Source organism: Rodentibacter ratti (genome assembly GCF_002000485.1).
Classification (GTDB): Bacteria; Pseudomonadota; Gammaproteobacteria; order Enterobacterales; family Pasteurellaceae; genus Rodentibacter; species Rodentibacter ratti.
Genome location: NZ_MLAJ01000011.1, coordinates 1 through 45,662 on the forward strand (window position 1 = coordinate 1; position 45,662 = coordinate 45,662).

Genomic DNA, 45,662 nt, shown 5'->3' on the forward strand with positions numbered 1-45,662 from the left:
CAACAGCGGCTGCTAAAACTGTTGTTGAAGGTGATAAAGGCGTAAGCGTTACACCAACTCCTAAAGCAGATGGTAGTATGACTTATACTGTTGCGGCTAAGACCGATGGCACAACAATTAAGATTGATGCCTCAGGTAATATTGCTGCGAATACAGGTACGATTACACCTGCTCCTGTAAATGTAACTGATGCAGCAGGTAATCTTCTTCCAAATGCGGGTAAAGTAACTGTTACAGGTACTCCAGTTGGTAATGAGACTCAGGAGCAAGCAAATGCTCGTGAAGGTAATAAACTAGCAACTGTGGGAGACGTAGCTAATGCCATTAACAGCGCTGGTTGGGTAGTCAATACTGGTAAAGCAGCAGATCAAACAGCCTTTACAACTGAAGCTGGTACAGCCAAAAAAGTTAGTGCCGGTGATAAAGTTAACTTCCAAGCAGGTAAAAATATGGAAGTGAAACGTGATGGCGACAACATCGTTTACGCAACATCGGATAATGTATCCTTTAACAGTGTTAATGTTGGTAATACTAATATCACTACTAATGGAATCACTATTAATAATGGTCCAAGTATGACAACAGATGGTATTGATGCAGGTAACAAAGTTATCAGTAGAGTAGCCCCTGGTGTGAAAGATGACGATGCGGTAAATGTAAGCCAACTTAAAGGTGCAGTGAATAATATTAATTCACAACTTAATAAGATGGATAAACGCCGTAAAGCGGGTCACGCTTCCGGATTGGCAGTTGCTGGCTTAATGCAAGCATACCGCGAAGGTCAATCAGCCGTGACTGCAGGTGTTGGTCAATACCAAAACCAAAGTGCAGTGGCAGTAGGTTATTCTCGCATTGCCGATAGTGGTAAATACGGTGTGAAAGCAGCCTTTACTGCGAATACACAAGGTGAAGTAGGGGGAACATTAAGTGCAGGTTACTTCTGGTAATCTAACCTCCTCTTAGCTTCCTAAAAACTAAAGACCGGTTTTAATAATAAAATCGGTCTTTTTTATTCTTAATTTATTCGATTAATTTGATATAATCATTTTACTGCTGAACAAGTAGCTTAGAAAAATGTAGTTTTAATTTAGATAGACTGCCGAATAGGCAGAAAAAGCGAGGCTCAAAGTCTCGCTTTTTTATCTGGAAATCGTGGTTTATTATCAAGTTATTTAGAATCATAAGTACCGACTAAGTAGGCTTTATCAAGAATATGTTCTTGCATAGCAAAATGCAAATCGTTGTAACGGAATCCCGGTTTCAGATTGAGTTTTGTGTCAAGCGCATAAACATAAAGTTCATAGCGGTGTGGTTTGTTTGGTGGAGCCATTCCGCCGTAACCGGACGCTTCTTCAATAGAAAGTTTGTTTATTTTGTTTGCCCAACTGTTTGCTCCTTGAACGAAGTCCTTTGCTGAAATACTCTCATTTTCCACTACTGAAGTACGCTCCAAATCTGCAATTAGCCAGTGTGTCCAAACAAATCCCGCAACTTCGGCAGCATCTTTATCTTCAAAAACTATTGCAAAGGATTTTGTTTTTTCAGAGGCATTTTTTATTTCAAAAGGAATAGAATAAGAGGGCATTCCATTCTGGGTAAATTGTGTACCGCGTTTGCCGAATCTATCGGCAAATTTCCCATCTACAATGGCAGAACTGGTTACCCGCATCCCTCCTTCAGTTTTCATTTTTTGTGCTGTTGAGCAAGCTGAAAGAGCTGAAGACAAGAGCATAATGAACCCGCTTGTACGAATAATTTTATTGATATGACTTGTTTTTTTCATAGAGACCTACCTTTTTCAGACTGATACATAAGTTGCATAACTTTAGATTAGACGAATAAGGTGGAGTAAATCTTACATAAATTTTTTAAATTGACAGTTTTTCTGATATAAGTGCAAAGCTTGGTAGGAGTGCTTTTGTAGAGAAAAGTGCGGTGGGATTGATGCTCACATTCGGATCATTTTTAGTTGTATTTGAGTGGCATTAAAAAACCGCAAAACAATCTAAACCTTTGATTTTATGGTTGTAGTTGTATTGCGGTTATATTAAATCTGGTGGAGCTGGCGGGAGTTGAACCCGCGTCCGAAATTACTCTACCTTCAGTACTACACGTTTAGTCAGTCTTTAGTTTCACTTAAGCATGCGGACAGACACGCTAAACTTAAATTAGTTTGGTTTAATTTAATGCTTCGATCCTCAAACGGCGGCTTCCACACGATCTCGTTTTGGTTTGACTCCGCGTTATCCCCGTCTTACGAGCGGAAGCTGGGGCGTGAAGGCTAAATGCAGGTTATTAAGCTGCTAAAGCGTATTGTTCGTCGTTTGCGACTATTTTTTTGCGGTTTATTTACGAGGCCTACCGCACCTCGACGTGCACCTTGGGCTTCGCTAATCCCGTCGAATCCAGAATCAGCCCCAAAATTTCGGCAAGTGTAGCAAAAAAGAGAAGCGAATAAAAGAATCTATTTATTAATCCTCTGTATTAGGTTAGAATTCGACCATTTTTTATTAAAGGAAAAACATAATGAAAAATTTAAAACTTTTCATCACAGTTTCAATGGCATCGCTGTTTTTGGCAATGAATACATTTGCGGCGCCGACAAAAGCATCTTCAAAAACAACGAGTAAAAAAGAGGCTGCCGCTGAGGTAAATTCTATTTCACAGGCTGTTTCGATTGATGTTGAAGATCGTCAATTAATGATTGATAACAATGGTCAAGCGTTGGTGGTGTTTAAATATGTAGTGACAAATACCAGCAATAAACCTATTTCAAATATTCAATGGATAAGTGCTTATGTGAGTAAACGTGAGGTAATTCACAGTCAAAATATGCAGCTTGAGTTGGAATCAAATTTAATGCCGGGTAAATCAATTACAATTAATTTACAAATTCCGTTTGTTCAAATTGATGAAAAATTTAGATCTGCTTTTACAGATTTACAAGCTAGAATTGACATCTATCCAATCGATCGTGTTGTTCGATTTAATGACAAAAAAGAACTTCGCGAACAGAAATAACCTTTCCTGATATAAGCTTGCAGATATGCAGGCTTATTGTATATGTATGGTTGAACAGTGGTTTTGTTATCGCTATACTAAACACCTGTATTTTTAACCGCACTTTGATTTATGTTTTTCACCCACAAAATTATTCATATTGATATGGATTGTTTTTATGCTTCGGTAGAGATTCGTGATAATCCTTCCTTGCAGGGGAAACCTGTTGCTGTGGGGGGAAGTTCCCGCGAGCGTGGGGTTTTAACAACATGCAATTATGAAGCGAGAAAATTTGGTTTGCATAGTGCAATGCCAACGGCACAGGCGGTGAAAAAATGCCCAAATCTCATTCTTGTGCCGGTGAATATACCTCTGTATAAACAGGTTTCGGCGCAAATTCATCAGATTTTTCGCCGTTATACCGATATTATTGAGCCTCTTTCCTTAGATGAAGCTTATTTGGATGTAACAGATTGCAAAAAATGTTTAGGATCAGCGACTTTGATTGCAAAAGAAATACGCCAGGCGATTTTTGATGAATTGAAATTAACCGCTTCAGCCGGAATTGCACCGCTTAAATTTCTTGCAAAAGTCGCCTCTGATATGAATAAACCCAATGGACAGTTTGTGATAAAGCCTGATGACGTGGATGAATTTGTGAAATCCTTACCTTTGAAAAAAATTCCGGGAGTGGGAAAGGTAACATCACAACGTTTATTAGAGATGGGATTGGAACGATGTGGGGATGTGCAGAAATTAGATCAAACAATATTACTCAATCAATTTGGCAAAATAGGCAAACGAATTTGGGATTTTAGCCATGGCATTGATGAACGAGAAGTGCAACCTCATCGGGAGCGTAAATCTGTGGGCGTAGAACGTACGTTGGTCGAAAATATCCATCATCTGGAGCAGGGCATTGCATTATTGGATAAACTCTACCTAGAACTCATTCAGCGTCTTGAACGTAGCGTGCCAAATACGCCATTGTCTGCTTTTCGTAAAATAGGGGTAAAACTTAAATTTGAGGATTTTCAAGTGACCACTTTAGAAAAAACGGGCTTGCCATTGTCATTATCAGGGTTTCAACAGCTATTAACGCAGATTTGGCAACGGAGTAAGGGAAAATCAGTACGATTAATCGGATTACAGGTTAATTTACCCGAAGAAAATAAACATGAGCAAATGAGCCTTTGGTGATATAATTCGCCCCTTTCTATGGGATAACTGCCGGAGAAGTCATGGAACATCAACTCGATGATATTATCGCAATTTTTAATCAATGTTTTGAACAAGAATACAATACCCGCCTTGTAAAAGGGGGGGAAGAACCCATCTACATTCCGGCAAATGGGGACGTGCCCTACAATGCAATCTATTTTGCACGGGGTTTTTATAGCAGCGCATTGCACGAAATCGCCCATTGGCTGGTGGCCGGCAAAGAACGTCGTAAATTAGAAGATTTTGGCTATTGGTATGAGCCGGATGGACGTTCTGAGGCGCGCCAGCGTGATTTTGAAAAAGTGGAAGTTAAACCTCAAGCCTTAGAGTGGATTCTTGCCACCACAGCCGGTTTTCGTTATTTTGCCAGTGCCGACAATCTCAACGGCAATCCCGGAGATACCCAACCTTTCAAACAAGCTGTCTACGAACAAGTAAAAATCTATGCACAAAAAGGCTTGCCTAAACGAGCAGAAACCTTACGAAAAGCCTTGGCGGATTTTTATGGCACGGAAGATCACATTGATTTGAGCAAATTTGATGTGAATCGGATCTAAAAGTGCGGTTAGTTTTATGCATAATTACTGATGTGATTATTTATGGCTCCGCGACGGTTGCAAAGCCTGCGTTCAAAAAACGTTGTTTTGGGTGACCGCACTTTCCAGGCTGTCAATTTTGCCTAAAATCGGCTAGAATGCGCTGATTTTGTTAGAGATTTGAAATATAAAAGAAAAAGAAGATGAAAGAATCCATTATTGTAAAACTTGAAAGTTTAAAAGAACGTTACGAAGAATTAGAAGCGCTGCTGGGCGATGCTTCGGTGATTAGTGATCAGGATAAATTCCGTGCTTATTCTAAAGAGTATGCGCAACTTGAAGATGTGGTGAAATGTTTTCATCGCTGGACACAACTTAATAGCAACATTGAAGAAGCGGAAATGTTGTTAGATGATCCGGAAATGAAAGAGATGGCACAAATGGAAATTGAAGAATCCAAAGCAGAAATTGAAGAAGTGGAACAACAGCTTCAAATTCTCTTATTGCCAAAAGATCCGAATGATGAATATAACTGCTATTTGGAAATTCGTGCCGGAACAGGGGGAGACGAAGCGGGAATTTTTGCCGGTGATTTATTCCGTATGTATAGCCGTTATGCTGAAAGTAAACGTTGGCGTGTGGAAATGCTCAGTGCCAATGAAAGCGAGCAGGGCGGCTATAAAGAAGTGATTGTCAAAGTCAGTGGTGAAGGGGTGTACGGTCAGTTAAAATTTGAATCGGGCGGTCATCGTGTACAACGTGTGCCGAAAACCGAATCTCAAGGGCGTATTCATACTTCTGCTTGTACCGTTGCGGTCATGCCGGAATTGCCGGAATCGGAAATGCCGGAAATTAATCCTGCGGATTTGCGTATTGATACTTATCGCTCATCAGGCGCAGGCGGCCAGCACGTCAATACCACCGATTCGGCTGTGCGAATTACCCACATTCCAACGGGCATTGTAGTGGAATGTCAGGATGAACGCTCACAGCATAAAAACAAAGCCAAAGCAATGTCTGTGCTTGCCTCACGCATTGTCCAAGCGGAGCAAGAACGCCAAGCGGCGGAACAAACGGATATGCGCCGTAATTTATTAGGATCCGGCGACCGTTCGGATAAAATTCGTACCTATAATTATCCGCAAGGACGGGTGACTGATCATCGCATTAATTTAACCCTTTATCGTTTAGACGAAGTGATGAACGGTAAAATTGATGAGCTGATCCAGCCGATCATCACCGAATATCAAGCGGATCAATTGGCGGCATTATCTGAAACGAATTAACGAGTAGGGCATCTGATCTCAGATGCTCTTTTTTACTTTTAGGGAGCAATAAAATGCTAGTTGAAAATCCACAGGATAAAAAAATGCAAGATGCGGAATTTTCCTCATTTTCCCAAACTTCACAGCCGGTGTTGGCGAGTCGTTTTAAACGCTGGCTTGCCAGTTTGATTAACGCTGTGCTTTTATGGATTGTGCCCATCATTGGTTTTGTATTTGGGGATTTTACCGGCTTGTTATCTATTCTGCTTTATTTGGGATTACAAATCTATTTTATGAAAACCTATGGACAAACTATTGCAAAACGTTGGTTAGGATTACGAGTGTTGGATTACCAAAGCCAACAACCGTTAACCTTTGGTAAATATATTGGGCGGGAAGCCATTGATTTTTTATTTGCGTGGACGAGTTTTTTGCTCATTATCAGCGGTATTGTGGCACTCGTGCGTGATGATCGCCGTTCTTTAACGGATTTAATCATTGGCACGCAGGTTATTCAAGACACAAAATAATGAATTATCAACAATGGCTGGGGCAAGCATCAAACGCCTTAAATAAAGCTAATCCCCAAGAAAACGGCAAAACCGATGCTTTAGTGTTATTACAATTTGCCACAGGAAAATCCCGTACACAAATTTTAGCTTTTGATGAAACTGAAATTGAGGAAAAAGTGCGGTCAAATTTAACCGCACTTTTAACACGCCGTTTGAAAGGTGAACCTATTGCCTATATTTTGGGGGAAAAAGAATTTTGGTCACTATCATTAAATGTGACTGAAAGCACCTTAATTCCCCGTCCTGATACGGAAATTTTAGTGGAACAGGCATTGGTGATTACAAGGGAAAAACTCCAAAAAAAACCACCGCACTTTCGCATACTGGATCTTGGCACGGGGACAGGGGCAATCGCTTTAGCCTTGGCTGCAGAATTAACGCCAATTTGTGAAAAACAATCTACCGAATTAATGATTACCGGGGGCGATTTGATCCCCAATGCGGTGGAATTAGCGAAATCCAATGCAGAAAAAAATCAACTCAATGTCCGCTTTTTCCAAAGCCAATGGTTTGACAATGTGGAAGGAAAATTTGATTTGATTGTCAGCAATCCGCCTTATATTGATGAAAGCGATGAACATTTAAAGCAAGGCGATGTGCGTTTTGAGCCCCTTTCTGCTTTAGTCGCAGCTGAACAAGGTTATGGGGATTTACGCCATATTATCGAACAAGCCCCCGCTTATTTAAATGAGGGCGGTGCATTGTTGTTGGAACATGGCTGGCAACAAGGTGAAAAAGTGCGGTCAATTTTTGCGGAAAATCATTGGGAAAAGATTGCAACTGTACGTGATTATGGCGACAATGAGCGCATTACATACGGTTTTTGGAAAAGTCATGAAATATAATAAACGAGCGTTATACGATCAATTTGTCAGTTTTTATCATATTATTTCTGATGATTATGAGGAATCAAAGGTTAGCATTCGAGGAAAAATGGGCGCTTTCGTACGTAGAGCACGCCGTGAAATTTCACCGGATTGGTCGGCCGAAGATCGTATTAATGGTTTATTACAGCTGGTTTATCGGGAATGGGGCTTTCACTGCGATCCGAATAATTATTTTCGCTCAAGAAATCTATATTTGCCCTATGTCTTAGAATATCGGGAAGGGATGCCGGTAAGTCTTGGAGCAATTATTTTATACCTTGCGGAAGCCTTAGATTTACCGATTTACCCTGTTAATTTCCCAACCCAACTGATTTTACGTGCTGAATTTGATGATCGGATAGCGTTTATTGATCCTTGGAACGGTAGCTATATTTCTCAAGAAAAATTACAACAGTTTTATGAGGGGACATTTGGCTTTGGTGCGCAAATTCAGCCTGAGGAACTTGACCGAGCAGACCTCCAACTTCTTTTTTCTCGCTTTGAACAGCTCGCCAAAAATGCTTTAATTCGGGAAGAACATAATGATATGGCATTTCGTTATATTGAATCACTGGTTCACCGATCTGATGATCCCTACAATATCCGTGATCGTGGTTTGGTATTAGCACAAATGGGCGCATATCCTATGGCTTTGAAAGATTTAGAGTATTTTGTTGATAAATGTCCGCAAGATCCAACCTCAACATTAATTCGCACACAACTTTCAGAACTTAAAAATGAGCTTGAGCAAGCTCCTCACGCTATTCATTAATTAAGGAAAACTTATGCAAAATAAACTTGTAAAAATTGGTCACATTGAGGTGGCAAATGATAAACCTTTTGTACTTTTTGGCGGAATGAACGTCCTTGAAAGTCGTGATATGGCGATGCAAGTGTGCGAAGCCTATGTGAAGGTGACCGAAAAACTCAACGTACCCTATGTATTTAAAGCTTCTTTTGACAAGGCGAATCGCTCATCTATTCACTCGTACCGTGGGCCGGGTATGGAGGAAGGCTTAAAGATTTTCCAAGAATTAAAAGCTACCTTTGGGGTGAAAATTATCACCGATGTTCATGAAATTTACCAATGTCAGCCGGTGGCAGATGTGGTGGATGTGATCCAGCTTCCCGCATTTTTAGCCCGTCAAACGGATCTGGTGGAAGCTATGGCGCGTACCGGTGCGGTGATTAATGTGAAAAAACCGCAGTTTTTAAGCCCGGGTCAAATGGGGAATATTGTGGAAAAAATCGAAGAATGTGGCAATGATAAAGTCATTCTTTGCGATCGTGGAACGAATTTTGGCTATGATAATTTAATCGTTGATATGCTTGGTTTCGGCGTGATGAAAAAAGTCTCAAAAGGTAGCCCCGTGATTTTTGATGTGACCCATTCACTGCAATGTCGTGATCCTTTTGGCGCGGCATCAGGGGGGCGCCGTGAGCAAGTAACAGAGCTTGCCCGTGCCGGTTTAGCGGTGGGCATTGCCGGTTTATTTTTAGAGGCTCATCCAAATCCGAATCAAGCAAAATGTGACGGCCCGTCAGCCTTACCGTTGTCTGCTTTGGAAGGTTTTGTGTCACAAATGAAAGCCATTGATGATTTAACCAAATCTTTCCCTGAATTGGATACCTCAATTTAATGGCGAAGTGCGGTTAAAGTAGGAAGATTTTTTGAGATGATGTGTTGTTTATTTGTAGGGACACACTGCGTGTGTCCGCTATAAAATAGTGATAATCGGACACACGCAGTGTGTCCCTGCATTTCATTGAAATTACTGTTTTTGTGCATTTGCAGACATCATACCGAAATTTTGACCGCACTTTTTAACTAAAAAAGGAGAACATCATGCAAATTGTATTTTTAGATAGTACCGCTATTCCAAAACACATTCCTATTCCTCGCCCAAGTTTTGAGCATGAATGGGTTGAATATCCCCATACTTCCGCCGCCCAAACTATTGAACGGGTGAAAGATGCAGACATTGTCATTACCAGTAAAGTAATTTTTGATCGCAAAACACTCGAACAACTGCCGAAACTTAAACTCATTGCGATTACTGCCACAGGAACCAATAATGTGGATTTAATTGCAGCAAAAGAATTAGGGGTTGAAGTCAAAAATGTGACAGGGTATTCAAGTGTCACTGTGCCGGAACACGTGATGGGGTTGATTTTCTCCTTAAAACATAGTCTTGCCGGTTGGTTGCGTGATCAAACTTCTGCCAAATGGGGAGAAAGCCAACAGTTTTGTTACTTCGATTATCCGATTACCGATGTGCGGGGTTCTACCATTGGGATCGTAGGAAAAGGTTGCTTAGGCTCGGAAGTGGGGCGTTTGGCTAAGGCTTTGGGAATGAATGTGCTTTACGCAGAGCATAAAGATGCGACAACTTGCCGTGAGGGCTATACGCCTTTTAATGAGGTCTTAAAGCAAGCGGATATTTTGACTTTACATTGCCCATTAACGCCAAGCACTGAAAATTTAATCAATGCAGAAACCCTGTCACAAATGAAAAAAGGGGCATTTTTAATCAATACAGGACGTGGACCTTTAGTAGATGAAAGCGCTTTATTAAACGCATTAACCAGTGGACATCTGGGTGGGGCGGCGTTAGATGTGATGATTAAAGAGCCACCGGAAAAAGATAACCCGTTGATTCTTGCGGCGAAAACTATGCCACATTTAATTATTACTCCGCATATTGCTTGGGCTAGTGATAGTGCGGTCACGACATTAGTGAAAAAAGTGACGCAAAATATGGAAGATTTTGTCGCACAATTGAACCAAAAGTAGTATGAATTTACCCATTTCTCTTTATATTGCCTTACGTTATTGGCGAGCGAAAAGTGCCGATCGTTTTGGACGATTAGTGACGAGCCTCGCCAGTTTTGGCATTGTGTTAGGTGTGATGGCATTGATTATTGTACTTTCGGTGATGAATGGATTGGAGGGGTATCAAAAGCAACAAGTGCTTTCCTCCATTCCCCATGCCATTGTCAGCCAAGCACAACCGATTTCGACAAAAAAACCGTTGGAAAATTTACCGCACTTTGTGCAAAAAGCTGTGCCGATTAACACCACAAAAGTGATTTATCAAACCGCCAAAGGCGTGAGTGCCGGGCAGGTGATTGGTGTACAAGCTTTTTCTGATGATCCTTTATTGGAAAACCAAGATCGTGTCCCTTTTGAAACCTTATTGCCGGCTGGTGAGTTTAAATTAGTGATTGGCAATCAGTTGGCACAAAAACTCGGTGTAAATGTCGGCGATAAAATTCGTTTGATGATTACGGAAAATAGCCAATATACCCCCTTTGGACGGGTGCCGATGCAGCGTTTATTTAGCGTGAGCGAAATTTATTTTGATTATAGCGAAGCGTCCGGTTATCAAGCCTTTGCCAATTTATCGGATATTGGGCGATTAATGCGTATTCAGCCGGAACAGGCACAGGGCTATCGCTTGTTTTTGACCGATCCTTTTTTAATTACTGAATTACCCGCCTATTTTCCTCAGCAACAAATCACCGATTGGCGGGTACAAAAAGGCGAATTTTTCCAAGCCGTGCGTATGGAAAAAAATATGATGGGGTTATTGATTAGCCTGATTATCGTCGTGGCGATTTCCAATATTGTCACCTCTCTCAGCCTTATGGTCGTGGATAAACAAGGGGAAATTGCGATTTTGCAAACGCAAGGTCTGACGAAATCGAAAGTGCGTTCGGTATTTATTTTCCAAGGTCTGCTTGTAGGATTAGTTGGGACGTTGATTGGAACAACATTGGGTATCTTGATCACACTAAACCTGACTGACATTATAAGTGCGGTCAATCCGAACGCTGTTTTTTTACCCACCGCACTAGAGCCTTGGCAAATTTGCTTGGTCATTGTTTTTTCTCTTTTATTATCCTTATTATCCACTATTTATCCTGCTTACCGTGCGGCAAAAACAGAGCCGGCAGAAGCATTGAGATATGAATAGCAAAATGATAGATAAAGGATGAAATGATGAACGAACAACAACTTTTGGCTTTTGATCATCGGCATATCTGGCACCCTTATTCTTCAATTTATTCTGATATGCCCCTGTATGCCGTTGAACGTGCTGATGGTGTGAAGATTACACTCAAAAATGGGCAAACCTTAATTGATGGGATGTCCTCTTGGTGGGCGGCATTACATGGTTATAATCACCCACGTTTAAATGCTGCGGCACAAAATCAATTGGCTCGCATGAGTCATATTATGTTTGGTGGTTTTACCCATGCACCGGCAGTAGAATTAGCACAACTATTGGTAAAGATATTACCGTCTGGACTGGATAAAATCTTTTTTGCTGACAGTGGTTCAGTCGCCGTTGAAATTGCAATGAAAATGGCTATTCAATACCAATATGCGAAAGGTGAGCCACAGCGACAAAAATTTGCCACAGTTCGTTCCGGTTATCATGGCGATACTTGGAATGCGATGTCGGTTTGTGATCCTACAACCGGTATGCATCATCTCTTTCACCACAGTTTACCTGTTCAATATTTTTTGCCTCAACCTTCCGTCACATTTAATGAGCCTTGGGATGAGCGTGCCATTGCCCCTCTTGCTAATTTATTGCAAACGCATCATCAAGAAATTGCCGCTTTAATTTTAGAGCCGATCGTACAAGGGGCAGGGGGAATGTATTTTTATTCACCTGAATATCTTGTTAAAGCGCAGGAATTATGCCAAAAATACGGTGTTTTGTTGATTTTCGATGAAATTGCCACGGGTTTCGGGCGTACCGGTAAATTATTTGCCGCAGAGCATGCAGGGATCAGCCCTGATATTATGTGCATTGGCAAAGCATTGACAGGCGGTTATTTAACCTTAGCCGCAACCATCACAACAGAAACCATTGCGGAAGTAATATGTAGCGGTGAAGCGAAATGTTTTATGCATGGCCCGACTTTTATGGCAAATCCTTTGGCTTGTGCGATTGCGGCAGAGTCTGTTCGTTTATTATTGGAAAGTCCGTGGCAAGCGAGAGTTCGGCATATTGAAAAGGTATTACATCAACAGCTTTCGCCATTGGCAGAAAAACATTATGTTAAAGAGGTAAGGGTGCTAGGGGCAATTGGTGTGGTCGAAATGCGTAATGAGGTGAATATGAAAACCCTGGTTCCTCGTTTTGTGGAAAATGGCGTGTGGATTCGTCCTTTTGGAAAATTGGTTTATGTCATGCCGCCTTTTATTATTCAAGATGAAGAATTAACTCAGCTGACGGAAGGTATGATGAATGCCTTAATACAAGAATATGAGCAATAAGTAATGAAATGGACGATTTTCAAAAGCAATTAGCCTCGCTAAAAACTATCAATCAATATCGTTCAATTCCTTATTTAACGCACCATGGGCGTTATATTGAACGGGATAATCGGCGTATGTTGAATATGTCGTCGAATGATTATCTCGGATTGGCATCGAATGAAACCTTACACCATGCTTTTTTTCAGCAATATGGCACGGATTTACCGGCTTTGACCAGTTCATCATCCCGTTTATTAACAGGTAATTTCCCCATTTATAATGATCTTGAAGCACTGATTGCGCGCCAATTTCAGCGCGAGAGCTGTTTATTATTTAACAGTGGCTACCATGCTAATCTGGGGATTTTACCGGCATTAACCACCTCTAAAAGTTTAATCTTGGCGGATAAATTGGTGCATGCCAGTATTATTGACGGTATTCGATTAAGTCAGTGTCAATTTTTTCGTTATCGCCATAATGATTATGAACATCTACAACAACTGTTAGAAAAAAATGCCGATAAATTTGACCGCACTTTTATTGTCACAGAATCTGTGTTTAGTATGGATGGCGACGTGGCGGATTTAGCAGAATTAGTCAAATTGAAAAAGCAGTTTCCTCATGTTTATCTTTATGTGGATGAGGCTCACGCCATTGGGGTTTATGGCGAGAAAGGATTAGGTATCGCAGAGCAGGCTAAGGTGATTGCCGATATTGATTTATTGGTGGGGACTTTTGGCAAAGCATTGGCATCAATGGGGGCTTATGTTGTTTGCGATCAAGTGATAAAAGCGCTCTTGATTAACCAAATGCGCCCATTGATTTTTTCGACAGCTTTACCTCCACTTAATGTGGCATGGACTTATTTTCTCTTTGAACGGTTATCGCAATTTCATCAAACAAGACAACACTTAAATGAATTAAGTGCTTTTTTGCGTAATGAAGTGGCACAGCGAGTGGGGAATATGCCTAGTTCAACCTGCATCGTGCCTTATATTTTAGGTGATAATGAAGTCACACTGACAACAGCACATAGGCTTCAGCAACAAGGTTATTATTGTTTGCCAATCCGCCCGCCAACGGTACCAAAAGGCACATCAAGAATACGTTTATCTGTTACGGCAGATATGACAAAAGAAGAAATCACAGAATTTATCACCTATTTATAGGCAAAAAATGAAAATAAAATTTGAAGATCATCAGGCTCAAAATTTGCTGGTTTATTTTGCCGGTTGGGGAACCCCCATCTCTGCGGTTTCTCACTTAGTGATGCCTGAAAATTATGATTTATTAATTTGTTATGACTACCAAGATCTTTCCTTAGATTTTGACTTTTCAGGCTACCAGAAAATTCGTGTTGTCGCTTGGTCGATGGGCGTATGGGTGGCTGAAAGAGTATTACAAGACATTCCCCTTGAATCGGCAACTGCCGTCAATGGAACCGGTTTACCCTGTGATGATCAGGTGGGTATCCCTTTTACTATTTTTAAAGGCACACTAGATAATTTAAATGAAACCACAAGGGCAAAGTTTGATCGTAGAATTTGTGGTAACAAGGCTAATTTGGCATTTTATCATTCTGCACCTGCACGGGATTTTCAAGAAATTCAACAAGAATTGACCGCACTTTTTCACGCGATTGAGCAAGATCAACGCACGGATTTAATTCTATGGACAAAGGCGATTATCGGCTGTCAGGACAAAATTTTTTCACCTGAAAACCAACGACGTTATTGGTGTACCCGCTGTGAGATTAACGAGATAGAAGGGGAACATTATTTATTTTCCCATCTAACACATTGGGCACAGCTATGGAATTAGCGTTGAAACACATTGAAAAACAACGTATTCGGCAGCATTTTGATAAAGCCCTTGATGGCTATGATGAGCATGCTTGGATACAACAGAAAATCAATCGGAGACTGCTTTCCCACATAACAGCCTGTTTGCCGACTTCTTCACTTGAAAGTGTGTTAGAACTTGGCTGTGGCACGGGACAATTAAGCGAAGGGTTACAACAACATATTCATGCCAATTATTGGATGTTTAATGATCTTTGTGATGTTAAAGATCGATTAAAGAAAAGATTATCTCAACCCTTTGCATTTTATTGTGGTGATGCGGAGCAATTTCCGTTTAACCGATCATATGATTTGATCGTGAGTGCTTCTGCCGTACAGTGGTTTCATCATCAATCATCCTTTATTGAACATTGTAAAAAAGGATTAAAACGAAATGGCCTGCTGGCGATAGCAACTTTTGGGCAGGAGAATTTACATGAAATTCGATCCTTAACCAACATTGGATTGGTTTACCCGACGCTATCTGATTGGAAACAGTGGTTACAAGATGATTTTGAATTGCTGTATGCCGAAACCGCCATAGAGGAATTATATTTTCCAACCCCACTTGATGTACTCAAACACCTTAAGAAAACCGGGGTGACAGCAACAGGACAAGGCACTTGGACAAAACAAAAATTACAGATATTTATCGACCGCTACCAACGCTGTTTTTCCTTATCCGACCAACAAGTGCGATTGACTTATCAACCGCTATGGATGATTGCACGATACAAATGATAAAGAGAAAATGATGGGAAAAGTGATATTTATTTCCGGTATTGATACCGATGTGGGCAAAACCATTGCAACGGGGCTTTATGCCAGATCGCTGATGGAGCAAGGCTTTTCGGTGATTACCCAAAAAATGATTCAGACCGGTTGTCGGGCGTTTTCCGATGATGTGTTAGTGCATCGCAAAATTCAAAAAATCGATCTGACCGAAGAGGATCTCAATGGGGCAACTTGCCCTTATCTCTTTGAATACCCTTGCTCCCCCCATTTAGCGGCAAAACAAGAGGGAAAGCGCATTGAGGCAAAAAAGATTGAAAAATCGACCGCACTTTTGGCAAAAAAATATGACTATGTATTGCTTGAAGGGGCAGGTGGATTGATGGTGCCTTACCATCATTGGGAAACCACATTGGATTATATTCAAAATCAAGGCTATCCATTGGTACTGGTGACATCGGGAAAGCTTGGGAGTATTAATCATACCTTGTTAAGCTTAGAAGCCTGCAAAACACGAAATATTAATGTGCTGCGTGTGCTATATAATCTTTATCCAGAATATGATCCGATGATTTCGGAAGAAACACAGCGATATTTAAAACATTACCTTGCGCAATTTTTTCCTCACACAGAATTTGAATCTTTTGGAAAAATAGCAATTTAATTAGGGATAACCAGAATTGAAGAGAGAAACGGGCTCACATTGCCATGGTTTATCTCAATGAATTTATTCTCAAATATAGAAAATATGAGTAAAAAATGAATCAGTATTTATTAGAATGTCAAAACATCAACAAATTCTATCAAGAAGGCGATAACCAAACCCAAGTGCTAAAAGGGGTGTCTTTTGCCATGCAACCGAATGAATTGGTGGCGATTGTGGGCAGCTCGGGTTCCGGAAAAAGTACGCTATTGCATACCTTAGGCGGTTTAGATCAGCCAAGTAGTGGGGAAGTCTTTATTAAAGGACAGTCACTCCAAAAGGCCTCTGAGTCGGAATTGGCAAAACTGCGAAATCAAAATTTGGGCTTTGTGTATCAATTTCATCATTTAATGGCAGATTTTTCAGCCCTTGAGAATGTGATGATGCCGCTGTTGATTGGTCGCCAAAATAAAACAGAAGCGAAAGACCGTGCAGAAAAAATGCTTAATGCCGTGGGATTAAGTCATCGTATTTCTCACCGTCCCTCTGCACTTTCAGGAGGCGAACGCCAGCGTGTTGCCATTGCTCGTGCGTTGGTCAATCATCCCGCTTTAGTGCTGGCAGACGAACCAACAGGAAATTTGGATCATAAAACCACGGAAAGCATTTTTGAGTTAATTCAAACATTAAATCAGGAACAAAATATCGCTTTCTTGCTCGTTACCCATGATATGGGGCTGGCTGAAAAATTATCCCGCCGTCTGACGATGCAAGATGGGGTATTAAGGGAAGGCATATAATGAACACTCCGTTTTTTATTAGCTGGCGTTATCAGCGTGGTAAGCAGAAAAATCCTTTGGTGGCATTGATTGCCAAATTTTCGGCAATCGGTATCGCTTTGGGGGTGGCAGTGTTGATTGTCGGTTTGAGTGCGATGAACGGTTTTGAGCGGGAATTAAACCAACGTATTTTAGCGGTGGTTCCTCATGCTGAGATTACCGTGAATGAAAATGCCGATGAGAAAACAATTAATCATTGGCAAAATCTCGCAGCACGGTTAAAAACAAATGAAAAAATTACCGCACTTTCCCCTTTTGTGAGTTTTACGGCATTGGTTGAGAACGGCAGCAAACTGAAGGTGGTGCAAGTAAAAGGCGTGGATAAAACCGCACAAGATCAAGTGAGCTCACTTGGAAAGTTTGTCGAGGGAAATGGCTGGCAACAGTTTGCAAAAGAGGGCGGATTAGTGCTGGGTTTCGGTATCGCAAAAGAGCTTGAAGTTAAAGAAGGAGATTGGGTTTCCTTGCTGATTTCACAACCCAATGGAGAAGAACAGTTATCCCAACCTCATCGTGAGCGGGTTCAGGTGAGCGGAATTTTACGTTTAGATGGACAACTGGATCACAGTTATGCCCTGCTTTCACTTCCACAAGCCCAAGAATTATTGGGGTATCGGGCAGATCAGATTACCGGAGTAGAGCTTAAGGTTGCTGATCCCTTTAATGTTCAAGGGATCAGTTATTCCGAGTTGAGCGATTATCCGCAGCTACTTTATGTACAAAATTGGATTGCTAAATTTGGCTATATGTATCGCGATATTCAGCTTATTCGCACAGTGATGTATATTGCCATGGTGCTTGTGATCGGCGTCGCCTGTTTCAATATTGTTTCCACCTTGATTATGGCAGTGAAAGATAAGCAAGGTGATATTGCTATTATGCGCACACTGGGTGCAAATAATGGATTTATTAAACGAATTTTTATCTGGTACGGCTTGCAAGCGGGGATGAAAGGGTGTTTAATAGGCCTCGTTCTTGGCGTAATTTTAGCGTTGAATTTAACATCGCTTATTCAGGGCTTAGAATATTTACTCGGAAAGAAATTGCTATCGGACGGCATTTATTTTGTCGATTTTCTTCCTAGCGAGCTTCATTGGCAAGATGTTTTGTTAGTTTTAGTGGCGGCGTTAGTCTTAAGTCTCTTGGCAAGCCTTTATCCGGCAAGCCGAGCAGCCAAACTTCAACCGGCTCGGGTGTTGAGTAGTCATTAAACAGAATATTGAATCTTTTACAATGAACTAGTTTACTAGTACAAGGAATAAGTGTAGAGTATTTGCAATTTTCAAACACAATATTAAAAAAATATAAGAGAGTGATGTATGACAAAAGAAAAAATTAAAATCGTTGTCGCAAATGATGATACTCGTATCGAAAAGATTGATCAGGTTTTACCGCCTATTGCCTTATTAGAAAAATTTCCGGCAAGCGAAGAGGCGGCTGCATTAGTGAAACAAACCCGCCAAGAAACACATAATATTATTCATGGCAAAGATGATCGATTATTAGTGATTATCGGCCCATGCTCCATTCATGATCCTAAAGCGGCGCTTGAATATGCCAATCGTTTGAAACCTTTACGCGAAAAATACAAAGACAGCCTAGAAATTATTATGCGTGTTTATTTTGAAAAACCACGCACCACAGTAGGTTGGAAAGGGTTAATCAATGATCCTTACTTAAACGATACTTATCGTTTGAATGACGGTTTACGCATTGCTCGTAAATTGCTCTCTGATATTAATAATCTTGGCGTGCCTTCTGCCGGCGAGTTTTTAGATATGATTACCCCACAATATGTGGCGGATTTTATGAGCTGGGGTGCAATCGGTGCGCGTACCACTGAATCACAGGTTCACCGTGAATTGGCTTCCGGTTTATCTTGTGCCGTCGGCTTTAAAAATGCCACGAATGGTGGGGTAAAAGTCGCATTAGATGCGGTGGGTTCGGCAGAAGCCCCTCATAATTTCTTATCGGTCACTAAATTTGGTCATTCTGCGATTGTTTCCACCAAAGGCAACGAAGATTGCCACATCATTTTACGTGGTGGGGATAAAGGACCTAATTACAGTGCTGAAGATGTGGCAAAAGTTTGTGCCGAAATTGAAAAAACCGGTCGTATTCCTCATGTTATGGTGGATTTCAGCCACGCCAACAGCAGCAAACAATTCAAAAAACAAATGGAAGTTTGTGAAGATGTCAGCAAACAAATCGCCGGCGGTTCAAAACAAATCTTTGGCGTGATGGTTGAAAGCCACTTAGTTGAAGGCCGCCAAGATTTAGTCAATGGCAAAGCCGCCACTTACGGACAAAGCATCACCGATGCCTGTATCGGCTGGGAAGACACGGAAATCTTACTCAAACAGTTATCTGATGCCGTGATTGCACGTCGCAAAGTCAATCCATAATTTTAGTTTCATTTCAGTGTATAGGGGCGAATCTTTCGCCCTTTTTTCTTATTCTGTGGTTAACTCATCGGCAATTTCTTCGGCTTGTTGTAGGACGAATGTGATTGCTTCTTCTGCTTTATCCGGTGGATATTTATATTTTTGCAACGCTCGGCGAACGAGTAGCCGAATTCTTGCTCGCACGGCTTCTTTATGTTGCCAATCAATACTGACGGATTTTCGTAGAATATCGGTGATCTCTTTTGCCAACGCTGAAAGGGTTTCATCTTGCATTAATTCCTTTGCACTCCCGTTTTGAGAAAGGGCATCATAAAATGCCAATTCTGCAACGCTTAAACCGAGTTTTTCTCCACGCCCCAAACGCTCGGAGAAATCCCGTCCCATTTGCACCAGTGCATCCAGAATTTCAACTACCGTGAGATTGTGGTTGTGATATTGATTTAATGCTTCTTGTAAACGTTGCTCAAAGTCTTTCTGTGCCGCAAGATTTCGCCCTGCTTTTGCTTTGATTTCTTGCTTCAAGTAGCGTTCCATTGCCAATACCCAAAGGCTTTTAGTTTCGCTATTTTTTATCGCCTGCAAAAACTCATCAGAAAGCAAATTAATTTGTGTTTGTTCTTTACCAAGCAATTCAAATAAATCAATCGTGCCTTCTGAAACAATACTTTGGTTGATTAAAGCTTTAAGTTGAATAAGCCGTTCTTGCGTGCCGGTGCCTTTTTGTTCACGTTTGGATAGCACCGCACGCACCGCATCATAAAATGCAATTTCTTGATTATAGGGTTCTGCCTCTTTTAATGCACCACAGAGGGCATAGCCTTTTTTCAGGCTACTGACGGTTTTTAAAAAGAGTTTTTTGCGAGGCTCTGGATCGTCTGAATTTTTCCATTGCTGATGATGTGCTTTGTCATCAGGCTGTTGATCAAGGGAGTTGATATGGTTTGCTGCAAGAGCAATGGCTTTAAGTAAACGTGAAGGATCGGTTTCACCGATAGCCGATGGCACATCAAAAGCTTTACCATTAATCTTAGTGTCGAACAAAGTGCGGATAAATTCGAGTTGTTCTTTCATTTTAAAGAATACGGCGTCTGTGTCCTTTACAAAGTCATCACTACCGCCTGCATTCGTATAATCTTCCAATGCTTTTTTTAATTCTTCGGTGAGTCCGACATAATCGACCAACAATCCGCCATTTTCACGGCTTTTATTAGAAAAAACACGATTTACACGGGCAATCGCTTGCATTAAATTATGCCCTTTCATCGGCTTGTCAAGATACATTGTGTTACAACAAGGTACATCAAAACCTGTCAGCCACATATCTCGAACAATCACGATTTTTAGCGGATCACTCGGATCTTTAAATCGGCGTTCCAGCGTTTGTTTTTCTTGTTTACCGTAAACGTGTTTCTGCATTTCGGGGGCATCCGATGCCGAACCTGTCATTACAATTTTTATCGTACCTTGATTAATATCATCAGAATGCCATTCAGGGCGAAGAGCCACAAGCTCATTATACAAATTCACACAAATCTGACGGCTGGAAACCACCACCATCGCTTTGCCGTCTTGTTGCTCATTACGTTTTTCAAAATGTTCAACAATGTTTTTCGACAATTCTTTTAAGCGGGAAGGTGCGCCTAATAAACGTTCACGTAAATTCAGGCGGACATTCTCTTCTTTGTCTAAAATCTCATCAATTTCATCAAATAATGCTTGATGATCGGATTTATTCAAATCAATTTGACGTGGCAAATAATTTAATGGAACAGTTGTGCCGTCATCAATGGCGTTCACAAAATCGTAAATAGACACATACTGCCCGAACACTTCTTGTGTATCTTTATCTTCAAGGCTAATGGGCGTTCCCGTAAAACCAATAAAAGCGGCATTGGGTAGAGCATCCCGCAAATGGCGGGCATAGCCTGCTTGATATTTGCCGTTGTGTAATTTTTGGGTTAAGCCGTATTGGCTGCGGTGTGCCTCATCGCTTATCACGATAATGTTAGAACGTGTATTTAAAACGGGGAATTGATTTTCCGTTTCCTCTAAACCAAATTTTTGAATGGTGGTGAAAAACACCCCACCGGATTCACGTTCGCTTAATAATTGGCGAAGGGCTTCCCGATCTTCCACCTGTTGTGGCGTTTGTTTAATTAAATCTTTACCGCTGCTAAAGGTTTGGAAAAGTTGCCCGTCTAAATCGTTACGATCCGTTACCACCAAAATTGTTGGGTTCTTTAATTCAGGTTGGGAGAGCAGTTTGCCCGCATAAAACAACATAGAAATGGATTTGCCCGAACCTTGCGTGTGCCACATCACCCCAATGCGTTTATCCCCTTGTTCACTGGTGGCGAAAAGGGTAGAGTCCACCGCCTCATTAACACCATAATATTGATGATAAGCGGCAATTTTCTTGATTAACGCCCCATTAGAAGCCCGTTCAAACAACACAAAATAACGCACATAATCCAACAATTTTTGTGGCGTGAGTAAGCCATTGAGCAAATTTTGCAATTCATCGCCAAAATCTAATCGCTGACTTTGGTTTTTTTCATCCACCACTTTCCAAGGGGTAAAGCGTTGAAAATCCGCTGAAAGCGATCCTAATCGTGCATTCAAGCCATCACTGATAATCAAGGCTTGGTTATAAACAAAGAGATCGGCAATTTCATCTTTATAGGTTTGCAACTGATTAAAGGCTTGCAGTAAATCTGCCGATTCCCGCAAAGGATTTTTCAACTCAAACACCACCAACGGTACGCCATTAACAAAACCGATAATATCGGGAATTCGTTTGCCCCCTTTACGGCTGCGAATTTCCAGTTGATTCACCATCACAAAACGGTTGTTTGCCCAATGCTCAAAATCCACCAAACGAGCCACATTAAATTTCTGCTCACCGTTTTGTTGATATTCCACCTTCACGCCATCTCGTAGCATTTTATAAAATGCCTGATTTCGTCCGACCAATTCGCTAATATCGCCTTTGGTGACAAATTTCACCACAAAATCAACCGCACTTTCAGGCAATTGAGGGTTTAGTTTTTTCACCGCTTCTCTGAGTATTTCCACAAATACCACCCCGCCTAAATCTCCACGGGCAAATTCCCCTTCGGAAACCGGTAAATCTTTGCCAAAGCGATATTCCCAACCGAGCTTTTGTAGGCGGGAGAGGGTGAGTTGTTCGATGTCGTTTTCGTTGAGCATAAATTGTTCCTCAAATTTTGCGATCTTGATCGTAAACCTTATATTCAGCGATTTAAAAAATCTTTATTTTTAATTAAGTTATGGCTTCTTTATATTATGTTGAGCCTAGAAATAAAATATGAATAAGCCCAATAGAAAAACTGTTCGTGTTAAATGGGATAGTTATCAAAATGGTTGTTACTTTGTCACTGTTTGTACCCAAGATAAAATTCATTATTTTGGTGAAATAAAAAATCAAAAAATGCACTTATCATCACTGGGAATGGAATTACAAAAAATTATTAAAAACACAATAAATTTAAGAGCAGATCAATTTATTGAAATACCAATTTATACTATCATGCCCAATCATTTTCATTTAATCATTATTATAAATAGCCATACAAACCAACATCAGCATTGTTTCGGTTATGGACAACGTAAAAATTTAGCTTCAATTATTCGTGGTATTAAAGCCTCTTTAACCTCTTTTGCAATTAAAAACCAAATACCATTTCAATGGCAACCTCGTTATCACGAACATATTATCAAAACAGAAAAAGCATTTACGCATATTTATCATTACATTGAAAACAATGTTATAAATTGGAAAATAGATTGTTTTTATTAAAAACCTTATATCAAATACGGACACACGCAGTGTGTCCCTACCAATCACGTTATTTGATGTTTTCTTATGTTTTATAACATCAATATTTAATTAACCAAAATCTATTTCATATCCCACGATATCCAGTAGGGACACACTGCGTGTGTCCGTATCAATAACATCAATTGATGTTTTTTTTTTGATAATGCCAATATTCAATTCATTCGTGTTTATTTTATTTCGGTTAAAATTTGATTTCGGATACATATCGGACACACGCAGTGTGTCCCTACCAATCACGTTATTTGATGTTTTTTTATGTTTCATCATATCAATATTTAATTAACCAAAATCTGTTTCATATCCCACGAATCCAGTAGGGACACACTGCGTGTGTCCGTATAAATTAAAACAATCCATGCACACCAATATAACCTATCAGCTATTTGTCATTAAATATATTGTTTGTTCGTGCGTGAACCTTACGTTTCACACACTCTACCTAGCTACTCTTGAGATTCCAAATTAATTTTTGCAATTGCATTATCAATACCTCTCTCACAGTTTTTAACTTTTCCAAATAAATCAGGATAGATTGTAGAAGAATCAATATTTATTGATGCTAGATAATTTAAAATCTCTTTTCTTAAATCACTAGATATTAGTATTTTCTTAATTGATATAATTCCTGTCTTGGACAAATTCTCTAATTCAAAAGAAGATTTATTAATAAATACTCCTTTCTGATTTATGATTCTATTTCCAATCTTTCTTGTTGGTTCAAATACAATTTTTTTATCACTAAATAAAGAATCAGTGAGTATATAAATTACCCTATATTTTTTATCCTCATCTTGAGCATCATCTTCTTCCTCTTTATTTTCAAATGCAAAATAAAGTGCAATATGAAAGGACTTTGACCAATCTAATAAAGGTGATTTTAACTGATAATGTTGACCAAAAGACCATAGTTCTATTTCAGATAAATCAGATGGTAATATTATGTAACCATCAAGACTTATATTCAATAATTTATCTTTACAGTAAGCAAGATAGTGATCTTTAAGTTTTATATAATCTTTTTCTAAATTGATCCTTTTTGAAAAAGAAGATTTTACATATCTTTCTAAAGTAGATTCTAAGCGATAATTAACTTTGCTATGACCTCGAAAATAAATAGAGTAATTTTCTACTTCATTGGCTGTTCTGATAGTGTTAAATTCTTCTGGTGTAAAATTATCAAATTGATAGATATATTGATTTAGAAGTTCTTTTAATTCATCAGGATCTCTTATTACTTTATCTACTTCAAATATATCGTTTCCTGCAAGTTTTTCCATTTAAATTTCCCCATTCAACAATCTAGGTAATAATAAATCTCTTGTTTCTTTTAAAATAATAGAGCTATATGTGTTCTCTCTAATCAATTTCATCATTTTCTTAGATAAAATATTGAAATAACCCATTACATTATCACTAGGTACGATACATTTTTGTGATTTAACTATATCTGTTTTAAGATTTGTGAATACACTTCCATTTCCTTGAGAAACTAGATTTTCTCTAATGTGTATAAAGAAGAAATAAAGATATTCTTGGCTTAACTCTTTAATTTCTGAAAAATATAACCAACCGTCATGAATACAAGCATCAATCTCTAAAAATCTTGGTAATCCAGGGGTTGCACTGTTAGATAGAATTAAACTACCTTGTTTTAATAAAACTGTTTTAGATAAACCTTCTGGTTTTATGTATTCTTTTGTGGAAAATAAAAATGGATTATCTTCTGCTGTTGCATCAGATATTTTTATCCAATTTAGTCCAGTCTCTGATATGAAATCTTTGATCGGTCTTGGAGAGCTGCCCCTTTTTATAGTCATTAGAGAACCAAGCTCCTGCACCTCCCACCCCCTCGGCACTTCCCCAAATCCCTCAACTTCCTCAAACTCACTCGGAAACGCTCTAGCAATTTCCGCTAATTCTGCGTATTGGTCGGGGTGGGTTTGGGAAAGGGCGGTTAATTCTTCCGGTGTTTTTCCGCTGATGATTTGCATAGCGGCAAGTTCGGCTTCTGCTTGGGTTTTGCCTTTTGCGAGGGCTTCGGCTTTGGCACGCACGGGGTCAAAATCCACAAACCAGCTTTTAAAGATCGCTTGAGCGATTTGTTCGAGGGTTTGGTTGATTTGGGTGTTGAGTTGGATTTTTTTGTCTAAGCAAAACAGAATATTGGCTATTTTCCTTTGTTCTTCTAAATTAGGGATTCTTAATATAGATTGTTTAATTGTTTCTGTGCCTAGATTTACTTGCACTCCACTATTTGAATTTGCTCTAAGATATTCAATTTGTTTTGGTGAGTTTAGATAATAATAAAGAAAAATAGGATCTAATAAATCCTCTTTTAAAACTCTAATTCTTCCAACTCTTTGATTTAATACAAATCTATTAGCTTGAGATATTCTTGCGCAGTAACCGAGTAACGCCATTGAATTTTTCATATCAGTCATTGCAATAGTTATATCATTAGGTATTAAAAGAAATTTTTCTAAATTTCTATAATAATCTTTAGATACAAAAACAGGTGTTGAGTCTTCCTTAAAGCCACCACCTCTATTTATATAACCCATTCTAAAAACTTCATGTGTATTTTCTGAGAAATTAACATAGTCAGAATTTTTAAAAGCGAACCCATTTTGAAAATCACATAATTCTTCTAATGTATATTCTTTCCAATCACTCATACCCCAACCCTCCTAAATTTTTCTTAATCTCCGCTTCCAATTCCGCACTTTGTTTAAACTGTTCTTTTAAAAGTGCGGTCAGTTTTTGCATTTTTTCGGCAAAGGGGATGCCGTCGTCTTCTTGTTCGGCGGTGCCGACATAGCGACCGGGAGTGAGAACATAATCGTTCTTTGCAATGTCCTCTAAGGTGGCAGATTTGCAGAAGGCAGGTTGATCTTCATAGTCTTGTGATTTTTGCCAAGCGTGGAAGGTGTTGGCGATTTTGGCGATGTCTTCAAGGGTGAAATCACGCAATACCCGATCTTTCATATAGCCAATTTGGCAGGCATCAATAAATAGTACTTCACCTTTGCGGGCTTTGTTGCGGTTTAAAAACCAAATACAGGCAGGGATTTGGGTGTTGGTGAACAGTTGTCCGGGTAGGGCGACCATGGCTTCCACAAGATCCGCTTGTACAATGGCTTTGCGAATTTCCCCTTCGTTGTTGGTTTGGCTGCTCATTGAACCGTTGGCGAGTAAAAGAGCCATTTTGCCCTTAGGCGAGAGGTGGTAAATCATATGTTGTAACCAAGCAAAGTTGGCGTTTCCTTTTGGCGGTATGCCGTATGCCCAGCGTGGATCGTCGGCGAGGCTTTCGCTCCACCAATCGCTGATGTTAAACGGTGGGTTCGCCATAATGAAATCCATTTTTTGATCGAGATGTTGTGGCTGGGCGAAACTGTCGGCATTGTGTTTACCAAAGTTGTAATCAATGCCTCGAATCGCCATATTCATCGCCGCAAGTTTCCATGTGGTGGGGTTAAATTCTTGCCCGTAGATGGATACTTGGTTGATATTGCCTTGGTGAGCAGTGATAAAGCGTTCCGTTTGCACAAAAAAGCCGCCACTGCCCATTGCGGGGTCGTAAACCCGCCCTGAATAAGGTTCGAGCATTTCAACAATGAGAGAAACGATAGATTTCGGGGTGAAATATTGTCCGCCCCGTTTGCCTTCCGCTTGGGCGAATCGTCCGAGGAAATATTCATAAACGTGCCCGAGAATGTCTTTTGCCCCTAAATGAATCGGTGTGCCGTTGTAAGTGGGCTGAGTAAAATTCGTATCGGAAAAAAGATTAATTAAGCCCCGTAGGGTATCTTCATTCACCCCATAGCCACTAATGCGTTGCAATACGCCTTTGAGTTTTTTTTCGTTATCTTTTTCTATGGTATCAAAGGCATCATCAATCAGGCGTGCGACACCGGCGAATTTGCCACCCCAAGGTAATTCCGTACCGGTATTAAAAAGGGCGACAGCTTGTAAGGCTTGCCAACGGGCGGAAGGCGGTACCCAGAAGATATTATCGGCGATATAGTAATCACGATTTTCTAATTCGGCACTGAGGGCAGCTTCATAGTCTTCTTCCGAATCGTAAAAAGTGCGGTCAAGATAAAGGGGATTTTCGGCATCGGTGAGTTCCGCACGGATTTTTTCTTGCTGGGCGGTGAAGCTGTCGGAAATGTATTTTAAGAAAATTAAGCCTAAAACAATGTGTTTATAATTGGCGGCATCAAGTTGTTGGCGGAGACGGTCTGCGGCAGACCAAAGTTTTTCATCTAAATCATTAAGAAAGGCTTGCTGTGTTAGCGTTTCATTGACACAATCTTGGTGGCTTCTGGCTTCTGCATAAAATTTATCCTTTGTAAAGTGAAAATGTTGATATTTCTGAAAAAAGTGCGGTTATTTTATAGAAAAGTTGAAGTCTGAACAATTTGATTTTAAGCCTTTCAATGCGCTTTTTTGATTTTGTATTTCATTGCACATTTCCCCCTTTCCTCGTAGAATACACAAACGCTTTTAATATTATGTTGCCAATGTACAGAGCAGGAATTTCAATAAGTAGGGACACACTGCGTGTGTCCGAATTTTAACCTATTGAAATGATTTTATAACGGACACACGCAGTGTGTCCCTACAATGAAAATAAATGCAATACGACATAATACAGCCCCATCTTCAAAGTGCGGTTGATTTTGACCGCACTTTTTTTACAGTCAACTATCCTGAGAGATAAACGAGTATGTATAAATTATTCCGTCAATGTATTTTTCAAATGGATGCGGAAACCGCCCATAATTTCACCCTTCAATGTTTAAAACTTGCCGGTCATCCGTTGTTGCAGCCGCTGCTGAAATCCGTTATTGGCACGCCAAAGGGTTCGGAGAAAACCGTGATGGGGGTGCGTTTTCCAAACCCGATTGGCTTGGCAGCGGGGGCGGATAAAAATGGCGATGCCATTGATGGTTTTGGGGCGTTGGGATTTGGTTTTGTGGAGGTGGGCACGGTGACCCCTCTTGCCCAAGACGGCAATGCGAAGCCCCGCCAGTTTCGTTTGATTGAAGCGGAAGGCATTATTAATCGCAATGGGTTTAACAATAATGGCATTGATTATTTGATCGAAAATGTGAAAAAAGCACGTTATCGTGGGGTGATCGGCGTCAATATCGGTAAAAATAAGCAAACTCCATTAGAACACGGCAAAGACGACTATATTTTCTGTTTGAACAAAGCCTATAACTATGCCGGTTATATTACCGTGAATATTTCATCGCCGAATACGCCGGATTTGCGCCAGTTGCAATACGGTGATTATTTTGATGATTTGTTGCAAAGTATTAAGGCTCGTCAGGCAATTTTATCGGATCAATATAATAAATATGTGCCGATTGCGGTGAAAATTGCACCGGATTTATCGGAAGCGGAATTAGTACAAATTGCCGATACATTGGTTCGTCATAAAATGGACGGGGTGATTGCCACCAATACCACCATTTCCCGTGAAAACGTCGCAGGTTTGAAAAATGCCGACGAGCAGGGCGGATTAAGCGGTAAACCGTTGCAGCAGAAAAGCACAGCGATTATTAAACGATTAAATGAAGAATTGAAAGGGCAAATCCCGATTATTGGCAGCGGTGGGATTGACGGTGTGCAAAATGCCCAAGAGAAAATGGCAGCCGGCGCCGAATTGTTGCAAGTGTATTCCGGATTGATTTATCACGGGCCGAAATTAGTGAAAGAATTAGTAAAAACCATTAAATAATGACAAAAATATACGATTTACATTGTCATAGCACCGCATCGGATGGCGTATTAAGTCCCACTGAAGTGGTGCAACGGGCTGCAGAGCAAGGCGTAAATGTGTTGGCATTATGCGATCATGATACGGTTTGTGGAATTGATGAGGCTCGCTTGGCGGCAAAAGAAGTGGAAATCGAATTGATAACCGGTGTGGAGATTTCCACCACTTGGGAAGGGCGGGGAATTCATATTGTGGGGCTGAATTTTGATCAAACTCACCCGAAAATGACCGCACTTTTGGCAACGCAAAAAGCCCTACGTGAGAAAAGAGCGGTAGAAATTGGGGCTAAATTAGAAAAAGCGGGAATCCCTAATGCCTATGAAGGGGCAAAAGCCTTAGCGAATGGGGAAGTGACACGCGCTCATTATGCCCGATATTTGGTACAAATCGGCAAAGTGTCGAATGACGGACAGGCTTTCAAACGCTATTTAGGGCAGGGTAAATCCGCTTTTGTTAAAGCAGAATGGGTGGATATTCCCACTGCCATAGAAACCATTCAGGCGGCAGGCGGAATGGCGGTCATTGCGCACCCTTTGCGTTACAATCTAACGGGAAAATGGATTCGCAAATTAATCACCGATTTCAAAACTTGGGGCGGTGATGCTATGGAAATTTCCGGCTACGGACAAACCAAAGACCAACGCCAAATGCTCGCCCGTTGGGCAAATGAGTTTGGTTTATTAGGTTCGGTAGGATCCGATTTCCATTTTCCTTGTGGTTGGGTAGAGTTAGGACGGAATTTAGATTTGCCTGAAGGCGTAGAGCCAATTTGGACACGGTTTTAGTGTAGGGACACACTGCGTGTGTCCGTTACAAAATCAAATTATTTCAAGATGTTATAAGCGGACTCACGCAGTGTGTCCCTACAAATCCCAAGCGTAATGCTGAAAAATAAGATAAAAAATGACCGCTCTTTTACCCTAAATGCCCCGCATCATTCACTTTTTCAACACTAAAGCCTTTTTCGCTGTCATAATGCACAATGCTAATGGCAGTGTTGAGCAGGGAAATGGATTTGCCTTCCTCTCGGTGATTTTGCCAAGTCGCACCGCCGAATAGGGCGAGGAGTAAGCGTAATGTATGACCGTGAGAAACCACCAAAATATTGCCTTCATGGTGGATTTGAATAATGTCTTCTATCGCTTTCATGGCTCGCTTGGCGAGTTGTTCGTAGGTTTCTCCACCATTTGTTTTGGCTTTGTAATTTGCCGGATCCGCGATCATTTGTTTAAATTCAGCTTGTTCACGCAAAGATTCAACCCATTGACCTTCCCACTTTCCAAAAAATTGTTCGTTTAACCCTTTGTGTTGAAAAAGCGGAATATTGCGTTCAGCAATAATCTGTTCAGCCGTATCAATCGTGCGTTTTAATATGCTGGAATAAGCCGCCACAAAGGGAATGTGTTTTAATGCCATTCCTGCTTTTTGAGCCCCTAAAATGCCTTGTTCGGTGAGGGGAGAGTCGCCATGTCCTTGCATTAAACCCTGTTCATTCCAAACCGTTCTGCCGTGGCGGATAAAATAAAAAGTCAGTTGTTTTTTCATCTTTATAAACCGAGTAAAAAATAAGGAAGCCGAAACTTCCTTATTGTGAGGGATTAACGGGAATAATAACCCGCCATTGAGCTATATACGGCGTTTTCTGCCTGAATTAAGCTATATTTTGCTTGCAAAATAGCAAGCTGTGAGGTTTTTTCGGTGTTGGCCGCATTTAGCCATTCGCGCAATTCGGACACCCCGGCGTTATAGCGATTACGATAATATTGTGTGATACGTTTATTGTAGTTAAAGGTTTTTTGCTGATTCGCAAAGGCACTTTGGGCTTGAGTGAAAGCAAAATAGTTGGTATCCACATCATTTAATGCGGTAGTGATACTTTGCTCGTAATTTAAACGTGCGGTTTCATAATCGGCTTCAGAGATTTTCACATTCCATTTCACCGTATTCCAATTTAAGAACGGCAAACTAATTCCCACTGTCCCACCTGCAACAGGGCTATGAAGAGCGTTGCCGACTTTGTTCCCCGTTGAGCTTAAACTACCGCCCAAGGTGATTTCCGGGAACCAACCTTTTTCTGTGGCTTTAGCATTTTTAAATGCACTGCTTAAGCGGTATTGATTACCTTTCACATCAGGACGATTGGCGATCACCGAAACCGGCACATTCAAATTCACGCCCACGTTTTTCACTTTAAGAATATGTGGGAAAGTGATATTGAGCGCTTCTTCCGGTTTTAAATTCAGTAAATTACGCAGGGTTTGTTCCGCCGTTTTACGTTGGGTTTGATAGTTGATTAAACTATTACGTGCGCTTAAAACCGACTGTTGGGCTTGATCCACACTTGCTGCATCGGCAACACCTTGGCTTAAGCGGCGTTGCATAATATTGCTGATGTCATTGTAATATTTGATGCTTTCTTGTGTGGTACTGATGGCATCATTTAAATAGGCGATTTGATAATAGGTCGTCACCACAGAGTTGATTAAAGACAATTTTGTCGCTTCTAAATCTTGTGTGGTGGCTTTGTGTGTCCATTCTGCCGCATCGGCAGAATCCGCTAAACGACGCCATAAATCAAGGGTATAAGCCACATTGAGTGAACCGCCGTGTGAAATTGTTGAACTTGCGGAAGTATCAATACGGCGTTGTGCACCTGATGAGGTTGAACCGCTAAAAGTTGGCACTAAATTTGCCCCTACTAGGTTTGCATTATAAAGGGCACGATTAACGGCAACGGCGGCTTTGGCAAGATCTTTATTGTTCAATAACGCTTGTTCGACCACTCGGTTAAGTTGTGCATCATTATAAAGTGCCCACCAATTTTCTTTCACATTGAATTGCTTGGTGATTTCTTCATATTTTTGATAGTCCGCTTGGCTGGCTTGGTAAGAATCGCCAATATTGGCACAGCCGGCAAGGGTGGTCGCCATGACAATAGCAAGGGACAATTTTTTCATTTTTAACATTGTTTTTTCCTTTATAAATCGTGAAAAAAGTGCGGCTGATTTTAACCGCATTTTAGGGTTTTACAAAATCTATTTCTACTCTCGGGCGAGGGCGGTAATCGGGTTCAATTTTGCCGCCCGTTTTGCCGGCATGTAACCAAATACTACACCGATGAGCGTTGAAAATAACACGGCAGTGATAATAGAAGCAGTGGAAAATGCCATCGTGAAATCCTTCATAAATAGGTTAAATAGTAATCCGATTAAACCGGAAAGCAAAATACCCGTAATGCCGCCTATTAAACAAATCAATACCGCTTCAATTAAAAATTGCTGCAAAATATTGGTTTGACGGGCGCCAATCGCCATTCGTACGCCAATTTCTTTGGTGCGTTCCGTGACGGAAACCAGCATAATATTCATCACACCAATGCCGCCGACAATCAGCGAAATAAAGGCAATGGAGGAAATCAGTAGTTTCATTGTGCCGGTGGTGCTTTCAATAGTTTGTTTAATGGTGTCACTATTCATCACAAAAAAATCTTTTTTGCCGTGGCGTAAGCTGAGTAATTCAGTGATGCCTTTTTCCGCCACAGTGGAATTTACATCATCGGCAATTTTCACGGTGATGGAGCTGATTTTTTTGCTGCCGGAAATACGGTTCATCACCGTGGTGTAAGGCGCATAAACATTCAAAGAACTGCTTGCACCACCCATTTGTCGGTCCGATACCACACCAATAATCCGCAAGGGGCGTTTATTAAACATCACTACTTTGCCTAAAGCGGATTCATTTGGGAAAATAGCTTTTTTAGCACTTTCATCAATTAACGCCACTTGATTATTTTCCAATACATCCTGTGCAGAGAAGAAATTGCCTTGTTTGAGGCTAAGCCCTTCTACATCAAAATATTGCTCGCCGACCCCTTTTAGGCTGGTAGAGGAGAAGGTTTGATTGCCATACACCAATGTACCACTGGAGGAACTATTTGGCGTGACACTTTGCACATAGCTCTGTTGATTTAACGCATTGGCATCATTGACGGTGAGATTTTGCATTTGCTCGGCACGGCGATCGCCAAAACCCGTACCATTGAAAATGGTCATGGTGCTGGTGCCGATACCTTTGATATTTTCAAGAATTTTCTGTTGTGAACCGTTGCCTAGTGCCACCACAGAAACCACGGAAGTAATCCCAATGATAATGCCAAGCATGGTAAGCAACGAACGCATTTTATGAGCCACGATGGCACTGACGGACATTCGAAAGGCTTCAGTGAGCTGATCTTTGCTAAAGCCAAAGTGCGGTTTAATTTTAACTTGATTTTCAACCGCACTTTTTACCGCTTCTTTTTGAGAATCCGCAATGATTTCGCCGTCTTTAATTTCAATCACTCGGTTTGCACTGGCGGCAATGTCACGGTCGTGGGTCACCATAATAATGGTATGCCCCTCATGGTGAAGTTGACGCAGGATTTCCATCACATTTTGTCCGCTGTGGGAATCCAATGCGCCGGTAGGTTCGTCTGCTAAAATAATTTCACCGCCATTCATTAAGGCACGGGCAATACTCACACGCTGTTGCTGACCGCCGGAAAGTTGGTTGGGTTTATTTTGCCATTTATCGCTTAAACCCAATTTTTCGAGTAATTGTTTTGCCCGATCAAGGCGTTGGGTTTGAGGTATTCCGGCATAAATAGCAGGCAATGCCACATTTTCCGCCGCAGTGAGGCTGGAAAGTAAATTATAACGTTGGAAAATAAAACCGAATTTTTGGCTTCGTAGATCGGAAAGTTGATCCGGCGAAAGTTGATGGGTTTCTTTACCGTCAATTTTGTAAGAACCACTGGTTGCCGTATCCAAACAACCAATGATATTCATCAGTGTGGATTTTCCCGAGCCGGACTGCCCGATAATCGCCACAAAATCGCCTTTCTCAATAGTAAGGGAAATATTTTTGAGAATGTGGACCAGATTTTCGCCTTCGCCAAAGTAGCGGTTGAGTTGATTAATTTCAATAATATTCATCAAATTTTTACCGCACTTTAGAACATTCTCGGTCCACGACCACTATTACCAACTTGTTCGCCAACAGCGACTTGTGACACGATCACTTTCTCACCTTCCGCTAAACCGGATTTAATTTCCGTTTGAAAATCATTTTGTACGCCGATTTCCACTTCACGCATTTCAGGTTGATTGTTTTCACTCAAAATATTGACGAAGGTTTTTCCCTCTCTTTTTTGAATCGCCATATTTGATACCAACAAGACATTTTGCGCATCAGCGATTTTGATATTGTTTTCCGTTGTCATCCCAATACGCAAAGTGCGGTCAGGATTATCCACAATTAAATTGGCGTAATAATAGACCGCACTTGTACTACTTGATGTGCTTGAACTACTGGATGATGTAGAGCTGTTATCACTTTTTGTGGTGGTGGCCGGATCAACGGAGGAAATCACCGATTTATAATGGGTGTTGGGATCGGATAAAATAGTAAAACTTACCGCTTGTCCGGCTTTGACTTTGGTGATGTCGCCTTCTGAAATTTCCGGTTTCACCAACATTTTATCTAAATCTGCCACTGTCACGATAGTTGGGGTAGTTTGTGCGGAGTTGACGGTTTGCCCTTCAGAAATCGGTGTAGAAATGATCGTGCCATCAATAGGGGAGGTAATTTGCGTGTAGCCCACGTTGGTTTCTGCTGTGTTCACTTCAATTTCTGCTTGTTTAATGGATTCTTTTAAAGCATCGACTTCAGATTTTGCCGCATCAAAGGTGTTTTTCGCATTATTTAGCTCATCAAGCGAGGTGGCTTTTTGCCCATATAATTTTGAATAACGGGAATAGGCGGATTGTGCCACTGTCAGTGAGGTTTCTTTTGCTTTTAATTGTGCTTGATAGCTCGCAAGGGCGGCTTTTTTCGTGTTCAGGGCGTTAATTTGCGTAGTGGAATCAATATCCGCAATTAAATCGCCTTTTTTCACTTCTTGCCCAAGAGTAACGTAAAGTTTGGTGATTTTACCGGAAACCTGTGCCCCGACATCCACTTCATTGATACTGCTGATAGAACCGGAGGCGACAACGGTCTTTTCAATATTCCCACGGGTGACTTTTTCAGTCAGATAGGTGGATTGTTGATTGTTATTGTTTGCAAAAAAATAGTAGGCAATTCCGCCTACACTTAAGAGTCCGAGTGTAATAAAAATTTTCTTCATTGAGATTAAATTCCAATTAATTCAATTTTAATTAATGAACGTTTGTTCATTTTGTGTATTTTAATGATAAATCCCTTGTTTTGCACGAAAAATTTGGGAATGAGACAAGCTATTTCTCAATAGGTTTGCCTTAATTGTGAATTTTCACATAGCAAAATTAGCTGAAAATTAGGAAGGCAATCGACCCAATTTCTCATATCTCGCTTTTTAGCTGTAAAACGTATAGAATAACGAGATTATTTTTCTATTGATTTGAGAAAGTTATGAGCAATACAGAACATGGTTTAGAAAATGCGGAAAATACACGTCCGCACAATTTTATTACCCAAATTATTGATGAAGACTTGGCAAGCGGTAAACACAAAGAGGTTTACACCCGTTTCCCACCTGAGCCTAACGGCTATTTGCATATCGGCCATGCGAAATCCATTTGCTTGAATTTTGGCATTGCGAAAGATTATAACGGTTTATGCAATTTACGTTTTGACGATACCAACCCTTTGAAAGAAGATGTGGAATATGTGGATTCCATTAAAGAGGATGTTGAATGGTTGGGCTTCAAATGGGCGGGTGAAGTGCATTATGCCTCGGATTATTTTGATGCGCTCTATGATTATGCCATTGAGTTAATCAAAAAAGGCTTGGCTTATGTGGACGAGCTTTCTCCAGAAGAAATGCGTGAATATCGTGGCACGCTAACAGAGCCGGGTAAAAATAGCCCTTACCGTGATCGCAGTGTTGAGGAAAACTTAGCCTTATTTGAAAAAATGAAAAACGGTGAGTTTGCGGAAGGAAAAGCCAGTTTACGGGCGAAAATTGATATGGCTTCGCCATTTATGGTGATGCGTGATCCTGTACTTTATCGGATTAAATTTGCCAACCACCACCAAACCGGCGATAAATGGTGTATCTATCCGATGTATGATTTCACCCACTGTATTTCCGATGCCATTGAACGCATTACACACTCATTATGCACATTAGAATTCCAAGATAATCGCCGTTTGTATGATTGGGTATTGGATAATATTTCTATTGAACGTCCATTGCCGCATCAATATGAGTTTTCCCGGTTAAATTTAGAAGGGACGCTAACCTCAAAACGTAAATTATTGAAATTAGTGGAAGACGGCATTGTGGACGGTTGGAACGATCCCCGTATGCCGACTATTTCAGGTTTACGCCGCCGTGGTTACACACCGGCATCTATCCGTGAATTTTGTCGCCGTATTGGGGTCACCAAACAAGATAACGTGGTGGAATATAGTGCATTAGAAGCCTGTATTCGTGATGATCTCAACCAAAATGCGTGCCGTGCCATGGCAGTGATTGATCCGGTGAAAGTGGTCATTGAAAACTTTGAAGGCGAAGAAATGTTGACTGCACCAAACCATCCGAATCGTCCGGAACTAGGCGAGCGTCAATTACCTTTCAGCAAAGAAATCTATATTGATCGTGCCGATTTCCGTGAAGAAGCCAATAAGCAATATAAACGTCTTGTTTTGGGTAAAGAAGTGCGTTTACGCAATGCTTATGTGATTAAAGCAGAGCGTGTGGAAAAAGATGCCAATGGCGAAATCAGCACGATCTTTTGTACCTATGATCCGGATACATTAGGAAAAAATCCGGCAGATGGTCGTAAAGTGAAAGGAGTGATCCATTGGGTTTCTGCGGTGCATAACCATCCGGCTGAATTCCGTCTTTATGACAAACTCTTTACGGTTTCAAACCCGGGCGCAGAAGAAGACATTTGTTCAGTGGTCAATCCACATTCCCTTGTGGTAAAACATGGATTTGTAGAACAAAGCCTTGGCAATGCAGAAGCGGAAAAAGGTTATCAATTTGAACGTGAGGGCTACTTCTGTGCAGACAGCAAAGACAGCCACCCTGAACATTTAGTGTTTAACCTCACCGTTAGCCTAAAAGAAAGTTTTTAGTTTTCATTAAAACAAGTGCGGTCAAAAACAAGGGTGATTTTGACCGCACTTTTTGTTTTGTCTGTCATTATGGACAGCATACAGATTGACTTTAAATACAGTCGTAAATAAAAAACTCATGATGAATTTATCTCCTAATTTCTGGCAAACTAAATCCCTCCTTGAAATGACTGATTCCGAATGGGAAGCGCTGTGTGATGGTTGCGGGAAATGTTGTTATCGCAAATATATCCAAGGGCGTGGGAAACGGCAGAAACTTTATTACACCCGTATCGCTTGTAATTTGCTGGATCTGGAAACCGGAAAGTGCGGTCATTATGCAGAACGTTTTAGCCTTGAAAAGGATTGTACAAAACTCACGAAAAAGAATTTGCCCGATTTCCACTGGTTGCCTGATACCTGTGCTTATCGGCTTCTTTATGAAGGAAAATCCTTGCCTGAATGGCATCCGTTAATTTCAGGTGATGAACAATCGGTAAAAAATGCCGGTATTTTTATTGCCAATGGAGTGCATGAAAATGAAGTGATCGATTGGTTTGAATTCGTTATTGATGAAGAGTAAAAATACAGCGAAAAATCGATATTATGTAGCAGTTGCACAAAGCCGTTTTAAAACAAGGCGACCTTTCCGTCGCCTTTATTTTTGTGGCTAATTCTGTCATTTTATTAGTGGCGATTATTCCATTTTTGGTAATAAATCTCAACGCTATCTAAGCAGTAAACTAATATTCTGCCAGCAATCACCTCGTTTTCCCACTGCATTAAACCTTCGATTTCATTTAGCCTTTTCTGTGCTTGGTATTGGGCGTAGGCTTTTGAGTAGCGAGGTTCGACCGGCTCTATTTTTGCAGGGACTTTGGTTTCCAATAAATCAAAAAATTTGTTGATATTACGCCGTTCACGCCATCTTACCGTATGGCGTTTTATATCATCCCAAATGGAATGGTCGCCCCATCTCCAAATGTCAAAATCCTCACTGGATTCAAAATAGATCCGCATATCATAATGTAGCTTCATTTTTGCTCCTTATTAGGTCGTTTGTAATGAATGGATGCCAAATCGGGCTTCGGGCATTTTATTGCTTTGCCAATAGCCGGTAAAATGGCGTGAGGGTAAAGTGTTGAACGTGCAGCGTAGCAAATGTTCAAATTTCTCTTTGACGCTTTTTCGACGATTAATGGCGTTAAATCTTTCCTCTTTTCTAGGCTTTCACGGAATTTGTGTAGTAGTACCCATGCGGTTTTATATTGCACGTTGAGCTTGTGAGAAAGGGAAATGGCGGATAAGCCTTTGCTTTCGGTGGCAAAGAGAAGGATTGCAATAAGGATTTGCCGCAGGGTGAGTTTGTGAAATTGAAATATTGTGCCTGTGGTAATCGAAAAGCGATATTGGCAGTGTTTGCATTGAAATTGTTGGCGTGTGTGGATGAAATAGGCTTGATGACAAACGCCGCAACGCGGGCAGATTTGCTCCGTTTCACTGTGCCAACGGGCGTTTTTGAGTAAGGCAAGAATTTCGGCATCAGAAAGCCCCGCCACTTGCGCAATCGGCAAGCGGCGTGCTTTGGCTGATAACAGAAAATGCTGTGCCATAAAAACAATAATCCCTTTATTACAACGCTTAAATTTCCAAGCCTTTTTAGGCTTTAAAAAATTAAAAGTCGTAATAAAGGGACTATTATTTTTCTGTGCGGAAAAATGTATTGTTATATAGGGTTCTTGTCAAGGAAAATTTTCAAGCGATTTCAGCTCATCTTTTGAGAAAGCTGTCAAGTCTTTTTTGAATTAATTTTGAAAATTAAAGAATATCAAAGAGTTAAAAAAATTCCATAAAAGGATCTTTTAGATCCTTTAGAAACTAATTGCTGATTTTTTAATCGGTGTTTTTAGATGATTAATCCGCTATAATTACGTCAATGGAAGAAAAATGAGATGATAAAAATGCTTTATATTCCACCCACTAATCCTAATCACTATGTCAGTAGTATTGTTGCCTTAAACATTATCAGTCCTGAAAATACGGGGGACTGGCATAGTGCGGCTGCGTTAAGTGAAAATGCGTATCCCCTTGAGTTCTATCTCTATGGCGAAAATCAGTCTAAAAATACCCATCATTTATTAGGGCAACAAGGTATTATTGACGGTACGCAACGATTGAATGAGATGGGATATTATCCTCAGAATACACCGGTTTGGATAGCCGACCACCCGCGTGCCTGTGTGGATTATCTCTATTATGCCGTGCTGAAAACCGGTTCACTTGGACGGGTAATGCTTGATGATTGGTTTCCTAGCGAGGAAGATAAACTTTCTGTCTATGCTTTAATTGATGCGTTAGAACCCCACTTAACGGATGTTGAAAAGGAGAATTTACAATTATGGAAGAAAAAGAATCCAATAATGTAATCTTAACCGAACGAGATAAACAGCATGAACGCTTAATGAGTGCCATTCTACATAATCTTGTCGAAACGCCCCTTGTCTTAAAAGGCGGCACAGCCCTTTATTTAGGTTATGGATTAAATCGTTTCTCCGAAGATTTAGATTTCGACTCTGATAAGAAACTTAATCTTGTTAATAAAATCAAAAGCTCTGCACCGCACGGCATTGTAATTGATGAGGTGAATGTAAAAAAGGATACCGATACCGTCAGTCGTTATATGGTGAATTACCACGTTCGGGACACAGGACATAAAGATTCGCTAAAAATAGAGATTTCTTATCGTAACCCACCGCCAACGGAACAAATTTCAGTCCAAAATGGTATTCGTGTTGCTTCCATTGAGCGTATTACTGACAATAAATTAAATGCCGCCTTTGATGGTGAAAATACCCGAACAAAAGGGCGTGATTTATTTGATTTACATTTCATCGCAAAGAACTATGGCGATATGTTATCACTTCCGATATTAGAGCGTTTAAGGGCTTTTTCGCAAGATCCTGATAAATTAGTCAGTGCGTATAGCGAAGATATAAAAGCCGATCCACTTTTAAATAAAATTATGGATGTAGATACTATTTCACTTGAGTTTAATGAAATTGCAGAAAAATTACATACAGCGAGATCTTCTATTAAAATGGAAGAAGAAACACCCGCTCAAGCATTAAAGCGTGTATTACATTCAAGAAGAACATCAATACCGTCTGAAGATGAGCAGGATTTAGACTTAAATTTTGATCCTAATTTTGAGTTAGATTCAGAATCTTGTATTGCAGTCGAAAATGCTATTTACCAACAAATGAATGCAGAAGAAATACTGAACCGTTATGCTGAAAAATCTACAAATATGAATAAATCTGAAATACAGAGTTCAACTGTTAATTCTATTATTTCTAAGGGATTAAAAAGGAGATAGCAGATAGGGTAAGGTATTCGAGACGCTCTAAACTCCTACTAGAGATGTTCCAACTTGAAAATTCAAGTCAAAGCGTTTGTGCCTCAAATACCGTACTGCCGCAAGGAACTTGTGGACTTAACGCCTAGATAAGCACATTGACATTCGCCCCATTATGTTGCGATATGCTCAATTTTAGTGGTTTACCTATCTTCCTAGTTTAGGAAATGTAATGGCAAAATTTATTCTTTGGCTTAATTTATTTAGGAAAAATAGCTATGCTAATTAGCTTGAATGTAATCCTGTAAAAATCTCCCCTAAATAAAGTCGTATCTTTTCAACTTTATTTAATAAAATGTAATTTTTTGAGGTATATAAATCCTTAATCCTTCACTGACCTTCTAATATTATAAATCCGTAATAAACTTTGATAAATAATTGTTGGACATAAATTAATATTAAATGCTTTTAGTATTTCTTTACTATCTTCTAATAATAACTCATCTGGAATATTTACTATTCTTCTATTCAAAAGTGATTTGAATTTAGCTATTATTTTTGAAGCCTGTTCTGTTGAAAGTAATTTAGGGTCTAATATCTTTAGATTTTTTGCCATTGTTGTAGAGTTTAAGTCTAATGCCCCCAAGCCTCTACCAAACCCAATACTTTCGATATAAAACAAACTTATACAGCTATTTAATAAAGCGTGCAATATATCTAACTGCTTAGTATCTTTTACAGTTAATCGAATTAATCGCTGATTTACAAAAGAACGTTCTTTAAGACGGTACACACATAACTTTTTATCAGGATTCATAGAAACAACCATATCAGCTAAAGAGTTTGGTTTCATTTCATACCAAAAATGATTTTTTAGATTTAACACCTTTGATAATGGTATTCCGTTTCCATTAGTTACTTTTTCAAATTTTGAAATCCACTCTAATGCACCTGTATGATTTTCACTTCGTAAGACTTCTAATGGTTCAGAACAACAAAAAGCTTCTTTATTTGCTTCCCCAATTAAATAATCAGGTAAATCTTTGGAGCTAAGTAATACAGGTTTAATATAACAAGATTCAATCTTATGTGTATTTTCTGGATAAAACATCTTATCCCATCCACGGCGTTCGCCACGAGCTATATCAATGTAATTACTAACGCTTGTTAATTTCTCAGAAACTTGCGTAACCCATCCAAGGTCGCTGAACAAAGCATTCCACGATATTCCTAACTTTTGAAGTCGGTGAATTTCATCAATGCTATATGTTGATTTTGATATGTGTGAAGACTGAGTCTTAGGACTGATAGTTGCTGTAATCATTTCTGTTAAAATTGATCTATTCCAATCTTTAATTAGTGTATTCGTTGTAATAAAATCTATCCCATATTTAGTGTTTGGATCAGATTTCTCTAATACTAATAATGTGGCAACTACATCTGCATTATCAAACCATTTTCCTTTTGATGAGCAAATAATTTTTAAAACTTTGAAATGTCTTAATAATTCTTCTTTAAATTTTTTGCCCCACTCATTCGCTAACCAAGAATTAGATATAACAACCCCAATTCGTCCATTTTCTTCAACTAAATGAGATAAATAGAATATTATATAGGCGTATAAATCTGATTTCTTACTTAGCTTTAATTTATTTAGTTCTAGCTTATTTGGTATAGTTGCTGTTTCAAATCTAACAAATGGTAAATTTGAAACAACAGAATGCATAATTGGTAATCGTTTTGTTACTGTTTGTTCAATAAATGGATCTATAAAGGATATTTCAGTATTTGGTAATAATTCAAATACATCTTTTTTAAATACTTGCACAAGGCCACCCAAAGCCTGCGGATCTGATAATGCAATAGAGCAAAGTTGTAAAGGATAAGAAAATTTATCACTAGCCCATACTTGATTTAATGCATCAGTAGGAGAGATTTTACATTCTCTTTTAATTTGATAGATTGCTTTAGGAATGGTGCCACTTCCACAACAAGCATCAATAATATTTGCTGTACGATCTTTGATTGTTATAGCTGAAAGAAAATAAGCTAAATTTTCTGGAGTTGAGAATTGACCGACTATTTTTCTTCTAGAGTGTAGCAACGCCGAATCAATAACATTGTGTAAATAATTGCTATCTATTTTATCAAATCTAATATCTCTTAGTAATTCATTTAACTCTAATAGATGTGAAAGGAATTGACTACTAATGTACTTGTCCCCGACATTAGAAAGAAATACATTCATAAAGTCACATTTTTCTGTAATTTCTTCAAATATATGAATAACATCATCGATAGATGAATTCAGATTTAAGTAATTAATAATATCAGCATTACTATTAAAAGTTTTTAAATAATGAGAGAATAAAAATCTATTTACCCAAGAAAGGATGGATATCTCTGCTAATACATCATATTTATTTATATTTTTTAATTCTTCTTTGGTATAATTTTCATTAATCCACTCCGTAATTTCTATATCGAACTCAATGTTTTTAACAGAGCTAATTTCAAAAGTTTTTGATAGTTCACCTTTAAAGGATTTTAAGCTATCAACATAGAGATTTGAGCTTAATTCTAGTAATCCAATCGATTTGTAATTTATACTAGACAGGGTTGTGGATAAATAAAATATTATATCCTCTAGAACAGACTTCCATTTATTTGGATTATTTTCTACATCATTCCTATTTCTAATATCACTTTCAATCCAATTTTTATTGATAGAAAAAGAATTATTCTCCTTTACATAGAGTACAGCCTCTCTAGCATTCCACAATAGAAATGAATTTAATCCCAGTTTATTAGCTTTTAACTTTGCATTTTCGATAAATTCAATATCTGTAATCGGAGTATCTGGCATTTTTAATTCCCAACCCTGAACAACTTCTCCTAATGCTTCATTTCCATATAATAAAACATCAGGGTAAAGCTGTTTTCTGTTGCTAACTTTTAAAGTTCTTTCTCCACCAGCTTTTTTTATAAATAGGTTGTTTTTAGAGCAATAAAGATTTATATGACTAATCACATCTATTGCCCAAGATCTTTCATTATAATTTAGGTTTACTCCATTCATCTCATAACCCTTACGCTAGTACCAATTTGGCTTAGCCTATTAAAAGCTAAATCAATATAATCAATTTTCTTGTCTTTAAATAAAGTGGAATTTTTATTCTTCTCAATGCCACAAAATCTTCTATTCTCCAATGCAGCAGACACTAAAAAACTTCCACTACCAAATGTATTATCTAAAACAAGATCATTTTCATTTGTATAAGTTTTAATCAAATATCGACCTAATTCAACTGGTTTTTGCGTTGGATGTAAGACTTCTCCCTCACTCTCTGCTGTTTTGAAATAAATTACATCTGTTGGATAACGTTCTCCCTCACTTTTTACTAATTGAGGTTTAAAATCCCCATAACTACCTGTTAATTGATTTTTTCTGACTCCTTTATTATATGGCTCACCCTTTTTCATTTGAGGGTTATATGTTGGTTGTTTTCTATAAAATATACAAATATCTTCATATTTTCTTAAAGGTTGCTTCTTTGCATTCAAAAAATTGGTTGGCTTAGATTTTTCCCAAATGAGTTTATATTTGAAGTTCTTTTCATTGGATAAAATTAATTTTGCCGTAAATATTCCTTGCGAAGTTAATACAATAGCGCCATCTTTTTTCACTATGCGATTATACTCTTTCCATAATAATTCTAGATCAATTACACTATCCCATTTATTTTGAGTTGTTCCATAAGGTAGATCACATAAAACCATATCAACTGAATTATCTGGAAATTGACGCATTATTTCCAAACAATCGCCCTCAAATAAGGCATTCTGCATTTCTTGAACAGAAATTTTCTTATTATTCATAATAATTCTCTAAATTAACCTCTAATACTTACTAACAACCTCATCACAAAGAATATAGCTTGTTGATTGTAAAATTCGTTTACCAGAATCTGTTACAGAACGATAATTTTCTAATAAATTCATCTCATCTATTGTAAGTATTAAATTATTAGAGTTCTCAACAAACATCTCACCTTCACCACTCACGAGCCAATTCAAATTTACTCCAGCTCTAGCGATACCAGTCATTCCCTCTGCGTTTGGTTCACGCTCGCCACCGATATAGCCTTGCAGCGTGCGGTAAGCGATTCCTGTTTGTTCGGCAAAATCTTTTATTTTCCAATTCTTAGCTTCACAAACCTGTTTTAATCTTTCTGATATGCACATTTGAGCGTTCCTTTTCAATTTAAAATTGACAAATACCGCAAATGAGCGTATATTTGATATTGATTAGAACGTATTTTATCACGTTTGAGCGTATATTGAATATCCTGCAAACAGATTTTAGACTATTTAAAGAACAACTATATGGCCCAACATTTCCTCCTCTCCAGTAAAGCACGAACGCTTTCGTCCTATGAAGTAGCTCAACTCTCGGACGAACAAGCCTTTGACTTGCTTTGTGAATTAAGATGGGGAAGTAAAGAAAATGTGGTTTGCCCGAAGTGCGGTGTTCAACACGTCGCATACCGTATAAAAACACGCAATCAGTGGCGTTGTAAACATTGCCATCATACGTTCAGTGTGACATCCGGCACAATTTTTGCCAATCGCAAGAAACCAATTAAGGTTTATCTTTTTGCCTTAATGGAATGGGTGAATGCCGTGAAAGGCTTATCTTCACTCCAATTGGCTCGCAATGCCAAATTAAATCCTCGTACTGCCTTTGTATTATCACATAAATTCCGCAAGGCATTACTGGAAAGTCGTGATATGAAACCCCTTTCAGGCGTGGTGGATATGGACGGCACTTATGTTCATCCTGCACCCCGCAAAGCAAACAAGAAATCAGACCGTATTGACTACCGTCTAAAGGAAAACCAAAATCCGGATAAACGCTGTGTCATCGTAGCGCGTGAGCATTATTCGGAGGATGAAAAAGCCAACAATATTTTGCATTGTGGCGCAAAACGTTCGCACGTCTTTGTCGCTCATACAGAATCACAATCCGTAGTAAAAAGTTTTGCGGACAAATTCATTAAGCCTAACACGCGAATCAATACCGATGAAAGCAATGCCTATGATGTCTTGCTACCTTACTATGATTTACGCACCGTCAACCATAAAGAGGAATATCGCAGTGATTTAGGCGTAACGAATAATCAGGCGGAAAGCCTATTTAGTCGATTCAAACGAATGTATTACGGACAGGTTCACCGCATCAGTAACGAATACTTGCTTAATTACGCCAACGAAATCGCCTACCGTGAGGATAACCGCCGTCAATCTAATAAAACCCAGTTTATTGATGTACTCAGTCGATGCTTAAAAACCACCAACGAAAACAACGAATGGTGCG

Annotated in this window: 39 protein-coding genes, 1 other RNA gene and 2 pseudogenes; 27 read left to right on the forward strand and 15 right to left on the reverse strand. The window is 39.6% G+C overall.

The features are described from left to right. On the forward strand, positions 1–947 hold a 947-nt coding region (locus BKG94_RS09930), incomplete at its 5' end, for a YadA family autotransporter adhesin (protein WP_208604265.1). A 221-nt stretch (positions 948–1,168) separates the two neighbouring features. Here the strand turns inward: BKG94_RS09930 and BKG94_RS08585 are convergent. Together BKG94_RS08585 and ssrA are read right to left on the reverse strand one after the other, a co-directional pair. After that, entirely contained in the window at positions 1,169–1,669 is a 501-nt protein-coding gene (locus BKG94_RS08585; protein WP_077436295.1) for a YbhB/YbcL family Raf kinase inhibitor-like protein, read from the reverse strand. 385 nt (positions 1,670–2,054) lie between these two features. After that, positions 2,055–2,419, reverse strand: a transfer-messenger RNA (tmRNA) gene (ssrA, locus tag BKG94_RS08590). A 107-nt stretch (positions 2,420–2,526) separates the two neighbouring features. On the opposite strand from ssrA, the gene BKG94_RS08595 reads away from it, so the two are divergent. The 18 genes from BKG94_RS08595 (at position 2,527) to aroG (ending at position 19,195) form a co-directional block, all read left to right on the forward strand. After that, positions 2,527–3,021: a hypothetical protein gene (locus BKG94_RS08595; protein ID WP_077436223.1), complete on the forward strand. Its 495-nt coding sequence runs from the start codon at positions 2,527–2,529 to the stop codon at positions 3,019–3,021. A gap of 111 nt (positions 3,022–3,132) precedes the next feature. Beyond that, positions 3,133–4,200, forward strand: a complete 1,068-nt coding sequence (gene dinB, locus BKG94_RS08600) for a DNA polymerase IV (protein WP_077436225.1) — start codon at positions 3,133–3,135, stop codon at positions 4,198–4,200. Between the two features lie 41 nt (positions 4,201–4,241). Further along, entirely contained in the window at positions 4,242–4,778 is a 537-nt protein-coding gene (locus BKG94_RS08605; protein WP_077436227.1) for an elongation factor P hydroxylase, read from the forward strand. A 182-nt stretch (positions 4,779–4,960) separates the two neighbouring features. After that, entirely contained in the window at positions 4,961–6,043 is a 1,083-nt protein-coding gene (gene prfA / locus BKG94_RS08610; RefSeq protein WP_077436229.1) for a peptide chain release factor 1, read from the forward strand. Between the two features lie 53 nt (positions 6,044–6,096). Continuing rightward, on the forward strand, positions 6,097–6,552 hold the full coding sequence (locus BKG94_RS08615; RefSeq protein ID WP_077436231.1) for an RDD family protein: 456 nt from the start codon (positions 6,097–6,099) through the stop codon (positions 6,550–6,552). Further along, positions 6,552–7,439 carry a peptide chain release factor N(5)-glutamine methyltransferase gene (gene prmC, locus BKG94_RS08620; protein ID WP_077436233.1) on the forward strand — a complete coding sequence of 296 codons (888 nt, stop codon included), beginning with the start codon at positions 6,552–6,554 and terminating at the stop codon, positions 7,437–7,439. Before BKG94_RS08615 ends, prmC begins: the two co-directional genes overlap by 1 nt. Then, entirely contained in the window at positions 7,429–8,232 is an 804-nt protein-coding gene (locus BKG94_RS08625; protein WP_077436235.1) for a SirB1 family protein, read from the forward strand. Before prmC ends, BKG94_RS08625 begins: the two co-directional genes overlap by 11 nt. Positions 8,233–8,245: 13 nt before the next feature. Beyond that, entirely contained in the window at positions 8,246–9,100 is an 855-nt protein-coding gene (gene kdsA / locus BKG94_RS08630; protein WP_077436237.1) for a 3-deoxy-8-phosphooctulonate synthase, read from the forward strand. Between the two features lie 206 nt (positions 9,101–9,306). Beyond that, positions 9,307–10,254, forward strand: a complete 948-nt coding sequence (locus BKG94_RS08635; protein WP_077436239.1) for a 2-hydroxyacid dehydrogenase — start codon at positions 9,307–9,309, stop codon at positions 10,252–10,254. A 1-nt stretch (position 10,255) separates the two neighbouring features. Next, positions 10,256–11,437 (forward strand): lipoprotein-releasing ABC transporter permease subunit, encoded by a 1,182-nt coding sequence (locus BKG94_RS08640; protein ID WP_077436241.1) that lies wholly within the window; start codon positions 10,256–10,258, stop codon positions 11,435–11,437. Between the two features lie 26 nt (positions 11,438–11,463). Beyond that, positions 11,464–12,753, forward strand: a complete 1,290-nt coding sequence (gene bioA / locus BKG94_RS08645) for an adenosylmethionine--8-amino-7-oxononanoate transaminase (RefSeq protein WP_208604266.1) — start codon at positions 11,464–11,466, stop codon at positions 12,751–12,753. 8 nt (positions 12,754–12,761) lie between these two features. Then, the gene (gene bioF, locus BKG94_RS08650) at positions 12,762–13,904 is read left to right on the forward strand and encodes an 8-amino-7-oxononanoate synthase (RefSeq protein WP_077436245.1); all 1,143 of its coding nucleotides are present in this window, start codon (positions 12,762–12,764) and stop codon (positions 13,902–13,904) included. A gap of 7 nt (positions 13,905–13,911) precedes the next feature. Next, on the forward strand, positions 13,912–14,556 hold the full coding sequence (locus tag BKG94_RS08655; protein WP_077436247.1) for a pimeloyl-ACP methyl esterase BioG family protein: 645 nt from the start codon (positions 13,912–13,914) through the stop codon (positions 14,554–14,556). Continuing rightward, entirely contained in the window at positions 14,547–15,317 is a 771-nt protein-coding gene (bioC, locus tag BKG94_RS08660) for a malonyl-ACP O-methyltransferase BioC (protein WP_077436249.1), read from the forward strand. Before BKG94_RS08655 ends, bioC begins: the two co-directional genes overlap by 10 nt. A gap of 13 nt (positions 15,318–15,330) precedes the next feature. Beyond that, complete coding sequence (gene bioD / locus BKG94_RS08665; RefSeq protein ID WP_077436251.1) at positions 15,331–15,972, forward strand: dethiobiotin synthase; 642 nt, start codon at positions 15,331–15,333, stop codon at positions 15,970–15,972. Positions 15,973–16,067: 95 nt separating this feature from the next. Then, the gene (gene lolD / locus BKG94_RS08670; RefSeq protein WP_077436253.1) at positions 16,068–16,751 is read left to right on the forward strand and encodes a lipoprotein-releasing ABC transporter ATP-binding protein LolD; all 684 of its coding nucleotides are present in this window, start codon (positions 16,068–16,070) and stop codon (positions 16,749–16,751) included. Continuing rightward, complete coding sequence (gene lolE, locus BKG94_RS08675; protein WP_077436255.1) at positions 16,751–18,001, forward strand: lipoprotein-releasing ABC transporter permease subunit LolE; 1,251 nt, start codon at positions 16,751–16,753, stop codon at positions 17,999–18,001. Before lolD ends, lolE begins: the two co-directional genes overlap by 1 nt. Before the next feature lie 108 nt (positions 18,002–18,109). Beyond that, the gene (gene aroG / locus BKG94_RS08680) at positions 18,110–19,195 is read left to right on the forward strand and encodes a 3-deoxy-7-phosphoheptulonate synthase AroG (protein ID WP_077436257.1); all 1,086 of its coding nucleotides are present in this window, start codon (positions 18,110–18,112) and stop codon (positions 19,193–19,195) included. 48 nt (positions 19,196–19,243) lie between these two features. On the opposite strand, the gene BKG94_RS08685 is transcribed toward aroG, so the two are convergent. Continuing rightward, the gene (locus BKG94_RS08685) at positions 19,244–22,405 is read right to left on the reverse strand and encodes a type I restriction endonuclease subunit R (protein WP_077436259.1); all 3,162 of its coding nucleotides are present in this window, start codon (positions 22,403–22,405) and stop codon (positions 19,244–19,246) included. Positions 22,406–22,523: 118 nt separating this feature from the next. Between BKG94_RS08685 and BKG94_RS08690 the strand changes: the two genes are divergently transcribed. After that, positions 22,524–23,015, forward strand: a complete 492-nt coding sequence (locus tag BKG94_RS08690; RefSeq protein WP_077436261.1) for a transposase — start codon at positions 22,524–22,526, stop codon at positions 23,013–23,015. 485 nt (positions 23,016–23,500) lie between these two features. Here BKG94_RS08690 and BKG94_RS08700 read toward each other — a convergent pair whose 3' ends face one another. The 3 genes and pseudogenes from BKG94_RS08700 to BKG94_RS08710 all read right to left on the reverse strand — a co-directional run. Next, positions 23,501–24,334, reverse strand: a complete 834-nt coding sequence (locus BKG94_RS08700) for an FRG domain-containing protein (protein WP_077436265.1) — start codon at positions 24,332–24,334, stop codon at positions 23,501–23,503. Continuing rightward, a complete protein-coding gene (locus BKG94_RS08705) occupies positions 24,335–25,732 on the reverse strand; it encodes a restriction endonuclease subunit S (RefSeq protein ID WP_077436267.1) in 1,398 nt (465 codons plus the stop codon). Next, positions 25,725–27,419: pseudogene (locus tag BKG94_RS08710) on the reverse strand (class I SAM-dependent DNA methyltransferase); the annotation flags it as partial. The pseudogene BKG94_RS08710 and the gene BKG94_RS08705, both read right to left, overlap by 8 nt. Positions 27,420–27,789: 370 nt before the next feature. Between BKG94_RS08710 and pyrD the strand changes: the two are divergent. Then, entirely contained in the window at positions 27,790–28,809 is a 1,020-nt protein-coding gene (gene pyrD, locus BKG94_RS08715) for a quinone-dependent dihydroorotate dehydrogenase (RefSeq protein WP_077436269.1), read from the forward strand. Then, a complete protein-coding gene (gene rnm / locus BKG94_RS08720) occupies positions 28,809–29,633 on the forward strand; it encodes an RNase RNM (RefSeq protein WP_077436271.1) in 825 nt (274 codons plus the stop codon). Before pyrD ends, rnm begins: the two co-directional genes overlap by 1 nt. Positions 29,634–29,763: 130 nt before the next feature. On the opposite strand, the gene BKG94_RS08725 is transcribed toward rnm, so the two are convergent. The 4 genes from BKG94_RS08725 to BKG94_RS08740 form a co-directional block, all read right to left on the reverse strand. Then, on the reverse strand, positions 29,764–30,393 hold the full coding sequence (locus BKG94_RS08725) for a histidine phosphatase family protein (RefSeq protein WP_077436273.1): 630 nt from the start codon (positions 30,391–30,393) through the stop codon (positions 29,764–29,766). Between the two features lie 53 nt (positions 30,394–30,446). Then, positions 30,447–31,814, reverse strand: a complete 1,368-nt coding sequence (tdeA, locus tag BKG94_RS08730; RefSeq protein WP_077436275.1) for a toxin/drug exporter TdeA — start codon at positions 31,812–31,814, stop codon at positions 30,447–30,449. Between the two features lie 75 nt (positions 31,815–31,889). Beyond that, positions 31,890–33,821: a MacB family efflux pump subunit gene (locus BKG94_RS08735; RefSeq protein WP_077436277.1), complete on the reverse strand. Its 1,932-nt coding sequence runs from the start codon at positions 33,819–33,821 to the stop codon at positions 31,890–31,892. Positions 33,822–33,838: 17 nt separating this feature from the next. Next, the gene (locus tag BKG94_RS08740) at positions 33,839–35,014 is read right to left on the reverse strand and encodes an efflux RND transporter periplasmic adaptor subunit (protein ID WP_077436279.1); all 1,176 of its coding nucleotides are present in this window, start codon (positions 35,012–35,014) and stop codon (positions 33,839–33,841) included. 263 nt (positions 35,015–35,277) lie between these two features. Between BKG94_RS08740 and glnS the strand changes: the two genes are divergently transcribed. Together glnS and BKG94_RS08750 are read left to right on the forward strand one after the other, a co-directional pair. Next, entirely contained in the window at positions 35,278–36,951 is a 1,674-nt protein-coding gene (gene glnS, locus BKG94_RS08745) for a glutamine--tRNA ligase (RefSeq protein WP_077436281.1), read from the forward strand. A gap of 121 nt (positions 36,952–37,072) precedes the next feature. Then, positions 37,073–37,513, forward strand: a complete 441-nt coding sequence (locus BKG94_RS08750) for a YcgN family cysteine cluster protein (protein ID WP_077436283.1) — start codon at positions 37,073–37,075, stop codon at positions 37,511–37,513. Positions 37,514–37,617: 104 nt separating this feature from the next. Here BKG94_RS08750 and BKG94_RS08755 read toward each other — a convergent pair whose 3' ends face one another. Then, positions 37,618–37,968, reverse strand: coding sequence for a hypothetical protein (locus BKG94_RS08755; protein WP_077436285.1), 351 nt, complete (start codon positions 37,966–37,968; stop codon positions 37,618–37,620). A gap of 158 nt (positions 37,969–38,126) precedes the next feature. Continuing rightward, positions 38,127–38,543 (reverse strand): annotated as a pseudogene (locus BKG94_RS08760) (transposase); the annotation flags it as partial. A 348-nt stretch (positions 38,544–38,891) separates the two neighbouring features. Between BKG94_RS08760 and BKG94_RS08765 the strand changes: the two are divergent. Then, entirely contained in the window at positions 38,892–39,356 is a 465-nt protein-coding gene (locus tag BKG94_RS08765; protein ID WP_077436287.1) for a hypothetical protein, read from the forward strand. Beyond that, positions 39,329–40,306: a nucleotidyl transferase AbiEii/AbiGii toxin family protein gene (locus BKG94_RS08770; protein WP_077436289.1), complete on the forward strand. Its 978-nt coding sequence runs from the start codon at positions 39,329–39,331 to the stop codon at positions 40,304–40,306. Before BKG94_RS08765 ends, BKG94_RS08770 begins: the two co-directional genes overlap by 28 nt. A gap of 361 nt (positions 40,307–40,667) precedes the next feature. Here BKG94_RS08770 and BKG94_RS08775 read toward each other — a convergent pair whose 3' ends face one another. From BKG94_RS08775 to BKG94_RS09935, 3 genes are read right to left on the reverse strand one after another with little or no spacing between them, the layout of a single operon-like run. Then, a complete protein-coding gene (locus BKG94_RS08775) occupies positions 40,668–43,364 on the reverse strand; it encodes an N-6 DNA methylase (RefSeq protein ID WP_077436291.1) in 2,697 nt (898 codons plus the stop codon). Further along, positions 43,361–44,164, reverse strand: a complete 804-nt coding sequence (locus tag BKG94_RS08780) for a DNA-methyltransferase (protein ID WP_143530073.1) — start codon at positions 44,162–44,164, stop codon at positions 43,361–43,363. The genes BKG94_RS08775 and BKG94_RS08780 overlap by 4 nt, the downstream gene beginning before the upstream one ends. 21 nt (positions 44,165–44,185) lie before the next feature. Continuing rightward, a complete protein-coding gene (locus tag BKG94_RS09935; protein ID WP_143538929.1) occupies positions 44,186–44,530 on the reverse strand; it encodes a helix-turn-helix domain-containing protein in 345 nt (114 codons plus the stop codon). 141 nt (positions 44,531–44,671) lie between these two features. Between BKG94_RS09935 and BKG94_RS08785 the strand changes: the two genes are divergently transcribed. Further along, positions 44,672–45,662, forward strand: a 991-nt coding sequence (locus BKG94_RS08785) for an IS1595 family transposase (protein WP_077436293.1), incomplete at its 3' end; no start/stop codon positions are given.

What these genes read in the sequence shown, in the direction of transcription:
- BKG94_RS08585 (WP_077436295.1), bottom strand. Translation starts at nt 1,669, where the DNA reads ATGCGGGTAACCAGTTCTGCCATTGTAGATGGGAAATTTGCCGATAGA.
- BKG94_RS08595 (WP_077436223.1), top strand. Translation starts at nt 2,527, where the DNA reads ATGAAAAATTTAAAACTTTTCATCACAGTTTCAATGGCATCGCTGTTT.
- dinB (WP_077436225.1), top strand. Translation starts at nt 3,133, where the DNA reads ATGTTTTTCACCCACAAAATTATTCATATTGATATGGATTGTTTTTAT.
- BKG94_RS08605 (WP_077436227.1), top strand. Translation starts at nt 4,242, where the DNA reads ATGGAACATCAACTCGATGATATTATCGCAATTTTTAATCAATGTTTT.
- prfA (WP_077436229.1), top strand. Translation starts at nt 4,961, where the DNA reads ATGAAAGAATCCATTATTGTAAAACTTGAAAGTTTAAAAGAACGTTAC.
- BKG94_RS08615 (WP_077436231.1), top strand. Translation starts at nt 6,097, where the DNA reads ATGCTAGTTGAAAATCCACAGGATAAAAAAATGCAAGATGCGGAATTT.
- prmC (WP_077436233.1), top strand. Translation starts at nt 6,552, where the DNA reads ATGAATTATCAACAATGGCTGGGGCAAGCATCAAACGCCTTAAATAAA.
- BKG94_RS08625 (WP_077436235.1), top strand. Translation starts at nt 7,429, where the DNA reads ATGAAATATAATAAACGAGCGTTATACGATCAATTTGTCAGTTTTTAT.
- kdsA (WP_077436237.1), top strand. Translation starts at nt 8,246, where the DNA reads ATGCAAAATAAACTTGTAAAAATTGGTCACATTGAGGTGGCAAATGAT.
- BKG94_RS08635 (WP_077436239.1), top strand. Translation starts at nt 9,307, where the DNA reads ATGCAAATTGTATTTTTAGATAGTACCGCTATTCCAAAACACATTCCT.
- BKG94_RS08640 (WP_077436241.1), top strand. Translation starts at nt 10,256, where the DNA reads ATGAATTTACCCATTTCTCTTTATATTGCCTTACGTTATTGGCGAGCG.
- bioA (WP_208604266.1), top strand. Translation starts at nt 11,464, where the DNA reads ATGAACGAACAACAACTTTTGGCTTTTGATCATCGGCATATCTGGCAC.
- bioF (WP_077436245.1), top strand. Translation starts at nt 12,762, where the DNA reads ATGGACGATTTTCAAAAGCAATTAGCCTCGCTAAAAACTATCAATCAA.
- BKG94_RS08655 (WP_077436247.1), top strand. Translation starts at nt 13,912, where the DNA reads ATGAAAATAAAATTTGAAGATCATCAGGCTCAAAATTTGCTGGTTTAT.
- bioC (WP_077436249.1), top strand. Translation starts at nt 14,547, where the DNA reads ATGGAATTAGCGTTGAAACACATTGAAAAACAACGTATTCGGCAGCAT.
- bioD (WP_077436251.1), top strand. Translation starts at nt 15,331, where the DNA reads ATGGGAAAAGTGATATTTATTTCCGGTATTGATACCGATGTGGGCAAA.
- lolD (WP_077436253.1), top strand. Translation starts at nt 16,068, where the DNA reads ATGAATCAGTATTTATTAGAATGTCAAAACATCAACAAATTCTATCAA.
- lolE (WP_077436255.1), top strand. Translation starts at nt 16,751, where the DNA reads ATGAACACTCCGTTTTTTATTAGCTGGCGTTATCAGCGTGGTAAGCAG.
- aroG (WP_077436257.1), top strand. Translation starts at nt 18,110, where the DNA reads ATGACAAAAGAAAAAATTAAAATCGTTGTCGCAAATGATGATACTCGT.
- BKG94_RS08685 (WP_077436259.1), bottom strand. Translation starts at nt 22,405, where the DNA reads ATGCTCAACGAAAACGACATCGAACAACTCACCCTCTCCCGCCTACAA.
- BKG94_RS08690 (WP_077436261.1), top strand. Translation starts at nt 22,524, where the DNA reads ATGAATAAGCCCAATAGAAAAACTGTTCGTGTTAAATGGGATAGTTAT.
- BKG94_RS08700 (WP_077436265.1), bottom strand. Translation starts at nt 24,334, where the DNA reads ATGGAAAAACTTGCAGGAAACGATATATTTGAAGTAGATAAAGTAATA.
- BKG94_RS08705 (WP_077436267.1), bottom strand. Translation starts at nt 25,732, where the DNA reads ATGAGTGATTGGAAAGAATATACATTAGAAGAATTATGTGATTTTCAA.
- pyrD (WP_077436269.1), top strand. Translation starts at nt 27,790, where the DNA reads ATGTATAAATTATTCCGTCAATGTATTTTTCAAATGGATGCGGAAACC.
- rnm (WP_077436271.1), top strand. Translation starts at nt 28,809, where the DNA reads ATGACAAAAATATACGATTTACATTGTCATAGCACCGCATCGGATGGC.
- BKG94_RS08725 (WP_077436273.1), bottom strand. Translation starts at nt 30,393, where the DNA reads ATGAAAAAACAACTGACTTTTTATTTTATCCGCCACGGCAGAACGGTT.
- tdeA (WP_077436275.1), bottom strand. Translation starts at nt 31,814, where the DNA reads ATGTTAAAAATGAAAAAATTGTCCCTTGCTATTGTCATGGCGACCACC.
- BKG94_RS08735 (WP_077436277.1), bottom strand. Translation starts at nt 33,821, where the DNA reads ATGAATATTATTGAAATTAATCAACTCAACCGCTACTTTGGCGAAGGC.
- BKG94_RS08740 (WP_077436279.1), bottom strand. Translation starts at nt 35,014, where the DNA reads ATGAAGAAAATTTTTATTACACTCGGACTCTTAAGTGTAGGCGGAATT.
- glnS (WP_077436281.1), top strand. Translation starts at nt 35,278, where the DNA reads ATGAGCAATACAGAACATGGTTTAGAAAATGCGGAAAATACACGTCCG.
- BKG94_RS08750 (WP_077436283.1), top strand. Translation starts at nt 37,073, where the DNA reads ATGAATTTATCTCCTAATTTCTGGCAAACTAAATCCCTCCTTGAAATG.
- BKG94_RS08755 (WP_077436285.1), bottom strand. Translation starts at nt 37,968, where the DNA reads ATGAAGCTACATTATGATATGCGGATCTATTTTGAATCCAGTGAGGAT.
- BKG94_RS08765 (WP_077436287.1), top strand. Translation starts at nt 38,892, where the DNA reads ATGCTTTATATTCCACCCACTAATCCTAATCACTATGTCAGTAGTATT.
- BKG94_RS08770 (WP_077436289.1), top strand. Translation starts at nt 39,329, where the DNA reads ATGGAAGAAAAAGAATCCAATAATGTAATCTTAACCGAACGAGATAAA.
- BKG94_RS08775 (WP_077436291.1), bottom strand. Translation starts at nt 43,364, where the DNA reads ATGAATGGAGTAAACCTAAATTATAATGAAAGATCTTGGGCAATAGAT.
- BKG94_RS08780 (WP_143530073.1), bottom strand. Translation starts at nt 44,164, where the DNA reads ATGAATAATAAGAAAATTTCTGTTCAAGAAATGCAGAATGCCTTATTT.
- BKG94_RS09935 (WP_143538929.1), bottom strand. Translation starts at nt 44,530, where the DNA reads ATGTGCATATCAGAAAGATTAAAACAGGTTTGTGAAGCTAAGAATTGG.